Here is a 48,842-nt window from a genome sequence, read left to right as displayed (position 1 = left end):
CCCCGCCCCCCCGTGGTCCCCCCTCACGACACCCGCCCCCCCGCCCCCCCCCGCCCGGCGCCCCCCCCCCCCCCCCCCCGGGGGGGGGGGGGCCCACGGAGGTAACGCGGCAATCAACGCCTCGTCTTTTTCTCGTATTACCAACATTGCCAACATGAGCACACCCGCGCTGCGCTTTCGCCAGCTAGTCAAACGCTACGCCGGCACGCCGGTGCTGGACGGTATCGACCTCGACATCGCGCCCGGCGAAAGCGTGGGCCTGGTCGGCGTCAACGGGGCCGGCAAAACCAGCCTGCTCAAATGCCTGTTCGACTTCGTGCGCGTCGATAGCGGCAGCATCGACATCTTCGGCCGCGGCCACCGCGAACCTTCCGCGCGCAGTCCGCTGGCTTTCCTGCCCGAACGCTTCATGCCGCCCTACTACCTCAGCGGCGCCGAATTCCTCGCCTATATGGCCAAACTGAACGGCAAGCGCTACGACGGCGCCGAGGCGCGCGCCATGCTCGACGCGCTCGAGCTCGACCACGCCGCCCTCGCCATGCCGGCACGCAAGCAATCGAAAGGCATGACCCAAAAGCTCGGCCTGGCCGCCTGCTTCCTGTCCAACAAACAAGCCTACGTGCTCGACGAACCCATGAGCGGCCTCGACCCCACAGCGCGCGCCTGCCTGAAAGAGCGCCTGCAACACGTGCGCGCCCAGGGCGCCACCGTGTTTTTCAGCTCGCACGCGCTGGCCGACATCGAGGAACTGTGCGACCGCATGGCCATCCTGCACGGCGGCCGGCTGCGCTTCATCGGCACCCCGGCGGCCTGCCGCGCCGCCTACGACGCGGCCACGCTGGAACAGGCCTTCCTCGCATGCGTGCATTGAATCCCCGGAATCAACAACTTATGTATCACCACCATTTCGGCCTGCACCAGTCGCCTTTCGGCATCACGCCCAACCCGGCCTTCTTCTATGCGGGCAACACGCGCGGCGAGATCCTCGACGCCCTGCTCTACGCGGTCGAGCACGGCGAAGGCATCGTCAAGGTGACCGGCGAAGTCGGCAGCGGCAAGACCATGCTGTGCCGCATGCTGGAAAACCAGTTGCCGAAGCACGTAGACGTGATCTACCTGGCCAATCCGACCCTGAAAAACACCGAGGTCGCCTACGCCATCGCCGGCGAACTCGAACTCGACGTGAGCGGCAAGCGCATCGACGAAGTCACGCGCATGCTGCAAGCGGACCTGATCGCCCGCCACAGCGCCGGCAAGCAGGTGGTGCTGCTGGTCGAGGAAGCCCAGGCCATGCCCCTGGAAACGCTGGAAGAGGTGCGCCTGTTTTCGAACCTGGAAACGGCGCGCCACAAGCTGCTGCAAATCGTGCTGTTCGGACAACCCGAGCTTGACGCGCACCTGAACCTGGCCAGCATGCGCCAGTTCAAGGAACGCATCACCCACCACTTCGTGGTGCCGGCCATGCCGCCCGATGTGATTGCCGACTTCCTGGCATTCCGCCTGCATGCGGCCGGCTACAACGGCCCGGCCGTGTTCAGCGCCGCCGCCACCCGGCACATCGCGCGCGTGTCGCAAGGGATCGTGCGCCGCATTAACATGTTGGCGGACAAGGCCCTGATGGCGGCCTACATCGACGAGTCCGACCGGGTCGAAGCGCGCCACGCCAAGGCGGCGAGCGCCGACTGCGCCTTTGCCAGCCCAAACAGGGGGGCCGGCAAGACGCTGGCAATGGCCATTGCCGGCATGACCACGCTAGCGTTGCTGGCGTGGCTTGTTTGGCGCAGCATCTTCTTCCATTAGACGTGCGGCAATTGCCCCACGCTTACTTTTCCGCCATTATTGTGCCTTGGCACTCAAGAGCGCACCAATGACCCCGAAAAAACCTGTTTTTCCGCTGAGCACCGCCGGCACTGCCATTGCCTGCGTCGTCTTGAGCGCGTGCGCCACGCCCACCATGACCGGTTCGCCCTCGCATGTGACGGAAATGCCGCGCGCCGCCGGCCGCATTCCCGAGCCGGTGCTGCACAGCGCGCCGCTGCCGCCGCCCAAAGCCACGCCCAAGGTCGACACCTACAGCGTGACGGTACACAAGGTGCCGGTGCAGTCGCTGCTGTTCGCGCTGGCGCGCGACGCCCGCCTGAACGTCGATATCCACCCCGGCATCGAGGGCACGGTCACCCTGAACGCGCTCGACCAGACCCTGCCGCAGTTGCTGACCCGCATCGCGCGCCAGGTCGACATGCGCTACGAGATCGACGGCGCCACCCTGACCGTGCTGCCGGACACGCCGGTGTGGCGTAATTACAAGGTCGATTATGTGAACATGGCGCGCAGCACCAACAGCAGCGTCAATATCGCCACCCAGATTTCGACCGCCGGCGGCGGGTCGAGTTCCCCGACCTTGACCAACGCCAACGGCAGCACCAGCGGCGGCGCGGCGGGTGGCAATACCGGATCGGGCAACAACAATTCGACCACCTCGGTCACCAACCGCTCGGAAAACAACTTCTGGGGCAGCCTGGAAAAGAATATCCGCGACATGCTGCGCGAGACGACGCTGGGCGACGCGCCGAGCACGATCTCGGCGGCGCCGCCGCCAGCGGTGCAAGCGGCGCCAGGCGCGGCCCCGCTCGCGCCCAATCAACAAGCGCAGGCAACCCAGCCGGTGCCCGACAATGTGCTGGCCGCCTTCAACGCCTCCTCCAGCGAGCGCCAGCGCAACGCGCCGTCGGTGATCGTCAACGCCGAAGCGGGTTTACTGGCCGTGCGCGCCAGCGGGCGCCAGCACGAAAAAATCCAGCAATTCCTCGACATCGTGCTCGGCAGCGCCAAGCGCCAGGTGCTGATCGAAGCGACCATCATCGAAGTACAACTGTCCGACCAGTATCAGCAAGGCATCAACTGGAGCCGCCTGCGCGACGGCACGACCGGCTTGTCGCTCAACCAGAGCAGGGTCGGCACCGCAGCGCTGCCGTCGAACGTCGCGCTCGGCACCTCGGCGGGCATCTTCACCATGAACTACGTCAATCCGGCCTCGGCGCTGGGCAATATCAGCGCCGCGATCCAGTTGCTCGAATCGTTCGGCAAGGTCAAGGTCTTGTCCAGCCCCAAGATCAGCGTGCTGAACAACCAGACCGCGATGTTGAAGGTGGTCGACAACAACGTCTTCTTCACCATCAAGGTCACGCCCGCCGTGATCGGCGTTAACGGCAACGTCACCACTCCGGCCACCTACGAATCGAAGCTCGAGACGGTGCCGGTCGGCTTCGTCATGAGCGTGACACCGCAGATCGCCGACAACGACGAAGTCACGCTCAACGTGCGCCCGACCATCACCCGCATCGTCGGCCAGGTGCAAGACCCGAACCCGGTCCTGGCGGCGGAAAAAGTCATCAGCCAGGTGCCGGTGATCCAGGCGCGCGAGATCGAATCGATCCTCAAGGTCTACAGCGGCGATATTTCGGTGCTGGGCGGGCTGATGCAGGACTCGGTCGACAACGCCAAGGATGCGGTGCCGGGCGCGGGCCAGGTCCCCTTCTTCGGCAAGCTGTTCTCGTACCGCAACGAAAAGGTCAGCAAGACCGAACTGGTGATCTTCATCCGTCCGGTGGTGGTCAAGAACGCCAGCGTGAATGGCGACTACAAGGATTACCGTTACCTGCTGCCGGACACCACCGGCGCCGCCTCTGAGCCGTACTCCGAACCCGTGCGCGTAAAGGTACACTGACATGAGCCTGTTGATGCAGGCGCTCAAGAAAGCCGAGCGCGCCAAGCAAAACCATGTGCCGGACGAGGAACTGGCCAAGCCGTCCGAAGCCTACGACGAGGTGCTGGCGCTCTCGCCCCAGGAGGACGCCAGGGCCGCCGAGCCGCTGACCCTGTCGCCGCTGGACGTCGCGCCGGCTAGCGCGTCGCCTGGCGCGTCGCCTGGCGCGTCGCCTGGCGCGCCGGCTAGCGCGTCGCCTGGCGCGCGCGCCGGGCCGGCCATCGACTTCGCCCCCGAGGCGCCGCGCATGGCCACGCCCGATCCGCAGGCCGAACCGCCGCGCCGCTCGCGCAACGCCCCGCCGCCACCGCCGCCCAGGGTCAAGGCCCAGAAGCGCGCCGTGGCGGCGCGCATCGACGCGCGCACCATCCGCATCGCCGTGCTCGGCAGCATCGCCGTGCTGATTGCCGCCGTGTTCGGCTATATCTACTGGCACGCCGTGTACGGCCCCGGTTCCAGCCGCGGCTTGCCGATGGTGCCGATGCCGGGCCAGAACCAGCCGCTGGCAAGCGCTGCCGACGCCGCCGTGGCCGGCGTGCCCGTGCTTGCCGCCCAAGCCGGCGCGCAAGCGCCGGCGGCCCAGCCGGTCCAGGCGTATGCGGCGCCAACGCCGGCGCCCTCCTCGCGCGAGCAGATGCCGCCGGATGAAGCAATGCGCCTGGCGCAGCTGCAACAGCAGGCGCCGCCGCAAGCGCCCGCGCCCGCGCCCCTGCCTCGCAGCGCCAGTGCCCGCACCGTGGCGGCGGCCGATACGAGCGGCATCCGCGTGGCCCGGGTTGCCAAACCGGAGCAAGTCAATCCCTCGCTCCAGAACGGCTTCACGGCCTACAACAACGGCGACCTGCCGGCCGCGCGCCAGAGCTACCAGTCTGTGCTGCGGCAAGACCCGAACAACCGCGACGCCCTGCTCGGCATGGCCGCGCTGGCCGCGCGCGACAAGCAGGCCGAGCAAGCCGCCGGCATCTACGCGCGCCTGCTCGATCTCGACCCCAACGACAACGACGCGCTGGCCGGCCTGTCCAGCGTGCGCCAGGGCGACCCCGGGCAGTCCGAAGGGCGCCTGCGCCGCATGGTCGAGCGCAATCCCGAATCCGGCCCCTTGCTGTTCGCGCTCGGTAACCTGTACGCGCGCCAGGGCCGCTGGCCGGAAGCCCAGCAGCACTACTTCCGCGCCTATTCGGCCAATCCGAACAATGCCGATTACGCCTTCAACCTGGCCATTGGGCTGGACCGCCTGAACCAGGGAAAGCTGGCCTTGACCTACTACCAGCGCGCGCTGGAGCTGGCGCCGCGCGGCGCCGTCAATTTCGAGCGCGACGCGGCGGCCACGCGCGCGCGCGAGCTGGGCGCGCAAGCGGGCGGTCAATAAGCGCATGACGGAACACGCAAAATTCCCCCTCGGTAAACTGCTGATCCAGAAAGGGGTCATCAGCGAAGACCAGTTGCGCATCGCCCTGATCGAGCAAAAGCGCTCAAGCGAGCCGCTCGGCAAACTGCTCATCACGCTCGGTTTCGTCACCGAAGCGACGGTGCGCGAAGCGCTCTCCGAAAACCTGAACCAGCAAAGCGCCGACCTGACCAGCCTGGTGGTCGACGCCATCGCCTTGAAACTGATCCCGAAAGACGTGGCCAAGCGTTACCGCGTCTTCCCGATCGTGTACGAGCGCGCTACCGACAACCTGATCCTGGCGATGGCCGACACCAGCAACATCGTCGCGCTGGACCAGATCAGCGCCATGCTGGTCAAGGGCATCACGATCGAGGCCATGCTGGTCAACGAATCGGACATCACGCGCGCCATCGACCAGTACTACGGCTTCGAGCTCTCGATCGACGGCATCTTGCTGGAGATTGAAACCGGCGAAGTCAATTATGCCGCCATGGCCGCCACCACCGACGAATACAGCCAGCCGATGGTGCGCCTGATGGACGCGCTGCTGGCCGACGCGGTGCAGAACGGCGCCTCCGACATCCACTTCGAGCCCGAGCAGAGTTTCCTGCGCATCCGCTACCGCATCGACGGCATCCTGCGCCAGATCCGCAGCCTGCACAAGTCGTACTGGCCGGCGATGGCGGTACGCCTGAAGGTGATGAGCAACATGAACATCGCCGAATCGCGCGCGCCGCAGGACGGGCGCATCTCGATCAAGTTTTCGGGCCGCCAGATCGACTTTCGCGCCTCCGCGCAACCGACCACGCACGGCGAAAATTTTGTGCTGCGCGTGCTCGATCGCCAGAAAGGCCTGGTGCCGCTGGACGGGCTGGGACTGGGCGAGGACGAACTGCATTTATTGAAACTGATGATCGCGCGCCCGCACGGCGTGATCCTGGTGACCGGGCCGACCGGCAGCGGCAAGACCACCACCCTGTACTCGATCCTGAACCACATCAACACCGAGAGCGTGAACATCATGACCTTGGAAGACCCGGTCGAGTACCCGATGAACATGATCCGCCAGACCTCGATCAACGAATCGGCCAAGATGGGCTTTGCCGAAGGCATCCGCTCGATGATGCGGCAGGACCCGGACATCATCCTGGTCGGCGAAGTGCGCGACAAGGAGACCGCCGAGATGGCGTTTTCGGCCGCCATGACCGGGCACCAGGTGTACACCACCTTGCACACCAATTCGGCCATCGGCTCGGTCTCGCGCCTGCTCGACATCGGCATCCTGCCCGACATCATGGCCGGGAACATCATCGGCATCATCGCCCAGCGCCTGGTGCGGCGCCTGTGCCAGTCATGCAAGACCGGGTCGATCGCGGACGCGACCGAACGGCGCCTGCTTGGCCTGGGCCAGGAAGACCCGCCGGCCACCATCTGCCAGGCGGGGGGCTGCGAAGCCTGCGGCCACCAGGGCTACAAGGGCCGCATGGCGATCATGGAACTGCTCAAGGTGAACGCCGACATCGACGAAGCCATCGCCCGCCGCGCCTCGCTGCGCGAACTGAAAGCGACGGCGCGTGCCGCCGGTTTCCGCTCGCTGGTGGACGACGGCGTGCGCCGCGTGCTGGAGGGCGCCACCTCGCTCGACGAAGTGGCGCGCGTGGTCGACCTGACCGACAGGCTGGCCTGATGCCGCTGTACGCCTACCGCGCAATGGACCTGGCCGGCCAGATGGTGCCCGGCGCCATGGACGCGACCAACAGCGCCGACCTGGAACTGCGCCTGCGCCGCATGGATCTGGACCTGATCGACTTTCGCGTGGCGGGCCAGAAGGCGGTCGCTTTCGGCAAGCGCGTGGTGCGGCGCACGGACCTGATCAACTTCTGCTTCCACATGGAGCAGCTGACCGCCGCCGGGGTGCCGATCCTGGAAGGCCTGGGCGACCTGCGCGACTCGCTCGACCACCCGCGCTTTCGCGAAATCGTCACCGACCTGATCGAGTCGATCGAAGGCGGCCTGACCTTATCGGAAGCGCTGCGCCACCACGACGAAGTGTTCGACAACACCTTCACCAGCCTGATTACCGCCGGCGAATCGAGCGGCAAGCTGGCCGAGGTCTTCCGCAACCTGTCGGAAAGCCTGAAATGGCAGGATGAACTGGCCGCCCAGACCAAGAAAATCATCACCTATCCGATCGTGGTGGCGGTGGTGGTGCTGGCCGTGACCTTCTTCCTGATGATCGTGCTGGTGCCGCAACTGACCTCCTTCATCAAGAACATGGGTGGCGAACTGCCGTTCCACACCAGGGCGCTGATCGCGGTCTCGAATGTCTTCATCAATTACTGGTACGTGCTGCTGGCCCTGCCGCTGCTGGCCTGGTTCGGCGGGCGCGCGTGGCTGCGCCGCAGCGACAGCGCGCGCATGCTGGCCGACGCCCTCAAACTGCGCCTGCCGCTGATCGGCCCCGTGCTGCACAAGATCATCCTGGCGCGCTTCGCCACCTTTTTCGGGCTGATGTACGGCTCCGGCATCACCATCCTCGAATGCATCCGCCTGTCCGAAGGCATTGTCGCCAACCGCGTGGTGGCGGCCGGCCTGCAACGCGCGGCGCAGTTGATCTCGGACGGCCAGAGCGTGACCCTGGCGTTCCAGAACAGCGGAATCTTTCCGCCGCTGGTGCTGCGCATGCTGCGCGTGGGCGAATCCACCGGCTCGCTCGAGAGCGCGCTGCGCAACGTCAGCTACTTCTATAATCGCGAAGTGAAGGAAATGATCGAGCGCGTGCAGTCGCTGATCGAACCGGCCATGACGGTCACGCTTGGCCTGCTGCTCGGATGGATCATGCTGTCCGTGCTGGGACCGATCTACGACACCATGAGCCAGTTGAAAACCTAAGGACGGGTGTGCTGCCTAAACAATTATTCTACGTGACGAACGACCGGCTGTGTACCTTCGACTGGCGCGCCGGTACGCTCACGCCCGGCCCCTGCTTTGGCGCCGACCGTGACGGCATGGACGCCTTTGCGCGCCATCTCGATGGCGCGCAACAGGCGCGCGCCTACCTGGTCGCCGACCTGGTCGAAGAAGACTTCGCGCGCTGCCTGCTGCCGCACGTGCGTGGCCGCGCCGGGCGCAGCCTGGTCGAACGGCGCCTCTCGCACGCCTACCGCGACACCCCGTTCCGCCACGCCGAGATCCAGGACCGCGACAGCGAAGGCCGGCGCGACGACCATACCCTGTTCTCGGCCCTGACCAACGCCGCCATGGTGCAGCCGTGGGTGGCGCTGATGGAGCAGAACAAAGTCCCGCTGGCGGGGCTGTATTCGGCGGCGCACCTGGCGGCGCAGCTGGTGCGGCGCATCGGCATCGCCCAGGAGCACCTGCTGCTGATCGCCGAACAAGGCGGTGGCCTGCGCCAGAGCTATTTCCAGGGTCCTCACCTCAAGTTTTCGCGCCTGACGGTGCTCGCCGCGCACGACGACGTGGTCGAAGCGACCGCCTCCGAGACGGCCAAGATGCAGCAGTTCCTGACCAGCACCCGCCTGCTGGGACGAGGCCAGATGCTGCACGTGGTGGTGCTCGCGCCCCTGGCGCGCGTGGAAGCCCTGGAACAGCGCTGCGAGGACGACCACGAACTGGCCTTTCACTTCGTCGACATCGACAGCGCCTGCGCGCGCCTCAAGCTGGCCGGGGACGTGGACACGGCCGACGTGGACACGGTCGAACAGCTGTTACTGGGCCTGTTGGGGCGCGACGCGCCGCCGGGCCAGTACCCGCCTGGCGCCGCCGGCCGTTTTTACCAGCTCTGGCGCGCGCGCCTGGCGCTCAACTGCGCCAGCGCCGCGATCGCCTTGGTGGGCGCGCTGTGGCTGCTGGCTGCCGTGTGGGGCGGCGTACGCGACGACCAGGAAGGAACGCGCCTGCTGGCCGAGGCGGCGCAACTGGACGCGCGCTACCGCGCCATCATGGCGAGCCTGCCGCCGACGGCCGCGCGCAGCGCCAACATGAAGGCCGCAGTGCAGCTCGACGGCCTGCTGGCCGCCACAGCGCCCGCCCCCGCGCCGCTGGTGACGCTGGTGAGCCGCTCGCTCGAACGCGCACCGGCGATCCGCCTGCTGGCGCTGGACTGGCAAGTGCAGCAAGCGCCGCAAGCGGCGCAAGCGCCAATTGCGCAGCCCGGGCTTGACGCCGGTGCCGTCAAACAGGGCGACGGCGCCCCCGAACCGATCGCCGCCAGCGTGGTCGGGCTGCCGGGGGCGCCGCCGCAGGTGCTGCGCATCGACGGCGAAGTCGAATTCGGACCATCGGACTACCGCGCCATCGTCGACAGCGTAGACCAGTTCGCGCGCGACATGGCGGCCAACCCCGGCGTGGCCGTGCATATCGTCGAAGCGCCGGTCGACGTGCGCCAGAGCGTCAAGTTTAGCGGCAAGACCGACAGCGGCGACGCCGCTTCCGCCAAGCCCCGCTTTGCCATCAACGTGAGCTGGAAACCATGATGGCCAAGCCGAAGCCCGCGCGCGGCAAGCAGGCCGACACCAGCACCCCGGGCTGGCGCGATGAACTGGACTTGATCGGCGCCCCGGCCAGGCTGTGCGCCGGGGTGCTGCTCGGCGCCGCACTGCTGGTGGGCGCCGCCTCCTGGCATGCTGCGCAGCAGGCGGGCGAACTGGCGCAGGCGGCCCGGGTGCGCGCCGCCGCCGCCAGCCGCTTCCAGAACGTCGAATCGGAAAAACAGGACATCGCCATCTACCAGCCGCGCTTCGTGGAACTGCAGGCCGGGGGCTTGATCGGCGACGAAAACCGGCTGGCGTGGATCGAAGCGATCAAGGCGATCCAGGGCAACCGCAAGCTGATATCGGCCAGTTACGAGATCGAACCGCAGCAGGCGCTGGTGCTGGCAAGCCCGATGGCGCTGGGCGACTACCAGCTGCGCGGCAGCCGCATGCGCGTCGAACTGGGGCTGGTGCATGAACTCGACCTGTTCCACTTCATCGACGACCTGCGCGGCGCCGGGCGCTTCACGGTCCAGGACTGTAAGATGAAACGCACCGACGCACCGGCCGAATCGGTCGGCGTGGCGCGCCTTACCGCCAACTGCACGCTGCTGTTCCTGACGCTTGCCAAAGGAACGCCATGAAATCGATGATCAGCGCCTGCATCCTGCTCGGCGCAGCCATGACTGCCCAGGCCCAGGCCCAAATCGGGCGCCTGTTCACCACGCCGGCCGAGCGCCAGCAGCTCGACATCGCGCGCGGCCTGGTGGCGCCGCCGCCGCCGCCCCCGGTGCTGGCGGCGCCGCCCGCGCCGCAACCGATGACCGTCAACGGCTTCGTGCGGCGCGGCGGCGGCAAGTCCACCGTGTGGGTCAACAACGAGGCGCAGGATGGCGCGCGCAACCGCTTGAGCGGGCCGGCGCAGGCGCCGCGCGTGACGGTGACGCTGCCCTCGGGCCGGAAAGTGAGCGTCAAGCCGGGACAAAGCGTCGACGCCAACGCCGGCACTGTCAGCGAGCACCAGCCATGAAGCGATCGCAGGCAGGATTCAGCCTGGTCGAAATGGCGGTGGTGCTGGTCATCGCCGGCCTGATGATCGGCGGCTTGCTCACGCCGCTGGCGGTGCAGATGGAGCAGCGCAAGATCAGCGACACCCAGAAAAGCATGGACGAAGCGCGCGAAGCGCTGATGGGTTTCGCGCTGCGCAATGGCTACCTGCCGTGCCCCGCCATCTCGCCGGTCAACGGCCTGGAAGACCGCAGCGGCGCCACCTGCCGCGACGCCAAGCGCCAGGGCGTGCTGCCGTGGGCCACGCTCGGCCTGCCCAAGCTCGATGGCTGGGGGCGCGCATTCCACTACAGCGTGGCGCCGGCCTACAGCAACAGCGGCGCCATGTTCACGCTGCAAAGCCCGCGCGACATCACCGTCGGCACGCGCGATGCGCGTGGCAACCTGGTGGCGGCGACCGCCATCAACGACATTCCGGCGGTAATTGTCTCGCACGGGAAGAACGGCGCCGGCGGCTTTGGCGACAGCGGCATCCGCAGTCTCGACAACAGCACCAGCAACGTCGACGAACGCACCAACGCCAGCGGCGCCGGGATCGCTTTCGTGGCGCGCACCCCGAGCGACAGCCCCACCGCGCCGGGCGGCGAGTACGACGACCTGGTGATCTGGTTATCGCCAAACGTGCTGTTCAACCGCATGGTTGCCGCCGGCACGCTGCCGCGCTAGTCCATGCCGGGTCCCATTTTCACCATCGCCACTTGCACCCTGCTCGAAGCGCTGCGCAACCGCCTGGCCTGGGTACTGGGCCTGCTGGCGATCGGCACGGTGGCGCTGGGCGGCTTTCTGGGCCAGCTGGCGCTCACCGAAAGCGGCGCGCTGCAAGCGGCCCTGCTGGCGGCGCTGCTGCGCGTGTGCTGCGTGTTGCTGGTCGCCGGCTTTGTCGCCACCAGCGTGGTGCGCGAAACGGGCGACAAAGGCCAGGAACTGCTGCTTGCGCTGGCGCTGCCGCGCGCGGCGTATGTGCTGGGCAAACTGGCGGGCTTCGCGCTGGTGGCGCTGCTGCCCGCGCTGCTGTTCGGCGCGATGGCATTGACGCTGGCGCCCCCCGCCTGGTGCGCCGCGTGGGCGCTGTCGCTGTGGTGCGAGCTGTGCATCGTCGCCGCATTTGCGCTGCTGTGCGTACTTACGTTCGGGCAGGTGCTTGCGGCGCTGGCGGCCACGCTGGCCTTCTATGTGCTGGCGCGCGCCATCGGCGCCCTGCAGGCGATGGCGCAGGAGGCGGCGGCGCTGCCGCGCATCGCCATCGACGCGCTGTCGGCCGTGCTGCCGCATCTCGACCAGTTCACGCGCGGCGAATGGCTGGTGTACGGCGGCGCCCAGGTGGCGCCGCTGCTGGCGCAGACCGCGATCTATGTGACCTTGCTGGGCGCCGCCGCGCTGTTCGACTTTTACCGCAAGGACCTGTGATGGCCTCGCGCGTGCCGCTGCCGGTCACGCTGCTGCTGCTTGGCGCGCTGGCGCTGCAGCTGAGCTACCAGGCCACGCGCGCGCCCCGCCAGCGCGCCTTGTCGAGCCTGGCGCAGGCGCCACCGCTCGATGTGCTGCGCCTGGCCAGCCTGGGCGAACCGGTGGCGCTGGCCAAGGCCATGACGCTGCACGCGCAAGGCCAGGACGCGGCCGGCACACCGCTCAACAGCATCGATTACACGGCCTTGCGCAGCTGGTTCGAGCGCATCGTCGACCTCGATCCGCGCGGGCAGGCGCCCTTGCTGGCCGCCAGCCAGGTGTACGCCGCCAGCACCGACCCGGCGCGCATGCGCATCATGCTCGATTTTGTCTACCGCCGGTTCGGCGAAGACCCCGACCGGCGCTGGCCGTGGCTGGCGCATGCGGCGCTGGTGGCGCGCCACCGGCTGCACGATGCGGCGCTGGCGCGCCAGTATGCGCACGCCATCCGCACGCGCACCACGCCTGGCGTGCTGCCCGCGTGGGCGCGCCAGATGGAATTGTTCATCCTCGACGACATGGGCGAGGACGACAGCGCCAAAGCGCTGATCGGCGCCATGCTGGCCACCGGCCAGGTCAGCGATCCGCGCGAACTGGCGTGGCTGGAACGGCGCCTGCACGACATTTCGGCGCGCCAGCGCCAGGCCCATCCTTGATAGGCTAGAATAATGTGCAGGAATAGATGTGCATGAATAGTGCGCCGCCACCACAGAGAGAATGCCATGCAACGACAACAAGGCTTTACCCTCGTCGAAATCGCCATCGTGCTGGTGATCATCGGCTTGCTGCTTGGCGGCGTGCTCAAGGGCCAGGGGCTGATCGACAGCGCCAAGGTCAAGAACATCATCCAGCAATCGAATTCGCTGTCGGCGGCGGTGAACGCCTACCAGGATAAATTTCGCGCGCTGCCGGGCGACGACGTGCTGGCCACCACCCATGTGGCGGGCGCGACAGCGAATGGCAATGGCGACGGCCAGATCACCGAATACCTGTCGGCGCCGCAGCACCTGGCCTTGTCCGGCTTCATTACCGGCGCCTACAACGGCAGCACCGACTTCATGACCAGCGCCCAGGGCGGCGCGGTGTACATCTACAACGACGCCGTGGGCGGACGCAGCGGCAACGGTTTGCGCTTCGACAACCTGCCCGACTCCTTCGCCCAGCAGCTCGACAGCAAGCTCGACGACGGCGTCGCCAGCACCGGCGCCGTGCGCGCGACCGCCCCGTACACCAACACCGGCAGCATCGTCACCCGCACCGCCTTGTTTTTCTGACCCTACCGCAAGGACCCATGTTTCCTACCTCCCAGCGCCGGCGCGTGTACTTGATGCGCCATGGCAGCGTTACCTATTTCGACGCCGGCGGCAAGCCCTTCCTTCCCGAAACCGTAGCACTCAACGAGCAAGGCTGCGCCCAGGCCAGTGCCGCCGGGCATGCCTTTGCCGCCGAAGGCATCCACTTCGACCGGGTGATCGTCTCCGGCCTGCCGCGCACGGTTGAAACGGCCACGCGCGTGCTCGCGGCGACGGGACAAGGGATAGACATCGACATCTGGCCGGAGTTCGAAGAAATTCGCGGCGGGCGGCTCTCGACCATTGCCGATGCCGATCTCAAGGAAGCGTTCACGGGGGCGTTCGAAGGCATGGTTGGTGAAGACAAGCGCTTTTTGGGAGGCGAATCGGTTGGCCAGCTGATGGACCGGATCCACCCGGCGGTGACGCGTTTGCGCGGCCAGGACGACTGGGGCACGGTGCTGCTGGTGCTGCACGGGGGCGTGAACTGTGCGATTTTATCGTTGGCGCTGACGGGGCAGCGCATATTCCTGGGCGGGCTATCGCAAACGGCCGGCTGCATCAACGCGCTCGACGTCGGTGAAGCCGAGGGCGACTGGGTAGTCCGTTTCGTCAACTACTCCCCGCCGGCCCCGCTGCAAACGAGCACCCGCAGCACCACGATGGAACAACTGTACGAGCAATACCGCCTTTCTCGCTGACTGTGACATCAGCAACACCCCTCAACCGGGGTCAGAGCTTTAACTTGAAACATTTCTCAATTGCGGTCAGACCCTAATGGCGTTAAGTTAAGCGGCTTTCTGGCCACAAGCCTAAAAACCGTCTTTCCCGCCTGCGCGGGAAAGACGGAGCTTAAGTTAACGCCATTAAGGTCAGACCCCGGTTGTAGGGGTTGTGGAAGATATCGCGGGAAATTGGCGAAGGATTGCAGTAGGAATTCGCCTCAGGGCACTCTTGCGCGCGTCGCCTTCCCTCTCAAAAGACGTCAATCCTTAACCAAAAAAATGTCCTCATAGCAACCAGGGGTCTGACCTCTGATTCGCAATATTTCTTCGACTTTTCACGTTTTATCGCTACCTGTGCAACTATTGCTAATTAATGCTCTGACCCCGGTTGTAGGAAAAGCAGAAATTAGTACGATCGTTCTATTCATGAGCTAGAATAGATCTCACCTAACCAGCAGGAGACATGATGTTCGAGGAAATGATGGGGACCAAGCCGGTCTCGGAGCGCCAGAAATTCGACGTCGATGCCCTCGACGCTTATCTGCGCGCGCATGTGCAGGGCTATCCCGGCGGCCCGCTGGAGGTCGTGCAGTTCAAGGGCGGCCAGTCCAATCCCACCTTCAAGATCAGCGCCGGCGGCCAGCATTATGTGTTGCGCACCAAGCCCGGCCCGGCCGCCAAGCTGTTGCCGTCCGCTCACGCCATCGAGCGCGAATTTCGCGTCATGGATGCCTTGCAGAAAGCCGGCTTTCCCGCCGCCCGCCAGTACGCGCTGTGCATCGACGAGTCGGTCATCGGGCGCGCCTTCTATGTCATGGAATTCGTCGACGGCCGCGTGCTGTGGGACCAGTCCCTGCCCGGCATGACGCCAGCCGAACGCGGCGCCATCTACGACGAATTGAACCGTGTCATCGCCACCCTGCACACAGTCGACTACGCCGCCATCGGGCTGGCCGACTACGGCAAGCCCGGCAACTATTTCGTGCGCCAGATCGAACGCTGGACACGCCAGTACCAGGCCTCGGTCACCGAGCCCATCGAGGCCATGGACCAGCTGATCGCCTGGCTGCCGCATCACATTCCGCCAGGCGACGATACGGCCATCGTGCATGGCGACTTCCGCCTCGACAATATGATCTTCCACCCGACCGAGCCGCGCATCCTCGCTGTGCTCGACTGGGAACTGTCGACCCTGGGCCATCCGGCGGCGGATTTTTCCTACCATTGCATGAGCTGGCACATCGCACCCGGCCAGTTCCGCGGCATCGCCGGACTCGACCTGGACGCACTCGGCATTCCCACCCAGGAAGCCTACATCGCCGCGTACGCGGCGCGCACCGGCAAGATCATCCGCATCGAGGATTTCAATTTTTACCTGGCCTACAATATGTTCCGCCTGGCCGGCATCATGCAGGGCATCATGAAACGCTACGTCGACGGCACCGCGTCGAGTGCCCAGGCCCTCGAGAATGGCAAGGCCGCCCGCCCGATGGCCGAACTCGGTTGGCAGTATGCGCAGCGCGCCATTTCTCTTTCCAAGGAAAACCAATGAACTTCGATTACTCCGACCGCTGCAAAGCATTGCAGGCGCGCCTGCTCGCCTTCATGGACCAGCACGTTTATCCGAACGAAAACGCCTTCAGGCAGGAAGTCGACAATAACGGCACCCAGAAGGGCAACCGCTGGATTCCAACCGCGTTGATCGAGCGGCTCAAGCCGCTGGCGCGCGAACAGGGCCTGTGGAATCTGTTCCTGCCGAAATCGGTGCGCGCGCCGGAAGGATTGTCGAACCTCGACTACGCGCCGCTGTGCGAAATCATGGGCCGGGTCGGCTGGGCGCCGGAAGTGTTCAACTGCGCCGCGCCCGACACGGGCAATATGGAAACGATCGAACGCTACGGCAGCGAAGAACACAAGCACACCTGGCTCGAACCCTTGCTGCGCGGCGATATCCGCTCGGCCTTCGCCATGACCGAACCGGCCGTGGCCTCGTCGGACGCGACCAATATCGAAACCCGCATCGAACGAGACGGCGGCGACTATGTGATCAATGGGCGCAAGTGGTGGATTTCGGGCGCGGGCGATCCGCGCTGCAAGATCTTCATCGTCATGGGCAAGACCGACCCGCTAGCGGCGCGCCATGCCCAGCAATCGATGATCCTCGTTCCCGCCGACACACCCGGCATCACCATCGTCCGCCCGCTGCCGGTGTTCGGTTACGACGACGCCCCGCACGGCCACTGCGAAATCCTGTTCGAGAACGTGTACGTGCCAGCCTCCTCCCTCTTGCTGGGCGAGGGGCGCGGCTTCGAAATCGCCCAGGGCCGCCTGGGACCGGGCCGTATCCACCATTGCATGCGCGCCATCGGCGTGGCCGAGCGCGCGCTGGAGCTGATGTGCCTGCGCCTGAACAGCCGCGTTGCTTTCGGTAAAAAGATATCCGAGCAGGGGGTGTGGCGCGAGCGCATCGCCGAGTCGCGCATCCAGATCGACACGGCGCGCCTGCTGACGCTCAAGACCGCGGCGTTGATGGATACTGTAGGCAACAAGCACGCCCAGGCGGAAATCGCCATGATCAAGGTACTGGCGCCGAACGTGGCCCAGCAGGTGCTGGACTGGGCGATCCAGGCGCATGGCGCGGCCGGCGTGTCGGACGAGTTCCCGCTGGCCTACCAATGGGCCGGCAACCGCACCCTGCGCCTGGCCGACGGGCCGGACGAAGTACATCGCAACGCCATCGCCAAGATCGAACTGGCCAAGCATGTCAAGCTGGGCGAAGACCTGGCGCTGCCGATCACCCGCTCCTGAACCGCCGCCAGCGCGCCAGCAACAGCTCTTGACCGTTTCTCAACCGGGGCCTGACCCTAATGGCGTTAAGTTAAGCGGCTTTCTGGCCACAAACCTAAAAACCGTCTTTCCCGCGCAGGCGGGAAAGACGGAGCTTAAGTTAACGCCATGAAGGTCAGACCCCGGTTCAGTGTTGCTGGCCGATATGGCAAGTGCAAAGCCGCGCACGACTGGCGTAAAGTGCTTTGAAGAAAACGCCTGCTCGGCTACCATCGTTCCCAGAGCGGTGCGTGGCGCCGCGTTTGATGCGACGAAAGGTGCGGGCAGTGTCGTTTTCATCGCGTCCCCCCCTCCCCTCGATCCGCTCGAAGACCGCCACCCTGGTCCTCGCCTGCGCCGTGCCGACCCTGGTCGGCTTTGCCGCCCTGTCCTACGATTCCTTCCGGCGCGAACGGGCCGACCTGCTGGGCGATGCCGAACGGCTGGCGCAAAACGTGCTCATGGCCGTCGAGCGCGATCTCGATGCCGGCGAAACCGCCGCCCGCGCGCTGGCCAGCTCGCCCAGCCTGACCCGCGCCGACCTGGCCGAGTTCCACCACCAGGCGCGCTCGATCCTCGGCCCCGAGTTCCCCGGCGACGCCTTCGTGCTGAGCGACCTCGATGGCAAGCCCCTGCTCAACACCCGCGTCGCCCACGGCCTGCCCCTGCCGCCCAACGGCAACGCCGAGACCATCCGCCAGGTGGCCCGCAGCGGCCAGGCCGCCACCTCGGACCTGTACCGCGCCAGCCCCAGCGCCCCCTACACCGTGTCGGTCGAGGTGCCGGTGCGGCGCCAGGGCGAGGTGGTGTACGTGCTGTCGGCCCAGTTGCGCCCGGAGCGCTTTAACCAGTTGCTGGCCGAGCAGCGCCTGCCGCCGCGCTGGAACGCGCAGGTGTTCGACCGGCGCGACATCTTTGTCGCGCGCAGCATCGCCCCCGACAAATTCATCGGCTCGCCGGCCCGTCCCGAAATGGCCGCGCTGGCGCGGCGCGCCAACGCCGGCACGCTCGAACTGACCGCGCGCGAGGGCCACCGCGTCATCTCCAGCCTGCAGCGCTCTCCCAAGCGCGGCTGGTACGCCACCGTGGCCCTGCCGCGCGACGCCGCCTACGACGACATGCGCGAGGCCCTGGCCAGCATGTTCCTCAGCGTGGCCGCGCTGCTGGTGGTCGGTTTCGCCGCCGCCTGGACCATCGGCGGCGTGATCGGGCGCTCGGTGCGCTCGCTGTGCGCGCCGGCGGCGGCGCTCGGGCGCGGCGAGCCGATGGTGCTGCCGCCGATGCGGATCCGCGAAGTGGCCGAGGTGGCCGGCGCCCTCATGCACATGGACGGCGAGCTGCAACGCTACCGCAACAACCTCGAAACCCTGGTCGCCGGGCGCACCGGCGAACTGCAACGCGCCAACGCCCTGCTCGAAACGGTCTACGCGACCGCGCCGGTTGGCCTGGCCCTGCTCGATACCGACCTGCGCGTGGTCATGGTCAACGACTACCTGGCCGCCATCAATGCGATCCCGGTGGCCGATCACCTGGGGCGCACCCTGCCCGAGTTGCTCGGGCCCCTAGGCGAGCAGTACGAGCAGGCCTACCGCCAGGTGCGCGATACCGGCCTGCCGATCCAGTCGGTGCATGAATCGCGCTCGGTGCCCGGCTCGCCCGATGTGGAGAGCCACTGGGTGGTCAGCTACCATCCGGTGTTCGGGGCCGACCACGCGCTGGTCGGCATCAGCGCCGTGGTGCTCGATGTGAGCGAACGCAAGCTGCTGTCGGAGCGCCTGCGCGACGTCAACGAGCAGTTCCGCGCGCTGTACGAAATGTCGGGCGACGCCCATATGCTGATCGCCCAGGGCGCCGGTTTCATCGGCGGCAACCAGGCCGCCGTGCGCATCTTCGGCTGCACCGGCATCGAGCAATTCCTGACCCTGTCGCTGGCCACCACCTCGCCCGAATTCCAGCCCGACGGACGGCGCTCGGCCGACAAGGCCGAACAGTTCATCCGCTACGCGATCGAGACCGGCAGCCATCACTTCGAGTGGCTGCACATGCGCCGCGACGGCGCCCTGTTCAACGCCGATGTGCTGCTCACCAGCGTCAACATCGGCGGCAAGGGCATCTTGCAGTCGACCGTGCGCGATATCAGCGAGCGCGTGGCCGCCGAAAAAGCGCTGCGCGCCACCAGCGAACGCCTGGAGCAGAGCGAGCGCTTCATCCGCACCGTCACCGACAACGTGCCCGGCATGGTCGCCTACTGGGATGCGGAGCTGCGCTGCCAGTTCGCCAACCGCCTGTACCTGGAGCTGTGCGGGCGCAGCGCCTTTGAGATGACTGGCGCCAGCATGGACGATGTGCTCGGACCCGACACCATGGCCGACATCGCTCCCCACCTGCGCGAGGTCCTGGCCGGCAAGGCCACCCACTTCGCGCGCGAGCTCACTTCGGCCTCCGGCGAGCTGCGCCACACCTGGGCCAACTATATCCCCGACTTCGATGAGGATGGCGCGGTGCGCGGCTTTTACGTACTGATCTCCGACGTGTCGGAACTGAAACGCACCGAGTTGCGCCAGCAGTCGCTCAACGAGCAGTTGATCGGCGCGCTGGAACGGGCCGAATCGGCCAGCAGCGCGAAAAGCGAGTTCCTGGCCAATATGAGCCACGAAATCCGCACGCCGATGAACGCCATCATGGGCCTGGCGCGCCTGCTCGAAGAAAGTTCGCTGGAACGGCGCGAGCGCAGTTATGTCGCCAAGATCAAGATGTCGACCCGCTCGCTGATGGGCATCCTCTCCGACGTGCTCGATTTTTCCAAGATCGAGACGGGCCAGCTGGCGCTGGAAGCGGCGCCTTTCAGGCTGTGCCAGGTCCTCGACAGCATGTCGGTGCTGTTGTCGGCCAACGCCTGGGGCAAGGGCGTGGAGCTGGTGTACGCGGTGGCGCCCGATGTGCCGCTGTCGGTGGTGGGCGACGCGCTGCGCCTCGAGCAGGTGCTGCTGAACCTGATCGGCAATGCGATCAAGTTCACCGACCAGGGCGAAGTGGTGTTGTCGATTACCCGCCGCGGCGAGGACGACGGCGTGCTGGTGCTCGACTTTTCGGTGCGCGACAGCGGCATCGGCATCGCGATTGAACAGCAGGAGCACATGTTCGACGCCTTCTCGCAGGGCGACAGCTCGACCAGCCGCAAATACGGCGGGACCGGCCTGGGACTGGCGATCTGCCGCCGCCTGGTCGGCCTGATGGGCGGCGCCCTGGGCGTGCGCAGCGAACTTGGCGCCGGGGCCGAGCTGTATTTCGATGCGGCCTTCGGCGTGGCCGCCCCCGACGACGCGGCCGTGCTGCCCGAGTTGCCCGACTTGCCGGGCGGCGCCGTCCTGTCGGTGCTGGTGGTGGACGACAACCGCAGCGCGCGCGCCGCCATCGCACAGATGTGCGCCGGCGTCGGCTGGCGCGTCGAGAGCGCCGCCAGCGGCGCCGAGGCGCTCGAACGCTTGCGCGTGTCCAGCCGCGCCGGCGCGCCCTTCGACCTGATGTTCCTCGATACGGCGATGGCGGAACTGGACGGCATCGCCGTGTTGACCTACGCGCGCGCCGATCCGGCCATCGCCATGCCGCGCTGCGCGCTGATGGTGGCCGAGAGCGCGCGCGAGCAGCTGGTCGGCCTGCAGGATGACCTCAAGCTCGACGCCATCCTCAGTAAACCGGTGACGCGGCTGGCGCTGATGGCGGCGGCGCTCGAACTGCAGACCGGGAAGGCAGCCCCCGACGCGAACGCCGAAACGCCGCTGGCCGGGCGCCTGAAGGGCATGTACGTACTGCTGGTCGAGGACAACCCGATCAACCAGGAGGTGGCCAAATACATCTTGCTGCACGCCGGCGCCGCGGTCGATATCGCGGGCAACGGGCGCATCGCGGTGAGCATGCTGGCCGACGCCCCCAGTCGCTACGACGCAGTGCTGATGGATATCCAGATGCCGGTAATGAACGGTTACGAGGCGGCCGAAGCGATCCGGCGCATGGGCATCGCGGCGCTGCCGATCATCGCGATGAGCGCCAACGCGATGGAGGAAGACCGCCGCCACGCGATCGCGGCCGGCATGAACGCCCATGTGGCCAAGCCGATCGATGTGGACGACATGGTCGATACCCTGATCCGGGTGTGCGCGCGCAACGAGTTGCGCGATGCCGGCCAGGACGCGGGCACCCCCGCGGCGGCGCCCGGCGACGGCCACGCGCCCCGCGCCACGGCGCCCGGCGGCGCGCCGCGCATCGACATCCCCGGCATCGACCTGGCATCGACCTTGCCGCGTTTCGGTGGTCATCTCGACAATTTTGTGACCTTGTTCAAGCGTTTCGAGAGTTCCCAAGGGGAGACCCTGGACGAGGTGCGCGCGCTGCTGCGCGGCGAGCGGCGCCAGGAAGCGATCCAGCTGGTACACCGCTTGCGCGGCGTGGCGGCCAACCTGGGGGCGAGCGAGCTGGCGGCGCTGGCGTTCGATTTTGAACAAGCCTTGCGCAGCGCCGGCAGCGCCGAGCTGACGGTGCGCCTGGGCGCCCTCGACAAGGCGCTGCAGGCGGTGTTCGAGACGGCGCGCGCCCTGCCCGCGCCGGCCACCGCCGGCGTACGGCCCGGGACACAAGACCCCGCACAACTCGACGCGGCGCTGGCGGAACTGCTTGGTTTGCTTCAGAATAACAACCTGAAGGCGATGTCGGCTTTCGACGCCCTGCGTCCGGCACTGGACGCGACCCTGGCCCCGGCCGTGGTGGGCGCGCTGGGCGACGCCGTTGCCACGCTCGGTTTTGCCAACGCCGCGCTGCAGGTGCAAGAGATTTTGAAGCGAAGGGACCATGCATGAGTTGGACCGATATGGCAAGGAACGGACGGATCCTGATCGTCGACGACGCGATGGAAAACATCCAGATCCTGCACCAGGCCTTGCAGGACGAGCACGAGGTGGTGTTTGCGATGAACGGCGCCAAGGCGATGCATATCGCCCAGACCCAGCGTCCCGACCTGATCCTGCTCGACGCGATGATGCCCGACATGGACGGCTACGCGGTGTGCCGGGCCTTGCGCGAGTCGGGCGCGACACGCGATATCCCGATCATTTTTGTCACCGCCCTCAAGACGCCCGAGGATGAAACGCGCGCGCTGGAAGCCGGCGCGGCCGACTTCATCACCAAGCCGGTCAACGCGGCGGTGGTGCGGGCGCGGGTGCGCACGCAGCTGACCGTCAAGCGCCAGAGCGACGCGCTGCGCGAGCTGACCCTGACCGACGGCCTGACCGGGGTCGCCAACCGGCGCGGCTTCGACGAGGCGATGGATACCGAATGGCGGCGCTGCGCGCGCGCCAAGACGCCGCTGGCGCTGATCATCGCCGACATCGACCATTTCAAGGCGTACAACGACGCCTACGGACACCAGGCCGGCGACGACAGCCTGGTGCGGGTGGGCGCGGCGATGCGGCGCGCGGCGGCGCGCCCGCAGGACCTGGTGGCGCGCTATGGCGGCGAGGAGTTCGTCATTTTGCTGCCGCAGGAAGACAAGCGCGGCGCCGAGGTGGTGGCCAGGAAGCTGCTCGACGAAATCGCCCAGCTGGCCATCCCGCACGAAAAATCGGGCGCGTCGCCGTGGCTGACCCTGAGCATGGGCGTGGCCAGCCTGATGCCGGCCGACGGCTTGAGCACCGGCGGCCTGATAAAAACAGCCGATGCGCTGCTGTACCAGGCCAAGGCGGGTGGGCGCAACCGGTATTGCTTGCAGGCCGATTAGGCGCCAAGCCCGCCGCCGCTGCCTCAGAGGTTGAGAGTTTTTCGGGCGTGCCCGAGCAGCGCGCCAGAGAGTGGCCGAGCTAGGCGCAAAGCACAGCCATAGCTCGGGCTATGGCGAGCATTTGCAACGACGCGCGGGCGCTTTCCGGCGTGATGAGCGGGCATGATCGAAAGACTCTCAGCCTCTCAGGCCAAGGTCAGGCGTTCCAGCGGCGCCCTCCCCTTGGCATTGGCGCTGGCCATCCCCGGCGCCGGCCCGCGCCCGCCTGATCCTGCAAGGCCGCCGCCGCCGAGCGCTGCGCCAGGTTGCGCACCTCGCTGGCAACGACCGCAAAGCCGCGCCCCTGCTCGCCGGCGCGCGCCGCTTCCACCGCCGCATTCAACGCCAGGATATTGGTCTGGAACGCGATCGATTCGATCACGCCGATGATGTCGACAATCTTGCGCGACGATTGCTTGATCGCCCCCATCGTCTCGACCACCTGCGCCACCACGGCCGCGCCCTGCTGCGCCACCCGCGACGCCGCCATGGCCAGCTGCTTGGCCTGGCGCGCATTGTCGGCATTGCGCTTGACGGCGCGGTGAGGGAACGCGTGATCAACCAGCCGGACAAGGCGCCGGTCACCAGCGCGGGCAGGGTCTGGTCCAGCATGGTGGCCACGGCCGCATCGCGCTCCTGCGCGGCGAGGCGCTTGCCGACGGCGCCGAACGAGGCCACATAGGCCGCACGCTGCACCTTGATTTGCGCCAGCAGGTCGCGCCCTTCGGCGCCGCTGGCCAAGATCAAGGAAATCGATCTTCGCGGCCAGCAAGCTGTTTCAGTACTCTTCCCAGTCGTCCGGGCCGGCGGCGGCCACTTCACGCGTGCGTCCGACGGCCGGGGCGACCGCTCGCGTGGCGCTTTCCCCCGGCCCGCGTGTCGACAGCGCGCGCTGCGCGGGCCGGGCGCCGGTTTGCTCGGCGCCGGCCGGCAGCTTGAACACGCTGACCACGCCCGCCAGCGTTCCGGCCTGGTCCTGCAGCGCACCGGCGGCGGCGGCGGCTTGCTCGACCAGCGCGGCGTTTTGCTGCGTCACCTCGTCCATCTGCGTGATCGCCTGGTTGATCTGCTCGATGCCGGCCGTCTGCTCCACGCTCGCCGCCGTGATCTCGCCCATCATGTCGGCCACGCTCTTGATGCTCGTGACAATCGCCTGCATCGTCGTTCCGGCGCGGTCGACCAGCTCACTGCCCTGGGCCACCTTCTCCACCGAATCGTCGATCAGCATCTTGATTTCCTTGGCCGCCGCCGCCGAGCGCTGCGCCAGGTTGCGCACTTCGCTGGCGACGACCGCAAAGCCGCGCCCCTGCTCGCCGGCGCGCGCCGCCTCCACGGCGGCATTGAGCGCGAGGATATTGGTCTGGAACGCGATCGATTCGATCACGCTGATGATCTCGACGATCTTGCGCGACGATGCATTGATCGACCCCATGGTGTCGACCACCTGCGCCACCACCGAACCGCCCTGCACCGCCACGTGCGAGGCCGAAATGGCCAGCTGGTTGGCCTGGCGCGCATTGTCGGCATTCTGCTTGACGGTCGAGGTGAGTTCTTCCATCGACGACGCGGTCTCCTCCAGCGAGCTCGCTTGCTGCTCGGTGCGCGCCGACAAATCCATGTTCCCGCTGGCGATCTGGCTCGACGCGGTGGCAATCGCATCGGTCCCGTTGCGCACCTGGTTGACGATATTGCGCAGTCCCGCGTTCATCTCGCCCAGGGCCGCGAGCAGTTGCCCGGTCTCGCTGGACGAACCGGGCGCGATCGAGGCGCTCAGGTCGCCCGCCGCCACCGTCCTGGCCACCCGCACCGCGTCATTGATCGGCAGCGTGATCGAGCGCGTGATCGACCAACCGGCCAGCACCCCGATCACCAGCGCCGCCGCGCCCTGCCACAGCATCAGGCTGCGCGCGCTGGCGATGCTGCGGCCTACGTCGTCACTGGCCGCTTCGACCAGCCGCTTTTGCAAGGCGCCCAGGTCGCTGATCGAGGTTTGCAGGACGTCGAGCGCCGGCAGGCCCTCGGTGCGCATCAGGGCGGCCGCGTCATCGCGCTTGCCTTCGGCCATCAGCTTGTCGACGCGCGAATACGCGCCCACATAGACGGCCCGCTCGCGCGTGACCCGCTCCAGCAGATCGCGCCCTTCGCGCGACTCGACCAGTTTGTCGAGCGTCGCCAGCGCGGCGACGATCGACTTTTTGTTCACTTCGATGCGGGCGCGGATATTGGCCAGTTGCGCAGGATCGGTGACGATGAACAGTTCGAGCGTGCGGCGCGCATTGGCGCGCGTGCCGACATTGATCTCGTTGGCGGCCTCGGCCTTGACCCATTCGTGGTCGACCATGCGCCGGGTGCTGGCGCCGGCGCTGTTGAGCAGGGTGATGCCGGTGGCGATCAGGGCCGCCATCAACAGCAAAACGAGGCCGAAACCGGCCCCCAGACGAACACCGATCTTCAAGTTCGCAATTTTCATCCGTACTCCTGGCTGACGACCGTACGACGACAGGCTACCCGTCAGCTCATACTAGTCTCATCGGGCGCGCCATGCGGCCAGGATTGCCCCATGATTCCTGCTAGGTGCGATGGCAAGGGCGGTGGTGTAGGCGCGGCCGGGCGGCCCCGCCGGGTGCGGCATCAGTAGCGCCGGACCAGCAGTTCGGCCACGCAGACCGGCTTGGCGCCGCCCTCGCGCTCGACGATGACGCTCCATTCGAGCTGGGCGCCGCCGTCGATCGGCTCGACCCGCTGCAGCGTCAGGCGCGCGCGCACGCGGCTGCCGACCGGCACGGGGGCCGGAAAGCGCACCTTGTTCAAGCCATAGTTGACCACCATCCTGGCGTCGACCATGCGCAGCGCCCGGTCGAACAGGCCGGAAATGAGCGACAGGGTCAGGAAGCCATGCGCGACCGGGCCGCCGAAAGGCGACTCGCGCGCGCAGCGTTCCAGGTCGACATGGATCCACTGGTCGTCGTCGGTGGCGTCGGCGAACTGGTTCACGCGTTGCTGGGTGATCTCGACCCAGTCCGACACCGCCAGTTCCTGCCCCACCAGCGCCTGCATCTCGGCCAGGCTGGAAAATTCACGCATTGCCCGCCTCCTGCGGGCGACGCCCGAACATGCCCATGCCTTCGATGGTGCATGCCACCTCGCCGTGCTGGTTGACGGCCTGCCACGTCGACCAGACCACGCCACGATCGGGACGCGAGAGCGATGGCTTGAGCTGCGTGGTGATGTAGCTGACCGTCAGCGTGTCGCCGGCGCGCACCGGTTGCAGCCAGCGCACCTTGTCCAGGCCCGGCGAACCCATGCTCGACGAAGCGCCCAGCACACTGTCGACCACCATGCGCATCATCATGCTGCAGGTGTGCCAGCCGCTGGCGATCACGCTGCCGAAGATGGACGCCGCGGCCGCGTCATGGTCGACGTGGAAGGGCTGCGGGTCGAACTGGGTGGCGAAGGCGATGATTTCTTCCTCGCTCACAGTGCGGCTGCCCACGGCAATCTCCTGGCCGACGAAAAAGTCCTCGAAATACCATGTGTTCTTCTTCATGCCATGGCGCCCGTCGCAAAACCCGGCTGCGCGATGAAGCGCTGCAGGTGGTGGTCGGAGTCGCCCAGCGACAGCTCGATCATGGTCAGGCGCTTGAAGTGGTGCGCGGCCGCCAGTTCGTCGGTCACGCCCATGCCGCCGTGCAGCTGGACCGCCTGCTGGCCGACGAACCTGAGCGCCTGGCCGACGCGGAACTTGGCCGCCGAAACGGTGCGGCGGCGTTCTTCCACGTCGGAAGAGGCCAGGCGCACCGCGGCCAGCAGCGCCATCGAGCGCGCCTGCTCCAGGTGGATGTACATGTCGGCCATGCGGTGCTGCAGCGCCTGGAACTTGCCGATCGGCGCGCCGAACTGGGTGCGCGTCTTGAGGTAGTCGAGCGTGGCGGCGAAGATCGCTTCCATCGCCCCCAGCGCTTCGGCGCACAGCAAGCCGGCGCCGTAATCGGCGCCGGCGTCGAGCAAGTCCCAGCCCTGGCCCTCGACGCCGATCAGGCTACCAGGCGGCACCTGGACGTTGGCGAAAGTGACGTCGGCGGCGCGCTGGCCGTCGAGGGTGCGATAATCGCGCACGGTCACACCAGGCGCGTCGAGCGGCACCACGAACAGCGACACGCCATCCGCGCCGCGTTGTTCGCCGCCGCTGCGCGCCGAGACAATCAGGCTGCCGGCCTGGCCGCCATGCACCACCACGCTCTTGTGGCCATTGAGGAGGTAGCCGCCGGCGTTGGCGACGGCGCTGGTGGCGATGTCCAACAGGTCATGGCGCGCCTGTTTCTCGGCCAGCGCGCAGGCCAGTTTGAGTTCGCCGCCGGCCACTTGCGCCAGCAGCTCGGGATGCTGGCCGCCCAGCGCCAGGAAATGCGCACCGAGCACGGTGGCGAAATACGGTTCGACCACCAGGCCGCGCCCGAGCTCCTGCATGACGACGAACATGTCGACCGCCGTGCCGTTGAAACCGCCCTGCTCTTCCGGCACCGGCAGCGCCAGCATGCCCAGTTCGGCCAGCGCGGCCCACGCGGCGTCCGAGGTGCCGGCGCTTGAATGAACGATTTTCTTGCGCGCCTCGAAGCTGTAGTCCTTGCTCACCCAGCGCTTGAGGGCATCGGCGAAGGCCAGCTGTTCTTCCTTGAAGTTGAAATCCATGTTCAGTCCCTCACAGGCCCAGGATCATCTGGGTGATGATATTGCGTTGAATCTCGTTCGAGCCGCCATAGATGGAGGTCTTGCGGAGATTGAAGTAGTGCGCGGCCAGCGGCGCGGCGTCGTCATCGTCGAACACGCTGTGCGGCGTTTCCGATTCGAGGTAGGCGGCATCGAACGGCAGCGCCATCGGGCCGACCGCTTCGACCATCAGTTCCGTGAGCGTCTGCTGGATTTCGGTGCCGCGCACCTTGAGCACCGACGCTTCCGGTCCGGGCGCCTTGTGCTCCTGCGCCAGCACGCGCATGACGGTCATCTCGAGCGCCATCAGTTCGATCTCGAGCGTGGCTACCTTGGCGGCGAACAGCGGGTCCGCGATCAGCGGCTTGCCGTTCTTGTTGCGCGTGGCGGACAAGCGCTTGAGCGAAGCCAGTTCGCGCTTCGAGCGGCCGACGGCGGCAATCCCGGTGCGTTCGTGCCCGAGCAGGTATTTGGCGTAGGTCCAGCCCTTGTTCTCCTTGCCGACCAGGTTCCGCACCGGCACGTACACGTTATCGAAGAACACTTCGTTCACTTCGTGGTCTTCGTCGAGCATGATGATCGGACGGACCGTCACGCCGGGGCTGTGCATGTCGATCAGCAAAAAAGAAATGCCTTCCTGTTTGCGCACGCCGCTGTCGGTGCGCACCAGGCAGAAGATCATGTCGGCATGCTGGGCCAGGGTGGTCCAGGTTTTCTGGCCGTTGACGACATAAAAGTCGCCATCGCGTTCGGCGGTCGTCTTGAGCGATGCCAGGTCGGAGCCGGCGCCCGGTTCCGAGTAGCCCTGGCACCACCAGTCTTCGCACGAGAGGATGCGCGGCAGGAAGTGGGCTTTTTGTTCGTCGCTGCCGAAGGCCATGATGACCGGGGCGACCATGTTCACGCCGAAGGGCAGGATCGGCGGGGTGCCGGCGCGCGCGCATTCGTCATCCCAGATGTGGCGCTGCACGGCGCTCCAGCCAGGGCCGCCGGATTCGGCCGGCCAGCCCGGCGCCACCCAGCCTTGCGCGGCCAGGATGCGGTGCCAGCGCACGTAATCGTCCTTCGCCAGGCGCAGGTGCTTGCGCACCTTTTGCTGCAGGTCGGCCGGCAGATTGGCGTCGAGAAAGGCGCGCGCCTGGTCGCGGAACGCCAGGTCCTCGCTCGTATAGTTCAGGTCCATACAGTCTCCTTTGTTATTATCGTCCAAAAAATAGCACGACCGTTCACAATGATTGTACCTGAAAAAATCGCCCTGGGAAGATGGCTTTTGCCGGTGCAATTTGGATGCACGGGCAGTGTCGGGAGGCGGTAAACTGTGGGCCCCGGATCACCTTTTATCGCCCCATTCAATGAGAACAGACAGCCGCCTTTCCCGCGTGCTCCATGTGCTGCTGCACATGGCCAGGCATGACGGCCCCTTAACGTCGGAACACATCGCCAGGATGCTCGATACCAATCCGGTGGTGGTGCGGCGCACCATGGCCGGCTTGCGCGAGGCCGGATATGTGACGTCCGGCGCGGGCAAGCACGGCGGCTGGTCGATGGCCTGCGACTTGCGCGCGGTGACCCTGCTCGACATCCATCGCGCGGTGGGCGGGCCGCATTTGTTCGCCATTGGGGTCGATAAGGCGCATCCCGACTGCGCTGTTGAAAAGGTGGTCAACCAGGCGCTGGGCGACGCGCTGCAACGGGCCGAAGCGATTTTGATCGAGAGCCTGGGCAATGTGGTGCTGGCCGACCTGGCGCGGCAGTTCGATCAGTTGTGCGTGGGCGGTGGCTGGGAGAAGGCGGCGCGGACAGGGAGCGCTGATGGCGGCAGATAGACCAACCAGAAAAGAATCGCAACTTGCTGGCGAACTAGGCCGGTTCGTGCAGCAGTATGCGCGGAAGGCGCCTGAAGGGAAGGAAGCAAACGACCGGCGTGATGATCGGAAGCTCGACGATAAAAATGAAACGCCTTTCGCCTCTGGACCTTTCCGAACTTCTCTCGGGAGAGGAATTCGGCCCGGTCGATCCCTGTCGAAAACAGACAATAGAAGATGACACGCCAGACAGGTAAACACGGGCGGGTGTCATCGCTCTGGCAGGAAAAACTGCGTGGCGGACGTCTCCAACACCGCACCGGGCAATGTAGCCGGCAAAGGGATGCGCAATCGCTTCGCCTTTCAGCTGCATGATCTTGCAAATGAAAGACAGACCCCGCATATCTGGCCCCACGTCAAGCCGTTAAACCGTTATGATCGACGAACTTTTTCGGGGCAAGGTGGGAGCAGTCGAACATCCGATAGCGCCCGCCTCCGTCTACTTTTAAGTACCATCAACATTCAGCCCGGCCACATGCGCAGGGCAATAGGAGAGAAAAATATGTTCAATCACATCATGGTAGGTTCAAACGACATCGAGCGCTCGAAGCGCTTCTACGACGCGCTGCTCGGCATGCTCGGCGCCGGCGAGCCGATTCGTAACGTGGCCGCTTCCGGTCACACCCGGCTGTTCTACCGCCACGATGGGAACACGTTTTGCATCACCGAGCCGATTAACGGTGAACAAGCGACCTGCGCCAATGGCGCGACCATCGGCTTCAAATGCAGTTCGCCCGAGCAGGTAACGCAATTTCACGATGTCGCGCTCGCACATGGCGGCGTCACTTGCGAAGGCCCGCCAGGTTTGCGGGAAAGCGACATGGGCGCCATGTATCTGTCCTACGTTCGCGATCCGGACGGCAACAAACTCTGCGCGCTGCACCGTCCCAAGTAGGTTGCCGAACGAGCGCGCCAGGTAGCCGGCAAAAAGGTGAGCCAGACCTGACCACGCCCGGCTCACGACACTGCAATTGCCTCATCACGCTGCGTAAACGCAGACGGGGCCGTCAGGCCCCGTCGCTGCAACTTACCGCATCCCTACTCAGTTACCGGCTTTGACCGCCGGCAGGTAAGGCATCAGGCGCGCCGCCATGCGCGTATCGCCCTTGAGCATCTCGATCTCGTCCGAGAGAATATGCGCCGCTTCCTGCAACATCACGTCCTTGGCGTCCTTGGCCGCTTTTTCGGCGGCCAGTTCGGATGCCAGGTTGCGCTCGTCGGCCTGCAAGCCATCATCCTGGCGGTTCGGCTTGGTAGCGGCGGCTTTGCTCATCTTGGCCGGCGGCGCCAGCTTGCTGCGCGCATCCTTGGCGTCGCTCACATCGGCCGGCTCGTCGGTGACGGCGGCGCGCAGGGCCAGCTGGCGCGCTTCGCGCTGCTTGGCCTTCGCTTCGAGCGCATCGCGTTCCTTGCGGCGCACCGCTTCGTTGAGCGAAATCACGTTGTCCTTGCGCAGTTTACGCAGCTCGGCCATGTCTTCCTGCAAGTACTGGAAGTCCTTGTCCTTGGCAATGCGCGTTTCGTGACGTTTTTGCAGCGGGGCAATCAATTGCTTCAGATTGCCCGACGGCGTATACACCGCCGGCTTGATGGCCACCCACGGCAAGGCATTGTCGTAGCTCGATTCGCCGAAGCCTTCCGGGTCGGACGTGACCGGCATCTTGATGTCGGGCGTGACGCCACGCAACTGCGTGGTGCCGCCGTTGATGCGGAAGAATTGCGCGATCGTCATCTTGAGCTCGCCATAGCGGGCTTTTTCGCCGGGGTTGCCACGGTCGAGGTTGACCAGGGTCTGGACCGTGCCCTTGCCGAAGCTCGGCTCGCCCAGTACCAGGCCACGGCCGTAATCCTGGATCGCGGCGGCAAAAATTTCGGACGCCGAGGCCGAGCCACGGTTGATCAGCACGCCCATCGGGCCATCCCAGGCCAGGCCGGCCTGGGTGTCGCTCTCGACCGCCACGCCGCCGTCGGCGCTGCGCTGCATCACGACCGGGCCCTTGTCGATGAACAGGCCGGTCAGCTCGACCGCTTCGCCCAGGGCGCCGCCGCCATTGTTGCGCAGGTCGATCAGCACATTGTCGACCTTATCTTTCTTGAGCTCGCCGAGGATGCGGGCCACGTCGCGCGTGGCGCTCTTGTAGTCCTTGTCGCCGCGGCGGCGCGCTTCGAAGTCGAGGTAGAAGGTTGGCAAGGAAATCACGCCAACCCGGCGCTTGACGCCGCCATCCTTGACTTCGATGATGGTTTTCTTGGCGGCCTGCTCTTCCATATTGATTTTCTTGCGCACCAGCGCCACCGTGACGGTCTTGCCGTCGGTGCCGGCGTCGACCGGCAGCACGTTCAGGCGCACCACCGATTCCTTCGGACCACGGATCAGCTGGACCACGTCGTCGATGCGCCAGCCGAGCACGTCGGTGAAGCCCGGCGAATCGGCCTGGGCCACGCCGACGATGCGGTCGCCCACTTTCAGCTTGCCGGACATGCCGGCCGGGCTGCCGACCACGATTTCGCGGATGACGGTGTAGTCTTCGCGCTGCTGCAGCACGGCGCCGATGCCGTCGAGCGAGAGGCGCATGGAAATCGCAAAATTGTCGGCCGAGCGCGGGCCGAGGTAGTTGGTGTGCGGCTCGATCGAGGTGGCGTAGGCGTTCATGAAGGTCATGAACACGTCTTCGCTGTCGACCTTGCCCATGCGGCCGACGTAGTTTTCGTAGCGCTTGTCGAGCGTTTCGCGGATCGACTTGTCGTCTTTACCAGCGAGCTTCAGGCGCAGCCAGTCGTTCTTGACGCGCTTGCGCCACAGGTCGCGCGCTTCCTCGATATTCTTTGGCCAGGCCGCTTTTTCGCGGTCGATCTGGAAGGTTTCGTCGATGGTGAAGTCGAACTTGCCTTTGAGCAGCTCACGCGAATACGCGAAACGCTCGTTGAAACGCTGCTGGTACAGGCTGTACATGGAAAACGGCGTGCTCAGGTTTTCGGCCTTGATCGCATCGTCGAGCCTGGTGCGGATCGGCTCGAAGCCGTCGATATCGCTCTGCAGGAAATGCAGCCGGTCGCTGTCGAGCGACTTGAGGTAGCGGTCGAAAATCTTTTCCGACATCGCATCGTCGAGCGGGGTGACCTTGTAATGGTGGCGTCCGAAGACCGTGGCGGCCCAGGCGGCGGCCTGGGTTTGCGTGGCAACCGGCTTGAGCGGCGTGGCGCCGGCTTTGGCAGGCTGGGCAACCGCCTTGACGGCTTGCGGGACTGCCGCTTGTGTCGTCGCGGCAAATGCCAGTGCGACCATCAACATGTGCTTCTTCATTCGTTGTCTCTCCGAGCGGGAACTGGTGTTATCTGCGGGCGAAACCGTGCAGTGCAAGGGCGCCCAGCCGCTAAATCGGCTACTGCTTCCGATTCTAACAGGATAGTGGCATAAGACAGGGCGAGCCACGCAGCGGCGCGAAACCGAGCTTACGGGCTGACGGCGCTACAGCTTCATGGATTTACAAATTGAAACAGGTGTGGGCGGAAGTGGAACACCGTCCAGCCCGCAGCGCCGATGATGAACAGATAAGGCCAGGAGCGCAGCGCGATGCGCCAGTCGACCATCGATGGCCAGAACGAGAGGAACTGGGGCGCCAGCGCCAGCGCAATGAGCAGGTCGCGCGTGTCGAACTGCCAGGCCTGGTGGCGCGTGCGCCACCAGGCCACGCAGAACGGCAGCAGCACAATCACCAGCGGCGCCAGGGCGGCCGGGGCGGCGTTGTACCAGCGCACCCGGGTCAAGGTGACCGAGCCCAGCTCCCAGTGGCGCCCGACCCGGCGCGGGATCACCGTAAACGAGGCGGGCCGAGCGCCGGTCAGCAGGCCGGCCACGAAATGGGCCAGCTCATGGCAGATGGTGCCGGCCACGGTGAACAGGAAAAAGAAGGGATGGGTCCCGGCCAGCACCCGGATCACCAGCGCCAGCGCGACCGAGGGCGCGAGGTAGAGAACGATGTCTTTCATGCTGCGGGGAATTGTCCGGCGTTCATCGCCGAACTTATACCATAGACCAGCCCGGCAAGACGCAGGCATGGTATCGTGCGCTCCCCTTACGCCGCACTGCGCCATGCCGATGTTGTTTACCACTGTCCGCCCTACCCCCCCCCAATTCGCCGGCGCTGAACGCGCAACTGGCCGACCTGGCGCATGCCCACAGCGAGCTGATGGCCGCCGTGCTCGGCGCAGTCCAGCCGGGCATGGCCACCGCCGAACTGGCCGACATGGCCCGCGAACAAGCGAAGAAACGGGCAATTGGCCTGACGATGCGCACCAACATGGGCTTTCCCGACGATATATCGGTGTGCCTCAATGCGCAGGCGATGAATGCGATTCCGGGCCGGACCACGCTGATCAAGGATGGCGACGCACTCAAGTTGGCAGTGTGCGGCACCGACGGCGCAGGCGCATTTTGCGTGCAGAACTGGAGCATGCAGGCCGGCACGATCCTGCCCCGACGACGCCTCCTGCTCGAGCACGCCCGCGCCTGCATCGACGCCGCCGTACCATTGTGCCGCCCCGGCGTGACCGTGTCGGCGCTGGTAGCGCAACTGGGCAAGTCGGCGCTCGACAAGGGGATCTTCATCTCGCCGCACTTTGCCGGCCATATGATCGGCGCACAACCGAACCTGCCGCCGATGATCGTGAAGCCGAAACGCTGGTTCGGCACCGACCATGTACTGACCGAAGGCACGGTGCTGTCGCTGTTCGTGCTGGCCCATGAGGGCAAGCCGACGCTGGCAGAGCGAGGCGATGGCTGGACCATGCTCGACCGCCAGGGTGGCCTGTCGGCGGCCTTCAGCCACATGGTGCGGGTGGCGAGCGCGCCGCAGGTGCTGACAGGGTCGTATCCCCTGTACGCTTGACGCCTAAGTAAGTGCTAGTAAAACTGGCAATCCCAGCGCCACTGGCCATCCGGCGCGCGGAAGAAGTAGCCGACGCCATTGTCGCCCCACATCCAGCCGACCTTCTCTTCCGAGCCGGCCTGGAACACAACGTCGTGAAGGCCGACGCCGTGTACGATTTCGTACGGATAGCCGCCTGCCTTGGCGCTCCCGGATCAGCCATCCTTCGCCGTGCGGCAGATCGAAGGGATGGCGCGACTGGTTGTGGAACAGCACCAGCAAGGCGACGTCGCGCAACTGCCCGGGGACGCAGGGCAGTCCGGCCACGCGGATTTGCAGCAGCGGGAACATCGGCTTGCCCTCAAACTCGGGCAAGGTTTCATGCGGCAAGCCGACCGCGCGCCCGAACCAGGACGTCAGCGGGTCCTGCGGCGGACGGAAACCGCCAGCCGTGGCCAGTGAGGCGCTGCGCAGGTGCTGGCGCAGCGCGTCCAGTTGCGCGCGGGCCACGGGATTCATGCTGCGCCGTTCTCGGACAAAAACCGCCTTGCGGTATCCAGACCACGTCATCCCCTCTGCACAAATGAATATCCCCGATGACACAACCGCGATGTAAACACAGCGCGGCGGCATCAGCGGGGACAAAATTGGATCACGGGCTCGCCAGCCCGGCCCGAAAGCGGCCGGATGGCATCAAATCGTTCTATTTATAGAACGCTTCGACCGTGCCTTTGAGTTTGATCAGCATTGGATGACCCTTGCGGTCCAGCGCTTTGCCGGATGGAATCTTGATCCAGCCTTCGCTGATGCAATATTCCTCGACATTCAGGTGCTCTTTACCGTTGAGCTTGATGGCGACGTCGCGTTCGAACGCCGCTTCATTGTGAAAAGGGCTGCGCGGGTCGATCGACAGGCGGTCGGGCAATGGGGGGAGTGTAGTGGTATCGTTCATGGACGAATTATCCCCCAGATCGGCGGCGAGTACAACGCTCTTCGGTGGCGCCTTTTGCGCCGATGGCAAGTATGGCATCATGCGCCTTTCGGGCGAGCTGCCCAACTTAAAAGGAAATCATGACAGCACTGACACGTTTCAGCGATGCGGAAGACGCCCTGCACGAGGGCCGCCACAACGAGGCGCTGCAAGGCTTTATCTGGTTCTACCAGCACGCCCTGGACGAAGATCCGGCGCTGGAAGAAATACGCTACTACCTGGTCGGCATGTGGGCCGAACTGGGCCGGGCCTACCCCAAGGCGCTCGACGCGCTGCGCACCGTCCGCGCCGACAAGGCCAAGGCACTGCTGGCCGGCGCCAACGACCGCGAAGCATTCTGGGATATCGTCATCATCGATTCGGAACTCGGCGATACGGCGGCGACCTATCAGTACTACAAGGCGCTGGCCGCAGCCTCGCCGGCCTTTGCCGCCGAGTGCGCGCTCATTGCCATGCCGGCCATTGTGGAGGCGCAGGACTACGCCCTGGCGGCAAAACTGATGCCGCCGGCCGAGCCGTTCGTGCGCGAGATGGCGCGCGTGCTCGAACAGGACATTGCGGCGATCAAGCAGCGCCCGTTCTCGCACTTACCCGAGCGGCGCGCCGAAATCACGACCTACGTCAGCGAAGTCCAGCGGGTACTCACCGTTTTGGCCGGCAATGGCGAGCTTGAGGACGCGGCCCGTATCGAGGCGCTGGCGGTGGGCCTGATCAAGAGCCCGTCGGTGCGCAGGGAGGTCGCGGCCGGATTGGGCAAGCGTTCCAGGGCGCGGGTTTCCTGAGCGCGTCGGCGGCGACCCGGGCGCGTCACACTGCCGCGTACGCGTGCAGCAGCGCGTCCTGGTTCGCCGCTTCGGCAATATGCAGCAACACCGTGTGCTTGAGTTCCACCAGCGGGTGCGCCGCGTCGTACTTGCAAAAGCCGAACACCTCCTCGATCGGATCGTCCGCATGCCCTGAAGTGGGAATGAAATGCTGGTCGGGGATATCGCCGAAGTCGAATGCTTCGATATTGGCCATATCGACCGCGTCGTCCCAGGAACTGCAATCGACGCCCCAGGCGATCATGTAGCGGCAACCGGACTTGACGATCCAGTCGCTCACCTGCGATTGCCATTCGGGCGCGACCGCCGCGTCGGCGATGACCACCATTTTGTACGGCGCCGGCTGCACCCGCCCTGTGGGCAGGCTGCCGGGCGCCAGATGAATATAGGTGACAGGATGGGACATGCAAACACCTCCTTACCCTCGGGCCGTGTCAGCCCGCGTAAAAACACCGGCCGCAGGCCTGGCGGTATTGCTCGTTCCCGCCAATCGACACTTGCTCGCCTTCCCTGATCCGCTTGCCCTGCTCGTCCACGCGGATGTTCATCGTGGCTTTTTTCCCGCAGGTGCAGATATTCTTCAACTCCTCGATGTCGTCGGCCAGCGCCAGCAAATAGGCCGAACCGGGAAACGGCTCGCCCCGGAAATCGCTGCGCAAACCATAGCAGATGACCGGCACGCCGCGCACCTGCGCCAACTGGTGCAGTTGCTGCACCTGGGCGGTCGATAAAAACTGCGCCTCGTCGACCAGCACGCAGGCCACTTTCGGCACCTCGATCAGGAAATCGGTTTCGCCATCGAAGATATCGACCTCGCGCTGCGGCCCCAGGCGCGATGTGACCTGCCCCACGCCGTAGCGGCTGTCGATCGCGGCCGTGTACAACTTGACCTGCTGGCCCTGCTCTTCATAGTTATGCGCGACTTGCAGCAGCGCTGTCGACTTGCCGGCGTTCATCGCCGAATACCTGAAATAAAGTTTTGCCACTGCATGTTCCCACCAATTGAAGCGCGTCATTATAGCAAGCGCGGCGGACGTGCCTGTTGCATCTTGGTATCAGCGGGTGAAATCGACGACCACTTTGCCGGGCCCATGCCCGCTGTGACTTTCTTCGATGGCCGCCGCCAGGCCGTCGATGCCGGTGACGCGGGCAATCGTCGAGCGCAGCGTCCCTGCGGCGACCATGGCGGCGATCTCGCTCAATTGCCGCCGGTCCGGCGCCATCGTGAACCACAGGCCGCGCCGCCCGGCCGGTGCGCGCGCCGCGATGTCGGGAGCGGCCGTGCTGACGATGGCGCCGCCCTCGGCCAGCACCTGCCACGAGCGATCGAGCGTGTCGCCGCCGACCAGGTCGAGCACCAGGTCGATGTCGCGCACCTGCTCCTCGAAGCGTTCGGCGTGCCGGTCGAAAACGCGGTCCGCGCCCAGCGCCAGCACATGGCCGCGACTGGCTGCCGACGCCGTCGCCAGCACCACCGCACCGGCCGCCTTGGCAAACTGCAGCGCGAAGCTCCCTACCCCGCCGGCCGCGCCGTGGATCAGCACACGCCGGCCGGGCAGCAGCGGGCCGGCGGCGCGCAATGCCTGCCACGCGGTCAGGCCGGCCACCGGCAGCGCTGCGGCCTGCACGTAATCCATCGCCTGCGGCACCGGCGCCAGCCTGTGCGCCGCCACCACCACCACGTCGGCGTAGGCGCCCAGCGCGCCGAACGGTCCCATGACCCGGTCGCCCGGCGCGAAGTCGGTCACGCCATCGCCGAGCGCCATCACCTCCCCGGCCAGCTCGATGCCGAGGGTGGCCGGCAGCGCAAGAGGGAACACCGCCTGCAGATACCCCTGGCGGATCTTCCAGTCCAGCGCATTGACGCCGGCGGCGCGCACCCGCACCAGCACCTCGCCGGCGCCTGGCGCGGGTACGTCAACCTGGTCGACCTGGACCACGCCGGCGCCGCCGTAGGCGTGGATGCGAACGGCGCGCTTCATGCCGCTTCTCCCAGCGCCGGATAATCGGTGTAGCCGGCCGTGCCGGGCGAATAGAAGGTTGCGGAATCGGGCGCATTGAGGGGTGCGCCCTGGCGCAAGCGCCGCACCAGGTCGGGATTGGCCAGGTACAGGCCACCGAACACCGCGGCGTCGGCACGCTGCGCGCCGATGGCCGCGTCGGCGCTTTCCTTTACCAGCCCGCCGCCTTGCAGGTAAGCGCCGGCGAACAGCGGGCGCAGTGCCGCGTGGTAGTCGAATGAGGTCTTGAACTGGGCCACATGCAGGTAGGCCAGCTTGAGCGGTGCCAGTTGCCGCACCAGGTAACTGTAGGTTTCCTGCGGCGCGGCATCGCTGATGTCGTTAAAACCCATCTCCGGCGCGATCTTGATGCCAACCCGCGCGCCGCCCGCCTCGCCCGCCATCGCGGCCAGCACGTCGAGGATGAAACGCGCGCGGTTTTCCAGCGAGCCGCCATATTGGTCGGTGCGCTCGTTGGTGGACGATGACAGGAACTGCTCCGGCAAATAGCCCGACGCCGCATGCAGTTCGACCCCGTCGAAGCCGGCGGCGAGCGCGTTGCGGGTCGCGCTACGGTACTCCTCGATCACGGCTTGCACCTCGCTGGTCGACAGTGCGCGCGGCTGCGTCAGTTCGAGCGGGCCGGCGGCGGTATAGACCGTGCCGGCCGGCTTGATCGCCGATGGCGCAAGCGGCGCCGCGCCGCCAGGCAGCATGCCCGGATGCGACATGCGCCCGCAATGCATCAACTGCATGAAGATGCGCCCGCCCTTGCGGTGTACGGCGTCGGTGACATCCTTCCAGGCGGCGATCTGCGCATCGGTATGAATGCCGGGGGTGCGCACATAGCCCTTGCCCATCGGGCCGGGAAAGGTGCCTTCGGTGATCAAGAGGCCGGCGTCGGCGCGCTGTTCGTAATACGTGGCGACGGCGGCGGACGGCACGCCGCTGGCGTCGTCGGAGCGCGAGCGCGTCATGGGCGCCATCACGACGCGGTTGGGCAGTGTCAGTTGGCCGAGTTCGAGCGGGGTGAATAAGGTGTTCATCTGTTTCCCTTCTGGCTGAGTGAGAACCCATGGTACATTGCTGCATCAATGAGATAAACAGACAAAAACAAGATACTCTGCTGCATAAATGGAGCAATCGGCATGCAATTACTGAACTACATGCAGCTGTACGTGGAAGTGGCGAAGACCAAGAACTTCCGCAAGGCGGCCGTCACGCTCGGCATGTCCAGTTCCACCCTGTCGCGCAATATCGCCGCGCTGGAAAAGGAAATCGGCGTGCGCTTGCTGCACCGCTCCACGCGCCGGGTCGAGCTGACCGACGCCGGGCAGGCGTACTTCAACCGCTGCCAGGGCATCGTCGAAGAAGCCAACGTGGCGCACGAAGCGCTGCGCGGCGATGCGGCGCGTCCGAGCGGCACCTTGCGCGTTTCGATGCCGGTGGACCTGGCGATCAACTACCTGGCGCCGCTGCTGGCCGAATTCGCCATGGCCTATCCGCTGATCGACTTCGAACTCGAAGCGGCCTCGCGCCGGGTCGACCTGCTGGCCGAGCCGTTCGACCTGGCAATTCGCATGGGGCCTGCGCCGAGCGCGCCATCGACGCTGGTCGCACGCCAGATCGCGCTGCTCGAGCGCCAGCTATATGCGGCGCCGGCCTACCTCGAGCGGGCGCCGCCGCTCGACCATCCGGACGACCTGATACGGCACGCCTTGTGCGCCGCTCCGGGTATCGGGCAGGGTGGATGGACCTTGTTTAAGGGCGCGGCCAGCGTCACGGTGCCGGCCAGGGCGCGCTTCCTGATGAACAACGTGGGCCTGAGCCGCGCGCTGGCAAGCGAGGGCGCCGGCATCGCCATCCTCGACAACGTGATCGCGCGCGACGAACTGGCCTCGGGACGGCTGCTGCGGGTGCTGCCAGAATGGCGCCTGGCGCCGATCCCGGTGCATGCGATTACCGACACGCGCCTGCTGTCGGCGCGCACGCGGCTGTTCGTCGACTTTCTGAAGGCGCGCCTGGCGGGTCGCAATTTAGCGGTTTAGGGACGGGTACCCAGCACGCGCGCAGGGTTGCCGACAGCGGTGGCGCCGGCCGGCACGTCGCGCGTGACCACGCTGCCGGCGCCGATGACGGCGTCGTCACCGATGCTCACACCGGGCAGGATGATGGCGCCGCCGCCGATCCAGACATTGCGCCCGATGCACACCGGGCGGCCCGATTCCAGTCCCGCCTTGCGCAGCGCCGGCTCGCGCGGGTGGTCAGCCGTGTAAATCTGCACGGCCGGGCCGATCTGGGTGCCCTCGCCGATGGAAACGCTCACCACATCGAGAATGACGCAGTTAAAGTTCAGGAAAACGTCTTTGCCGAGGTGGATGTTGTAGCCGTAATCGCAGTGGAACGGCGGGCGGATCACCGCGCCCTCGCCCACCGCGCCGAACTGCGCGGCCAGCAAAACGCGGCGCGCCGACGCCGGCTCGCCGAGGGCGGCGTTGTAGCGCACCATCCACGCCTTGGCGGCCGACTGGTCGGCCTGGATTTCCGCGTCGCCGGGGCGATATGCTTCGCCGGCCAGCATTTTCTGTTTTTCGCTCAAGATCACGTTGCGCTCCTATTGGCCGGGATGGTATTTGCGTTCGAGGTGCTTCTCGATATCGGCTTTGTAAAACAGGACATCCTTGAACTGCCCCTTGCTGTACATCTCGGCCTGGTCGCTGAAATGCGGCGAAGCCGGATTGCCGCTGTTGCCGCCGGCCAGAATGCTTTTGGCGCGCACGCGCGGCCCGAACTCCACGACCGCCACGAAGCTGTTGCCACGGTCGCCGTAGATGCGCTTCGTCGTTTGCGGCGCCACCATGCCGAAGGCGGCCAGCGAACCCCAGTTGGCCGACGCGAACGCCACCGGATAACTCGGTTTGGCGTCATCGTACTGCTGCCTGACATCGCCGCTGACGCGCTGGAAGCGGTTGATCTCGCCCCATGGCGTTTGCCAGGCGCCGAAGTCCGTCTCCAGTCTGGCCGTGGCGCGCACCAGCGCTTGAAGGCGCTCGGCCGGCGCCAGGCTGTCGCGGATGTAGTCGAGCGTGGGCACGCCGTTCGCCTTGGCGGCGGCGGACGCATTCGCGACCATCTCCTGGCCCCAGTAGACGGCCAGCGAGGTCGCAACCGAGTCGAGGCCGTAACGGCGGTCCCACGCGCGCAAGGCGGCCATTTGCGGCGCCAACTGCGCCTTGAGCGCGGCGCCGGCGGGCAGCTCGTCGTAGGCGGCGGCCAGGGAGGCGATCAGCGGATCGAAGGCGGTCAGGTGGCTGTCGTAAGCGGCGGCGATCAGGCTATCGAGCGTGAAATCCGTGCGGTTTTCCAGCACGGCCACGGCATGCAGGCCGCGCGCGTTCTCCGGCAGCGACCACATATATACAGGGTAGTCCTGCTGGCGCGGACTGCTCGCACCGGCTGCCGCGAACGGCCAGTTGTTGGTGTTCTGGATCCAGCCGCTGGCCGGGTTGAGCAGCGTGATGGTGTCGTCGATGGCGTGCAAGCCTTGCCATTCGGTGGCCGGATTGCTGCCGTCAACAGGCTTCTTCCAGTCGAAGGCGGTGTCGCGCTTCGGCACAAAATTGCCGTGGAAGTAGGCGATGGCGCCGTCGGCATCCGCATACACGGTATTGTTCGACGAGTTGGTGCGCAGCGCCATCGTCTTGCGGAACGCCTTGTAATTGCGGGCCTTGGTGCGCATGTACGACTGCGTGAGGGCCTTGAGCGGCTCCTCCATCAGCTTGACCGCGACCCACTTGCCGTCCTGCGCGCGCACCACCGGCCCGTGGTGGCTGAAGTAGGCGGTAACGCTCTTGCTGGCCATGCCGCCCGCGCTCTTGTAGGGCAAGGTGATCTTGACTTCGCGCAGGGAGCGCTCGCCGCCGCCGTACTGGTAGACGTACCTGCCGTCTTTTTCGGTCACCGTTTCGAGGTATTCGTCGATCACGTCGCCGCCGCCCGAGGTATGCATCCAGCCGGCTTTGTCGTTGAAACCCTGATAGACGAAGAACTGGCCCCAGGTCACGGCGCCGTAAGCATTCAGGCCCTCGTTGCTGACGACGTGGACTTCAGGGCGGAAGTAGAACGAGGTGTGCGGGTTGATCAGCAGGAGAGCGCGCCCGGACGCGCTCAGTTTCGGGGCGATGGCGAAGCCGTTCGAGCCGCGCGGTTCGCGGTCGAGGGCATGCGGGGCGTCGGCCAGCGCCAGCGCGCTCTTCTTGCCGTAAAACTGCTCCAGGTCCTTGAGATTGATCGACTCGATATCGCCGCCGATGCTGCCTTCGCTGAACGCGAGCGCCATCCACGGCTCGAAATGCGTGATCAGCCTGGGTTTGACCTCGGGATGGGTGTGCAGGTAGAAGTTCAGGCCATCGGCAAAGGCGACCATCAATTTTTTAAGCCACGCCGGGCTGGCCGCGTACCTGGCCCGCATGTCGCCCGGCGTGATGAACATCTTCATGCGCAGGTCGCGCCAGATTTCGGCCTCGCCTTCGACTTCGGCCAGGCGCCCGAGCGCGTTGATGTAATTGAGTTCGACCCGGTTGAAATCGTCCTCCGCCTGCGCGTACAGCAGGCCGAAGACGGCGTCGGCGTCGCTCTTGCCGAAGACGTGGGGAATGCCCCACTTGTCGCGCATGATGGTCACGCGTTGCGCTGTCTTGTGCCAGCGCGCCTGTTCGGGCGTCACAGCGGATGACACGCCGGCGCGCCTGGCCGGCGCGGCGCCGGCGGGCAGCGCGCTGGCGATGGTGGCGCAGCCAAGCAGTGTCGAAACGAGAAAGGGTCGAAACATCGATGCATCTCCTGACGATTTTCAATCGCGGCGTGCGCTCCCGCGCGGCTACGCGGCGCTCTCGCCCAGGGCCGCGAGGCGCTCCCTGAGGACCTGGTTCTCGGCGCCCAGGGCATCGACCTTCTCGCGCAGGGTTGCCACCTGGGCGCGCAAGTCGGCTTCGGCGTCGGCTGGCGGCTCTTTGGGCGGACGGCTTGACGCTTTCTGTTCGCGCACCTGGCGCGCCGCCTGTTGCAGTTCCTTGCGCCCGCCGGCCACCGCCGCGATCTGCACCGATTCCGGCAGCGACGCCACGTTGGCGGCGGCGTTGATCGAGATCGTCCCCGAGCGCACCGCTTCTACCAGCTGCGGCGTGGCCGCCTTCTGGATGCGTTCAATCTGGCTGATGGTATTGCTCGACACGCGCGCGGCCTTGGCCACGTCTTCGCGCGTGTTCCAGGGCGGCGATTCGGGCACCTTGGCCGCGTCGGGCGCGGCCTGCGCGGCTTCCGGTTCGGCGGCGCGCTGGGCCACGCGGGCGGCGACGATATCTTTTTTGCGCAGCGCCAGCACGCCGCGCTGGTAGTCCGACACGCTGCGGCGCGCCAGGTGGTTATCGATCATCCACAGCATGACGTCGTCGAGCGAGGCGAAGGTCGCGTTCTGCACGGTCTTGAATGCGATGTGGTGCTTCTGGCAGATGTCGTAGCGATTGTGGCCGTCGATGAGCACATCGTTCCACAGCACCAGGGCGTCGCGGCAGCCCTCGGCCAGCAGGCTGCGTTCGAGCGCGGCGTATTCGTTGGCGGTGAGCGGGTCGATGAAGGAACGCAGTTCCTCGTTGATAGTGATGTTCAATTCGTGTCCTTGTAAGTACTGCGGCGGGCCGGACTGCGGCACGCCGCCACGAATGCTACACCATACCGCTGGCCGAGGGAACGCGACTACGCAGCAACAGGCGCGCCTGACCCGGCAAGGGAAGCTTCCTTTTTTGCAATTTTGCTGAGTTATACTGATTTCGATGAACTTCCGCTCGCGGCCAGAGGTGGGCCCTGGCCGCACATGGCGTCGAGTCGGCTTCATACCACAATGCGATTAACAGGAGTAGCGATATGCGTAGTTCATGGACCAGATTCGAAGTATGGCTAGCAGAGCATTGGCCTGAAGGGCTCGCTGGCCTTAACCCACCGGCGACGGATGAACAGATTGCGGGCCTTCAGGAAGCAATGGGGATCACCTTGCCAGAGGATTATGTGGCCTGCCTCAAGATCCATAATGGCCAGAATCCGGATGCAGGCGGATTGTTTGACGGTTCCGAATTCCTGTCAACGGATGAAATCCTGGCGCAATGGACGGTATGGAAGGGTCTGCTCGACGGTGGTGACTTTGCAGGCATTCATTCTGATCCCTCAAGTGGAGTCCGGAACGACTGGTGGAATGCCAGATGGATTCCATTTACCCACAACGGTGGTGGCGACCATCTTTGTCTCGACCTTGCCCCGGATACATCTGGATCGGCGGGACAGGTGATCACCATGTGGCACGATTCAGGCGAACGAGAGCTAGCCGCCCCCAATTTCGGTTCGTGGTTCACGTCGTATACGAAACGCGTATTTTCTGGCGACTTCGTTTACTCGGATGAGTACGGGGGGTTAATTGACCGCAATGACGCCTGATTGGCATCGCCTTAAGGTGCGCTCCCGTCAATTGCAGCGTTTCCAGAGCGCGTGCTTGGGGCGCTATGGCCGGTCGCCACAGGCCACTTGCAGCCAAGCGAACTATGAATGAGAGAAAAATGACGAGATCGGTCGTTGTACTTGCCCTTGTCCAGTTTGCCGCATATTCCAAGGCAAGCCCTCGTTTGGAAAGGGAGTAGGTCTGCGATAGTTGCCACGTATTAACTTTTTGGCACTGCCATTGCCCATTCCTCTGTCATTTTTTGGCAAAACCCGGACAAACCCGGATTTCGCTCAACGCACAGGCGCAAAAAAGTCCGGCTTCCTCCATGAGATTGGAGGAAGCCGGACCCTTTCTGGAACTAAACAGTCTATTCGTGGTGCCCGGAGCCGGAATCGAACCGGCACGCCCTTACGAGCACGAGATTTTAAGTCTCGGGTGTCTACCAGTTTCACCATCCGGGCAGCGGGCGAGATTCTAGCACAGGATATGGTCGATACGGCCACTTTTCCCGCGATCGCCACGCCTGCCCGCTGCGCATGGCGAAATGGAATGCGCGTCCATCATGGAACCGACAGGCGTTTTGCTGGTCTGACACGTGACAACTGGCCACCCTGGCCGGCGCAAACGCGATGCGAGAACACGATGATCGATAACCCTTATGCCCCGCCCCAGGCGACCGCTGGCACCACGAGCGGCGACACCAGGCTGAGCCCACCGCTCTGGAATCCAAGCGCGGCCGTTGCGTGGTGCCTGCTGTTCGGCATCATGTTCGGTTCCTGCATTCACATGAAAAACTGGCAAATGCTGGGCCAGCCCGCCAAGGCGGCGGCATCGAAACGCTGGCTGATCGGCAGTGCGCTGCTGTTCCTCGTGTCGTTCACGCTGGTGTTCGCCATGCCGGAATCAGGCCCGGTTGGCACCTTTAACTTCTTCTTCGGCTTCGCGGTCATCATCGCCTGGTACTTCATCAGCGCGCGCGACCAGATCCGCTTCGTCGCCAGTAGGTACGGCAAGACCTACCAGCACCGGAGCTGGGGCACGCCATTGCTGTATGGCTTGCTGGTCATCACCGGCGCTGGCATCGTCGGGGCCATCGCAGGGATCGTCACGGCTGTTGCGAACCGGGCGGCGTGACCGTTCTCCCGACCGTTCCGGCTTCCTGCGCCGCTACTGGCGCGAAAAAGATGATCACTAGGACTGAATAGAGTTACATTTTTCACAAGTCATCTGATAACATACCATTTCTCGTTGTACAACATTAGAGGGATGGACATGGATCAGCTTATTCGCAAGACATTGATTGCCAGCGCCAGCGCGCTGCTGGCCTGCAGCGCCGCGACACCGGCTTTCGCCGCCGATTGGCCGAGCGGATATACCAAGTGCGCCGCCGAGAGAGAGACCTGTGTGGTCGGCGCCGCCAAGCGCTCGGTGTCTTACGGCGCAAGCAACAAGTGGGTCACGAAAAGCCTCTCCGGCAATGTGGCGTGCAATAACGCCACATTTGGCGACCCCATCGCGGGAAAGAAGAAGTATTGTGCGATCGGCCCGGTGACGCCGACGCCGACCCCTACCCCAACTCCAACTCCGACTCCGACTCCTACCCCGACTCCGACGCCAACGCCAACGCCAACGCCAACGCCGGTGGTCGACAATGGCACCACGACCACGGTCTGGGCCACTGGCTGCGACAGCAACAAGCCCGCCACCACGCCGGGCACCTGGACCGCGGGCGGCCCCTCCCCCGACCGCCCGAACTACAAGCTGGTCAAGGAATCGACGCACTTTGCCTTCTATTCCGACGAAAAAGTCTCCGATACCGACCTCAACCTGGCGGTCAGCACGCTCGAAAACACGGTGTGGCAGAACCTGTTCAACAGTAATCTGTTCATGCCCGAGCCGTTCTACAACACGGCCGCCAAGATCAAGCCCTCGATCCACATCCATTCCACCGACGGCCTGACTGCCGGCGGCTGGGCGCGCGACCGGGTCGGCATGTGGATCGGGCCTGGCGCCCTGAAAGACCACTGGGGCCTGACCCACGAATTCACCCACGCCTGGCAATATTGGATGGCGTACAACGGCGGCCTTGGCTGTCCCGACTCGAACACCTGCGGCTGGATCGCCGAGAGCCACGCCAACTACACGCCGCACCAGCTTCCCGAGTACAAGAACGAAGCCCACTGCTCCGAGATGCTGTCGAACGCGCCGCACCTGTACCTTGGTTCAACGCGCGACCGCTACTGCAACTGGCAGTTCATGGAATACCTCAAGGACAAGCAGTGCCCGGTCGCGACCAACCAGATCTGGACCACCCCCGGTCCCGACCCGTTCACCAACATCCAGAAGTCACGCGGATGGAGCATGTCCCAGCTCAACGACTTTTTCGGCGATTGGGCCATGCACAACGTGACGTGGGACTACAAGGCCACGCCCGACGCCTTCCGCAACGCTTACGGTAACATCACCCAGGCCGACAAGTCCGAGCGCATGCACCGCCTGATGCCGCTCGAAGCGCTCGACACCAACTGGACCGGCAACCGCCGCTTCGTCTCGCCCAACTACGGCGCGCCGCAGCGCTTCGGCTATAACGTGGTGCGCCTGTATCCGGCCAGCGGCGCGACCACCATCACCGTCAAGTTCCGGGGCGTGAACCAGCCCGGCTCCGACGCCGACTTCCGCTGGGGCCTGGTGGCCACCAACGCCCAGTTCACCGCGCCACGCTACAGCGCCTTGCAAAAGGGCCTGGACGGCAACCTGACCTACAAGGTCAATGCCGGCGAACCGCTGTTCCTGGTGGTGACGGCCACGCCGTCGGTGTTCAAGACCATCGTCGCCGAACAGGAGTACGGCACCATCTGGCGCTATCCATACATGATCGAACTGGCGAACGCGTGGCCGCAGGGCTTCCAGAACGGCCAGCGCGATCCGTGCCCGGCCGGCACGGCGCGTCACGCCAACGGCGGCGGCTGCGCACCATCGACGACGCCGGCCAGCGTGTTCGTCGGCCCTTACGCGACGGTCCTGGCGGGCAATTCGGTCACCGGCAATGCGCGCATCGAAGACCAGGCCATCGTCGCCAACGGCACGGTATCGGGCGGCACGGTGGGCGGCTTGAGCATCATCGGGGAACGCGGCAACAACGGCGACAATGCCTTCATCGTCGGCGGCTCGGCCCAGGTGCGCACCACCTTCTACCCACTGGGATTCTTCGAACGGTCCCAGGTCGCATCGGGCAGCCTGAACCTGTACGGCGATGTGGAATACCGCGGCGAAGGCCTCAACCTGAGTTCCGGCAATCGCTCGGGGTTTGTCGATGCCGAGTCGCGCGTGGGACAGGCGACCGACATCAACACCAAGGTGCGTCCGGTGTGGCGGCCTTGACCGATTACCTTTTAGGTTGATGGTGTCACCGGCGCGCTGAGCGGCGGTGACACCTGGACGAAGAGCACAAAGTCCTTCCTGCTGCGGAACCATCTGCGTCGTTCGGACGCATGCGTCATTCGTCGTTTAATAGAACTTCTTCACACGACAGCGAAGGGTCAGCCAAGCGTCTCGATGAACTACTAATCAAGTGGACTGAAACTGCGCGCCATACTATTGTGGCGCGTAACGATTATGTCCTTTTGGCCGCCATTCGCTGCTCTGCAATGTACTCTTCCACTGCCAATTCTGAACTGCGCGCACACGATTCTGTTTGCTTTCTATGCAAAATCATTGCTTTGTATTTATGCCCATTGTTAATCATTTCTTTAACCTCTGGCGACAATTCCAATGACGTTTTATCAATTCCTGGATAGGAAAGCAACAACGTTTCTATCCGTTTCAAACGTTCGGCTTGAACTCCCAGTTTGGAAAGTACAATTCCCGCGAAAATGTAACTGTTCAGCCGTAACCAATCACCTCCCCGCAGACAATTTTTCTGCCTGGAAACTCAGTTCAATGTATGATGTGCAATCTTGTTAAAAAAGCCCACGCCTCTCACTGATTTCGACCTGCGCCAGATGGATGAAGAATGGCTGAGTTTGCTCACGCCTGAGCAACTCCAGTTGGTATCCGGGCGTTTGCTGCGTGAGCTGAAGGAAACAAGGGATAGGCTCAACCAATCATCAAGCAATAGCTCAAAACCACCATCGACACGGGCACCCTGGGCCGCCAATGCAAATTGTGCCGCGCCATCGCCCCCGTCCCCGGAGGACACGCCGGCATCGCCCACCTCGAACGTTGAAAGCAGCCCTGCCTCGGGGCTGGGCGCATCAGCGGGCACACCGGCCGATGGCGCCTG

44 protein-coding genes, 1 tRNA gene and 1 pseudogene are annotated in these 48,842 nt (G+C 65.4%); 26 read left to right on the top strand and 20 right to left on the bottom strand.

Annotated features, from left to right (window positions below):
• The first annotated feature begins 154 nt into the window (after positions 1-154).
• From F1735_RS18830 to F1735_RS18745, 18 genes are all read left to right on the top strand, one after another.
• Positions 155-871, top strand: coding sequence for an ABC transporter ATP-binding protein (locus F1735_RS18830; RefSeq protein ID WP_167238364.1), 717 nt, complete (start codon positions 155-157; stop codon positions 869-871).
• A 20-nt stretch (positions 872-891) separates the two neighbouring features.
• Positions 892-1,800 carry an ExeA family protein gene (locus F1735_RS18825; RefSeq protein WP_167238363.1) on the top strand — a complete coding sequence of 303 codons (909 nt, stop codon included), beginning with the start codon at positions 892-894 and terminating at the stop codon, positions 1,798-1,800.
• A 67-nt stretch (positions 1,801-1,867) separates the two neighbouring features.
• Positions 1,868-3,727 carry a pilus (MSHA type) biogenesis protein MshL gene (mshL, locus tag F1735_RS18820; protein WP_167238362.1) on the top strand — a complete coding sequence of 620 codons (1,860 nt, stop codon included), beginning with the start codon at positions 1,868-1,870 and terminating at the stop codon, positions 3,725-3,727.
• Between the two features lies 1 nt (position 3,728).
• Positions 3,729-5,135, top strand: coding sequence for a tetratricopeptide repeat protein (locus tag F1735_RS18815; RefSeq protein WP_167238361.1), 1,407 nt, complete (start codon positions 3,729-3,731; stop codon positions 5,133-5,135).
• A 4-nt stretch (positions 5,136-5,139) separates the two neighbouring features.
• Positions 5,140-6,843: a GspE/PulE family protein gene (locus F1735_RS18810; RefSeq protein WP_167238360.1), complete on the top strand. Its 1,704-nt coding sequence runs from the start codon at positions 5,140-5,142 to the stop codon at positions 6,841-6,843.
• Complete coding sequence (locus tag F1735_RS18805) at positions 6,843-8,048, top strand: type II secretion system F family protein (RefSeq protein WP_167238359.1); 1,206 nt, start codon at positions 6,843-6,845, stop codon at positions 8,046-8,048. The genes F1735_RS18810 and F1735_RS18805 overlap by 1 nt, the downstream gene beginning before the upstream one ends.
• A gap of 8 nt (positions 8,049-8,056) precedes the next feature.
• Positions 8,057-9,652, top strand: a complete 1,596-nt coding sequence (locus tag F1735_RS18800) for a hypothetical protein (RefSeq protein WP_167238358.1) — start codon at positions 8,057-8,059, stop codon at positions 9,650-9,652.
• Positions 9,652-10,293: a hypothetical protein gene (locus tag F1735_RS18795; RefSeq protein ID WP_167238357.1), complete on the top strand. Its 642-nt coding sequence runs from the start codon at positions 9,652-9,654 to the stop codon at positions 10,291-10,293. The genes F1735_RS18800 and F1735_RS18795 overlap by 1 nt, the downstream gene beginning before the upstream one ends.
• On the top strand, positions 10,290-10,679 hold the full coding sequence (locus F1735_RS18790; protein WP_167238356.1) for a hypothetical protein: 390 nt from the start codon (positions 10,290-10,292) through the stop codon (positions 10,677-10,679). Before F1735_RS18795 ends, F1735_RS18790 begins: the two co-directional genes overlap by 4 nt.
• Positions 10,676-11,383, top strand: a complete 708-nt coding sequence (locus F1735_RS18785; protein WP_167238355.1) for a type II secretion system protein — start codon at positions 10,676-10,678, stop codon at positions 11,381-11,383. The genes F1735_RS18790 and F1735_RS18785 overlap by 4 nt, the downstream gene beginning before the upstream one ends.
• 3 nt (positions 11,384-11,386) lie before the next feature.
• The gene (locus F1735_RS18780; protein ID WP_167238354.1) at positions 11,387-12,124 is read left to right on the top strand and encodes an ABC transporter permease; all 738 of its coding nucleotides are present in this window, start codon (positions 11,387-11,389) and stop codon (positions 12,122-12,124) included.
• On the top strand, positions 12,124-12,819 hold the full coding sequence (locus F1735_RS18775) for a hypothetical protein (RefSeq protein WP_167238353.1): 696 nt from the start codon (positions 12,124-12,126) through the stop codon (positions 12,817-12,819). Before F1735_RS18780 ends, F1735_RS18775 begins: the two co-directional genes overlap by 1 nt.
• A gap of 66 nt (positions 12,820-12,885) precedes the next feature.
• Complete coding sequence (locus F1735_RS18770) at positions 12,886-13,437, top strand: prepilin-type N-terminal cleavage/methylation domain-containing protein (RefSeq protein ID WP_167238352.1); 552 nt, start codon at positions 12,886-12,888, stop codon at positions 13,435-13,437.
• A gap of 17 nt (positions 13,438-13,454) precedes the next feature.
• Positions 13,455-14,156: a histidine phosphatase family protein gene (locus F1735_RS18765; RefSeq protein ID WP_229505850.1), complete on the top strand. Its 702-nt coding sequence runs from the start codon at positions 13,455-13,457 to the stop codon at positions 14,154-14,156.
• A 490-nt stretch (positions 14,157-14,646) separates the two neighbouring features.
• Positions 14,647-15,732: a phosphotransferase gene (locus F1735_RS18760; protein WP_167238351.1), complete on the top strand. Its 1,086-nt coding sequence runs from the start codon at positions 14,647-14,649 to the stop codon at positions 15,730-15,732.
• Positions 15,729-16,988: an acyl-CoA dehydrogenase family protein gene (locus F1735_RS18755; protein WP_167238350.1), complete on the top strand. Its 1,260-nt coding sequence runs from the start codon at positions 15,729-15,731 to the stop codon at positions 16,986-16,988. Before F1735_RS18760 ends, F1735_RS18755 begins: the two co-directional genes overlap by 4 nt.
• A gap of 305 nt (positions 16,989-17,293) precedes the next feature.
• Positions 17,294-21,859 carry a PAS domain-containing protein gene (locus F1735_RS18750; protein WP_167238349.1) on the top strand — a complete coding sequence of 1,522 codons (4,566 nt, stop codon included), beginning with the start codon at positions 17,294-17,296 and terminating at the stop codon, positions 21,857-21,859.
• Positions 21,856-22,776 carry a diguanylate cyclase gene (locus F1735_RS18745; RefSeq protein WP_167238348.1) on the top strand — a complete coding sequence of 307 codons (921 nt, stop codon included), beginning with the start codon at positions 21,856-21,858 and terminating at the stop codon, positions 22,774-22,776. The genes F1735_RS18750 and F1735_RS18745 overlap by 4 nt, the downstream gene beginning before the upstream one ends.
• A 277-nt stretch (positions 22,777-23,053) precedes the next feature.
• On the opposite strand, the pseudogene F1735_RS18740 reads toward F1735_RS18745, so the two are convergent.
• The 6 genes and pseudogenes from F1735_RS18740 to F1735_RS18715 form a co-directional block, all read right to left on the bottom strand.
• Positions 23,054-23,350, bottom strand: a pseudogene (locus F1735_RS18740) (methyl-accepting chemotaxis protein); the annotation flags it as partial.
• 243 nt (positions 23,351-23,593) lie between these two features.
• The gene (locus tag F1735_RS18735; RefSeq protein WP_167238347.1) at positions 23,594-25,285 is read right to left on the bottom strand and encodes a methyl-accepting chemotaxis protein; all 1,692 of its coding nucleotides are present in this window, start codon (positions 25,283-25,285) and stop codon (positions 23,594-23,596) included.
• A gap of 161 nt (positions 25,286-25,446) precedes the next feature.
• Positions 25,447-25,899 (bottom strand): MaoC family dehydratase, encoded by a 453-nt coding sequence (locus F1735_RS18730; RefSeq protein ID WP_167238346.1) that lies wholly within the window; start codon positions 25,897-25,899, stop codon positions 25,447-25,449.
• A complete protein-coding gene (locus tag F1735_RS18725) occupies positions 25,892-26,362 on the bottom strand; it encodes a MaoC family dehydratase (RefSeq protein WP_167238345.1) in 471 nt (156 codons plus the stop codon). Before F1735_RS18725 ends, F1735_RS18730 begins: the two co-directional genes overlap by 8 nt.
• Complete coding sequence (locus tag F1735_RS18720) at positions 26,359-27,504, bottom strand: acyl-CoA dehydrogenase family protein (RefSeq protein WP_167238344.1); 1,146 nt, start codon at positions 27,502-27,504, stop codon at positions 26,359-26,361. The genes F1735_RS18725 and F1735_RS18720 overlap by 4 nt, the downstream gene beginning before the upstream one ends.
• A 10-nt stretch (positions 27,505-27,514) precedes the next feature.
• Positions 27,515-28,705 carry an acyl-CoA dehydrogenase family protein gene (locus tag F1735_RS18715; protein ID WP_167238343.1) on the bottom strand — a complete coding sequence of 397 codons (1,191 nt, stop codon included), beginning with the start codon at positions 28,703-28,705 and terminating at the stop codon, positions 27,515-27,517.
• A gap of 169 nt (positions 28,706-28,874) precedes the next feature.
• Between F1735_RS18715 and F1735_RS18710 the strand changes: the two genes are divergently transcribed.
• Both F1735_RS18710 and F1735_RS18705 read left to right on the top strand, forming a co-directional pair.
• Positions 28,875-29,348, top strand: coding sequence for an Rrf2 family transcriptional regulator (locus tag F1735_RS18710; RefSeq protein WP_167238342.1), 474 nt, complete (start codon positions 28,875-28,877; stop codon positions 29,346-29,348).
• Between the two features lie 541 nt (positions 29,349-29,889).
• Positions 29,890-30,282, top strand: a complete 393-nt coding sequence (locus tag F1735_RS18705; protein ID WP_167238366.1) for a VOC family protein — start codon at positions 29,890-29,892, stop codon at positions 30,280-30,282.
• Positions 30,283-30,429: 147 nt separating this feature from the next.
• Here the strand turns inward: F1735_RS18705 and F1735_RS18700 are convergent, their stop codons facing one another.
• Positions 30,430-32,691 carry a carboxy terminal-processing peptidase gene (locus F1735_RS18700; RefSeq protein WP_167238341.1) on the bottom strand — a complete coding sequence of 754 codons (2,262 nt, stop codon included), beginning with the start codon at positions 32,689-32,691 and terminating at the stop codon, positions 30,430-30,432.
• A 173-nt stretch (positions 32,692-32,864) separates the two neighbouring features.
• The gene (locus tag F1735_RS18695; RefSeq protein WP_167238340.1) at positions 32,865-33,377 is read right to left on the bottom strand and encodes a hypothetical protein; all 513 of its coding nucleotides are present in this window, start codon (positions 33,375-33,377) and stop codon (positions 32,865-32,867) included.
• Positions 33,378-33,388: 11 nt separating this feature from the next.
• On the opposite strand from F1735_RS18695, the gene F1735_RS18690 reads away from it, so the two are divergent.
• Positions 33,389-34,276: a M24 family metallopeptidase gene (locus tag F1735_RS18690; protein ID WP_267876677.1), complete on the top strand. Its 888-nt coding sequence runs from the start codon at positions 33,389-33,391 to the stop codon at positions 34,274-34,276.
• 3 nt (positions 34,277-34,279) lie between these two features.
• Here the strand turns inward: F1735_RS18690 and F1735_RS38595 are convergent, their stop codons facing one another.
• Together F1735_RS38595 and F1735_RS18680 are read right to left on the bottom strand one after the other, a co-directional pair.
• Positions 34,280-34,774: a hypothetical protein gene (locus F1735_RS38595; protein ID WP_222853026.1), complete on the bottom strand. Its 495-nt coding sequence runs from the start codon at positions 34,772-34,774 to the stop codon at positions 34,280-34,282.
• A 184-nt stretch (positions 34,775-34,958) separates the two neighbouring features.
• Positions 34,959-35,207, bottom strand: a complete 249-nt coding sequence (locus tag F1735_RS18680; RefSeq protein ID WP_166897872.1) for a DUF3297 family protein — start codon at positions 35,205-35,207, stop codon at positions 34,959-34,961.
• A 119-nt stretch (positions 35,208-35,326) separates the two neighbouring features.
• Between F1735_RS18680 and F1735_RS18675 the strand changes: the two genes are divergently transcribed.
• Positions 35,327-36,028: a hypothetical protein gene (locus tag F1735_RS18675; RefSeq protein WP_167238338.1), complete on the top strand. Its 702-nt coding sequence runs from the start codon at positions 35,327-35,329 to the stop codon at positions 36,026-36,028.
• A gap of 25 nt (positions 36,029-36,053) precedes the next feature.
• On the opposite strand, the gene F1735_RS18670 is transcribed toward F1735_RS18675, so the two are convergent.
• From F1735_RS18670 to F1735_RS18655, 4 genes are all read right to left on the bottom strand, one after another.
• A complete protein-coding gene (locus F1735_RS18670) occupies positions 36,054-36,476 on the bottom strand; it encodes a DUF7684 family protein (protein WP_187364290.1) in 423 nt (140 codons plus the stop codon).
• Positions 36,477-36,504: 28 nt separating this feature from the next.
• Positions 36,505-37,056 (bottom strand): thymidine kinase, encoded by a 552-nt coding sequence (locus F1735_RS18665; protein WP_167238337.1) that lies wholly within the window; start codon positions 37,054-37,056, stop codon positions 36,505-36,507.
• A gap of 69 nt (positions 37,057-37,125) precedes the next feature.
• Positions 37,126-38,052: an NADP-dependent oxidoreductase gene (locus F1735_RS18660; protein ID WP_167238336.1), complete on the bottom strand. Its 927-nt coding sequence runs from the start codon at positions 38,050-38,052 to the stop codon at positions 37,126-37,128.
• Positions 38,049-39,116: an alkene reductase gene (locus F1735_RS18655; RefSeq protein WP_167238335.1), complete on the bottom strand. Its 1,068-nt coding sequence runs from the start codon at positions 39,114-39,116 to the stop codon at positions 38,049-38,051. The genes F1735_RS18660 and F1735_RS18655 overlap by 4 nt, the downstream gene beginning before the upstream one ends.
• Positions 39,117-39,218: 102 nt before the next feature.
• On the opposite strand from F1735_RS18655, the gene F1735_RS18650 reads away from it, so the two are divergent.
• Positions 39,219-40,118 carry a LysR family transcriptional regulator gene (locus tag F1735_RS18650; protein ID WP_167238334.1) on the top strand — a complete coding sequence of 300 codons (900 nt, stop codon included), beginning with the start codon at positions 39,219-39,221 and terminating at the stop codon, positions 40,116-40,118.
• Here the strand turns inward: F1735_RS18650 and F1735_RS18645 are convergent.
• Genes F1735_RS18645 through F1735_RS18635 form a run of 3 tightly spaced genes read right to left on the bottom strand, consistent with a single transcriptional unit; the run spans position 40,115 to position 43,738 of the window.
• The gene (locus F1735_RS18645) at positions 40,115-40,672 is read right to left on the bottom strand and encodes a sugar O-acetyltransferase (protein WP_373888549.1); all 558 of its coding nucleotides are present in this window, start codon (positions 40,670-40,672) and stop codon (positions 40,115-40,117) included. The two genes, F1735_RS18650 and F1735_RS18645, sit on opposite strands and share 4 nt — an antisense overlap.
• A 12-nt stretch (positions 40,673-40,684) precedes the next feature.
• Positions 40,685-42,901, bottom strand: coding sequence for an acylase (locus F1735_RS18640; RefSeq protein ID WP_167238332.1), 2,217 nt, complete (start codon positions 42,899-42,901; stop codon positions 40,685-40,687).
• A 48-nt stretch (positions 42,902-42,949) separates the two neighbouring features.
• Positions 42,950-43,738, bottom strand: a complete 789-nt coding sequence (locus F1735_RS18635) for a hypothetical protein (RefSeq protein WP_167238331.1) — start codon at positions 43,736-43,738, stop codon at positions 42,950-42,952.
• A 254-nt stretch (positions 43,739-43,992) separates the two neighbouring features.
• On the opposite strand from F1735_RS18635, the gene F1735_RS18630 reads away from it, so the two are divergent.
• Entirely contained in the window at positions 43,993-44,556 is a 564-nt protein-coding gene (locus F1735_RS18630) for an SMI1/KNR4 family protein (protein ID WP_167238330.1), read from the top strand.
• Positions 44,557-44,934: 378 nt separating this feature from the next.
• Here the strand turns inward: F1735_RS18630 and F1735_RS18625 are convergent.
• Positions 44,935-45,021: transfer RNA gene (locus F1735_RS18625), tRNA-Leu, on the bottom strand.
• Between the two features lie 181 nt (positions 45,022-45,202).
• On the opposite strand from F1735_RS18625, the gene F1735_RS18620 reads away from it, so the two are divergent.
• Together F1735_RS18620 and F1735_RS18610 are read left to right on the top strand one after the other, a co-directional pair.
• Complete coding sequence (locus F1735_RS18620; protein WP_167238329.1) at positions 45,203-45,694, top strand: hypothetical protein; 492 nt, start codon at positions 45,203-45,205, stop codon at positions 45,692-45,694.
• A 138-nt stretch (positions 45,695-45,832) separates the two neighbouring features.
• A complete protein-coding gene (locus tag F1735_RS18610) occupies positions 45,833-47,941 on the top strand; it encodes a DUF6055 domain-containing protein (RefSeq protein ID WP_187364293.1) in 2,109 nt (702 codons plus the stop codon).
• Between the two features lie 232 nt (positions 47,942-48,173).
• Here F1735_RS18610 and F1735_RS18605 read toward each other — a convergent pair whose 3' ends face one another.
• Both F1735_RS18605 and F1735_RS36575 read right to left on the bottom strand, forming a co-directional pair.
• A complete protein-coding gene (locus tag F1735_RS18605; protein ID WP_167238328.1) occupies positions 48,174-48,368 on the bottom strand; it encodes a hypothetical protein in 195 nt (64 codons plus the stop codon).
• A gap of 123 nt (positions 48,369-48,491) precedes the next feature.
• A partial coding sequence (locus F1735_RS36575; RefSeq protein ID WP_167238327.1) for a hypothetical protein occupies positions 48,492-48,842 on the bottom strand: 351 nt, incomplete at its 5' end.

This window comes from Massilia genomosp. 1, from assembly GCF_011682185.1.
GTDB classification, from domain to species: domain Bacteria; phylum Pseudomonadota; class Gammaproteobacteria; order Burkholderiales; family Burkholderiaceae_D; genus Telluria_A; species Telluria_A rubra.
The sequence above is the reverse complement of the archived record's forward strand: the minus strand, read 5'-3'. Positions and strand labels throughout refer to the sequence as shown.

Bases quoted from the DNA above. Each gene is read 5' to 3' on its own strand.
- F1735_RS18620 (WP_167238329.1), top strand. From the start codon at position 45,203: ATGATCGATAACCCTTATGCCCCGCCCCAGGCGACCGCTGGCACCACG.
- F1735_RS18770 (WP_167238352.1), top strand. From the start codon at position 12,886: ATGCAACGACAACAAGGCTTTACCCTCGTCGAAATCGCCATCGTGCTG.
- F1735_RS18630 (WP_167238330.1), top strand. From the start codon at position 43,993: ATGCGTAGTTCATGGACCAGATTCGAAGTATGGCTAGCAGAGCATTGG.
- F1735_RS18650 (WP_167238334.1), top strand. From the start codon at position 39,219: ATGCAATTACTGAACTACATGCAGCTGTACGTGGAAGTGGCGAAGACC.
- F1735_RS18710 (WP_167238342.1), top strand. From the start codon at position 28,875: ATGAGAACAGACAGCCGCCTTTCCCGCGTGCTCCATGTGCTGCTGCAC.
- F1735_RS18780 (WP_167238354.1), top strand. From the start codon at position 11,387: ATGCCGGGTCCCATTTTCACCATCGCCACTTGCACCCTGCTCGAAGCG.
- F1735_RS18705 (WP_167238366.1), top strand. From the start codon at position 29,890: ATGTTCAATCACATCATGGTAGGTTCAAACGACATCGAGCGCTCGAAG.
- F1735_RS18815 (WP_167238361.1), top strand. From the start codon at position 3,729: ATGAGCCTGTTGATGCAGGCGCTCAAGAAAGCCGAGCGCGCCAAGCAA.
- F1735_RS18805 (WP_167238359.1), top strand. From the start codon at position 6,843: ATGCCGCTGTACGCCTACCGCGCAATGGACCTGGCCGGCCAGATGGTG.
- F1735_RS18760 (WP_167238351.1), top strand. From the start codon at position 14,647: ATGTTCGAGGAAATGATGGGGACCAAGCCGGTCTCGGAGCGCCAGAAA.
- F1735_RS18745 (WP_167238348.1), top strand. From the start codon at position 21,856: ATGAGTTGGACCGATATGGCAAGGAACGGACGGATCCTGATCGTCGAC.
- F1735_RS18775 (WP_167238353.1), top strand. From the start codon at position 12,124: ATGGCCTCGCGCGTGCCGCTGCCGGTCACGCTGCTGCTGCTTGGCGCG.
- F1735_RS18725 (WP_167238345.1), bottom strand. From the start codon at position 26,362: ATGAAGAAGAACACATGGTATTTCGAGGACTTTTTCGTCGGCCAGGAG.
- mshL (WP_167238362.1), top strand. From the start codon at position 1,868: ATGACCCCGAAAAAACCTGTTTTTCCGCTGAGCACCGCCGGCACTGCC.
- F1735_RS18660 (WP_167238336.1), bottom strand. From the start codon at position 38,052: ATGAAGCGCGCCGTTCGCATCCACGCCTACGGCGGCGCCGGCGTGGTC.
- F1735_RS18680 (WP_166897872.1), bottom strand. From the start codon at position 35,207: ATGAACGATACCACTACACTCCCCCCATTGCCCGACCGCCTGTCGATC.
- F1735_RS18785 (WP_167238355.1), top strand. From the start codon at position 10,676: ATGAAGCGATCGCAGGCAGGATTCAGCCTGGTCGAAATGGCGGTGGTG.
- F1735_RS18610 (WP_187364293.1), top strand. From the start codon at position 45,833: ATGGATCAGCTTATTCGCAAGACATTGATTGCCAGCGCCAGCGCGCTG.
- F1735_RS18830 (WP_167238364.1), top strand. From the start codon at position 155: ATGAGCACACCCGCGCTGCGCTTTCGCCAGCTAGTCAAACGCTACGCC.
- F1735_RS18720 (WP_167238344.1), bottom strand. From the start codon at position 27,504: ATGGATTTCAACTTCAAGGAAGAACAGCTGGCCTTCGCCGATGCCCTC.
- F1735_RS18670 (WP_187364290.1), bottom strand. From the start codon at position 36,476: ATGTCCCATCCTGTCACCTATATTCATCTGGCGCCCGGCAGCCTGCCC.
- F1735_RS18655 (WP_167238335.1), bottom strand. From the start codon at position 39,116: ATGAACACCTTATTCACCCCGCTCGAACTCGGCCAACTGACACTGCCC.
- F1735_RS18640 (WP_167238332.1), bottom strand. From the start codon at position 42,901: ATGTTTCGACCCTTTCTCGTTTCGACACTGCTTGGCTGCGCCACCATC.
- F1735_RS18730 (WP_167238346.1), bottom strand. From the start codon at position 25,899: ATGCGTGAATTTTCCAGCCTGGCCGAGATGCAGGCGCTGGTGGGGCAG.
- F1735_RS18790 (WP_167238356.1), top strand. From the start codon at position 10,290: ATGAAATCGATGATCAGCGCCTGCATCCTGCTCGGCGCAGCCATGACT.
- F1735_RS38595 (WP_222853026.1), bottom strand. From the start codon at position 34,774: ATGAATCCCGTGGCCCGCGCGCAACTGGACGCGCTGCGCCAGCACCTG.
- F1735_RS18700 (WP_167238341.1), bottom strand. From the start codon at position 32,691: ATGAAGAAGCACATGTTGATGGTCGCACTGGCATTTGCCGCGACGACA.
- F1735_RS18695 (WP_167238340.1), bottom strand. From the start codon at position 33,377: ATGAAAGACATCGTTCTCTACCTCGCGCCCTCGGTCGCGCTGGCGCTG.
- F1735_RS18715 (WP_167238343.1), bottom strand. From the start codon at position 28,705: ATGGACCTGAACTATACGAGCGAGGACCTGGCGTTCCGCGACCAGGCG.
- F1735_RS18795 (WP_167238357.1), top strand. From the start codon at position 9,652: ATGGCCAAGCCGAAGCCCGCGCGCGGCAAGCAGGCCGACACCAGCACC.
- F1735_RS18765 (WP_229505850.1), top strand. From the start codon at position 13,455: ATGTTTCCTACCTCCCAGCGCCGGCGCGTGTACTTGATGCGCCATGGC.
- F1735_RS18755 (WP_167238350.1), top strand. From the start codon at position 15,729: ATGAACTTCGATTACTCCGACCGCTGCAAAGCATTGCAGGCGCGCCTG.
- F1735_RS18735 (WP_167238347.1), bottom strand. From the start codon at position 25,285: ATGAAAATTGCGAACTTGAAGATCGGTGTTCGTCTGGGGGCCGGTTTC.
- F1735_RS18825 (WP_167238363.1), top strand. From the start codon at position 892: ATGTATCACCACCATTTCGGCCTGCACCAGTCGCCTTTCGGCATCACG.
- F1735_RS18675 (WP_167238338.1), top strand. From the start codon at position 35,327: ATGACAGCACTGACACGTTTCAGCGATGCGGAAGACGCCCTGCACGAG.
- F1735_RS18810 (WP_167238360.1), top strand. From the start codon at position 5,140: ATGACGGAACACGCAAAATTCCCCCTCGGTAAACTGCTGATCCAGAAA.